This is a genomic window from Stenotrophomonas sp. MYb238 (assembly GCF_009496535.1).
Taxonomy (GTDB): domain Bacteria; phylum Pseudomonadota; class Gammaproteobacteria; order Xanthomonadales; family Xanthomonadaceae; genus Stenotrophomonas.
Genome location: NZ_WIDL01000025.1, coordinates 12,416 through 54,984, shown reverse-complemented (window position 1 = coordinate 54,984; position 42,569 = coordinate 12,416). Strand labels below are relative to the sequence as shown.

Here is a 42,569-nt window from a genome sequence, read left to right as displayed (position 1 = left end):
AACGAAGGCTGTTCCGCTGCGGCCTTCCGGGCAGGGCGGGGAAAGGTCATGTGCCGGCTTCCGTTCGGTCCCGGTTTCCGTTTCCCTGTTCCCGGCTTTCCAGGAGCCCTGCCACCGCGTCGGCGGCGCGGGCCGAGGCGTCCTGGCGCAGCTGCAGATGCAGGCGCCGGTAGTCGTCCTGCAGCCCGGGCACGCCGTCGGGCTGCGCGAACCACTGCAGCACCGCCGCGGCCAGGCGATCGGGCGTGCAGTCGTGCTGGATCAGCTCCGGCGCGAGGTCGCGGCCGGCCAGCACGTTGGGCAGGGCGTAGCGGTCGACCTTGACCAGCTTCAAGGCCTTGGCGATGCGGTAGGTCAGTTCGGACACGCGGTAGCCGACCACCATCGGCCGCTTGACCAGCATGGTTTCCAGCGTGGCCGTGCCGGAAGCGAGCAGCACCACGTCGGCGGCGGTCACCGCCGCGCGGGCCTGGCCGTCGAGCACGTGCAGGCGCGCGGCGGGCAGGGCCGAGGCGGCGATCTGGCGGTCGATCAGCTGGCGGCAGCTGGCATTGGCCGCCGGTACCACGATATGCAGGTCGGGCATGCGCTCGGCCACCTGCCAGGCGGCCTCGAAGAAGGCCGGACCCAGCCGGCCGATCTCGCCCAGGCGGCTGCCCGGCAGCACCGCCAGCACCGGCGCGGTGGCCGGCAGGGCAAGGTCGGTGCGGGCGTCGGCGCGGTCGCTGTCCAGCGCGATCGCATCGGCCATGGGGTGGCCGACGAAGCGCGCATCCACGCCGTGGCGCGCGTAGATCGGCGGTTCCATCGGGAACAGGCACAGCACCAGGTCGGCGCTGGCGCCGATCTTCTCGGCGCGCTTCTCGCGCCAGGCCCAGACCGAGGGGCTGACGTAATGCACGGTGCGGATGCCGCGCTGCTTCAGCCAGCGCTCCACGCCGAGGTTGAAGTCGGGCGCGTCGATGCCGATGAACACGTCCGGCCGCCAGTCCAGCACGCGCTGGCGGAACGCGCGCCGCAGTTTCAGCAGGCGCGGCAGGTGGCGCAGGATCTCGGCCAGGCCCATCAGCGCCAGTTCGCTGGCATCGAACCAGGTCTGGCAGCCGGCGTCGCGCATGGCGTCGCCGCCGATCCCGGCGAACTCGGCGTCGGGGAAATGCCGGCGCAGTTCGGCGATCAGCCCGGCGCCGAGGAGGTCGCCGGAGGTTTCGCCGGCGACCAGCGCGATGCGGGGGGAGCGGGGAAGCGGGAAGCGGGATGCGGGATGTGTGGGGGCGGCCGTTCGCGCGCCGTCATTCCCCGTTCCCGCGTTTACGTTTCCGTTGTCGCTGCGGGCATTCATCGCTGCAGCGGGCGGTCCGCGTGTTCGATGAACTCCAGCATCTGGCGCACGTCCTCGCTCTCGCGCGCCTGCTCGGCCAACAGCTGCTTGGCCTCGGCCAGTGGCACGCCGGCCACGTACAGGGTGCGGTAGGCGCGCTTGATCGCGCCGATGCGCCCGGCGTCGAAACCGCGGCGCTTGAGGCCTTCGCTGTTGATGCCGCGCGGGCGGCCGTGGCCGTCGATGCCGACCATGGTGAACGGCGGGATGTCGCCGGTGACCAGCGCCCCCATGCCGAGGAAGGCGTGGTCGCCGATGCGGCAGAACTGGTGGGCGCCGGCGAAGCCGCTGATGATCACCCAGTTGCCGATGCTGACGTGGCCGGCCAGCGTGGTGTTGTTGGAGAACACGCAGTGGTTGCCGACATGGCAGTCGTGCGCGACGTGCGTGTAGGCCAGCATCCAGTTGTCGTCGCCGACGGTGGTGACGCCGCCGCCGCCGCCGGTGCCGCGGTTGATGGTGACGAACTCGCGGACCACGTTGCGGTCGCCGATCACCAGTTCGGTGCGCTCGCCGGCGTACTTCTTGTCCTGCGGTTCGCCGCCGATGGCGGCATGGCCGATGAAGCGGTTGTCGCGGCCGATCCGGGTCGGCCCCTGGAGGCTGCAATGGGGGCCGACGACGGTGCCCGCGCCGATCTCGACGTCGGCGCCGATCAGGCTGAAGGCGCCGACGCGCACGTCGCCGGCCAGCCTGGCCGACGGGTCGACGACCGCCGTGGGATGGATCAGGGGGGCGCTGTCGCTCATGCGCGGGCTCCGGTCGGGGTCATTCGCGGGTGCCGGCGCACAGCACCTCGGCATGCGCCACGACTTCGCCGTCCACCTTGGCCTCGCCGTAGTAGACGGCCATGTTGCGGATCACGCGCTTGACCTGCACGTGCAGTTCCAGCACGTCGCCCGGCACCACCTGCTTCATGAAGCGCACGTTGTCGACCTTGACCAGGTAGAACAGCTTGGACTGCGCGTCGCGGCCGAGGCTGAGCTGGGTCAGCACGCCGCCGGCCTGCGCCAGCGCCTCGATGATCAGCACGCCCGGCATGATCGGCTGGCCCGGGAAATGCCCCTGGAAGAACGGCTCGTTGATGGAGACGTTCTTGTGCGCGACGATCGTCCTGGCCTCGGTGTCCAGCGCGACCACCTTGTCCACCAGCAGGAACGGGTAGCGGTGCGGGATCAGCGTGCGGATCGTGTTGACGTCGATGGGCAACGGCAGCGGTGAGTTCATTCCTTCTCCTTGCTCACAGCCAGGACCCGGCGTGCCAGGCTGTCCAGCTGCTTGAAGCGCGCGGCGTTCTTGCGCCACGTGCGGTTGTCGGTCAATGGGGTGCCGGACGAGTACTCGCCCGGTTCGGTGATGGAGTTGCGCACGACCGACTTGCCGGTGACGACGACGTGGTCGCAGATTTCCAGGTGCCCGACCACGCCGACCGCGCCGCCGAGCAGGCAGTAGCGGCCGATCCTGGCGCTGCCGGCGATGCCGGTGCAGCCGGCGATCGCGCTGTGCGCGCCGATGTGGCAGTTGTGGGCGATCTGCACCAGGTTGTCCAGGCGCACGTCTTCTTCCAGCACGGTGTCTTCCAGCGCGCCGCGGTCCACGCAGGTGTTGGCGCCGATCTCGCAGTCGTCGCCAATGCGCACCCCGCCCAGCTGCGGCACCTTGATCCAGTGGCCGGCGTCCATCGCCAGGCCGAAGCCGTCGGCACCCAGCACGGCGCCGGGATGGACGCGCACGCGCTTGCCCAGGCGGACCCGGGTGACCAGGGTGACGCGGGCGATCAGTTCGCAGCCGGCGTCCAGCACGCAGTCCTCGCCGATGATGCTGCCGGCGCCGACGATGCAGTTCTCCCCGACCACGCTGCGCGCGCCGATGCTGACGAACGGCCCGACGTGGGCGCTGGCGGCCACCTGCGCGGACGGGTCGATCACCGCGCTGGGATGGATGCCGGCCTCGCGCAGCGGCACCGTCTCGAACAGCGCGCCGATCTTGGCGAAGGTGGTGTACGGGTCCTTGGCGATCAGGGCGGTGCCCGGCGCGGCCTCGGCGTCGTCGGCACGCAGCACGACCACGGCCGCCCTGCTGTCGGCCAGCTGCGCGCGGTAGCGCGGATTGGCCAGGAAGGTCAGCTGGCCCGGGCCGGCATGGGCCAGCGTGGCCACGCCGTGGATGGCCACGGACGGGTCGCCATGGACCTGCAGGCCGAAGCGCTCGGCCAGTTCCTGTGCGGTATGGGTAGGAGTATTCACGCCGGGAGTTTAGCGTCTGGAAGTGGCGCGGTCATGCGGCAAGGCGACCGCCATGTATGCAGCCTTGCCCGGCGCATGGACAGGATGCCGGCAGGTCGGCCTGGGACTTGCGGGATCGTTCTGGAGCGGAGCCCCCTTGGCAAGGGGGCGCGCCGAAGGCGGGGGGATCGGAAGGCCAGGGCGCGGCCCCAGGTTTCGCATGGCGAAACCTGGGGTGCCCAAGGCATCGCCTTGGGCGCGCGGGCAGTTCCTCAGAACTGCCCGCCGAAGGTGAACTGCAGGCGCTCGATCTCGTCGCCTTCCTTCTTCTTGAGCGGGAAGGCGTAGCTGATCGAGATCGGGCCCACCGGCGCGCGCCACAGCAGCGCGACGCCGGCCGAGGCGCGCAGTTCGCCCGCATCGAAGTTGTCGGTGCCGTTGTAGACGTTGCCGAAATCCAGGAACGCCGACACGCGCGCCGAGGGGCTGTCGAACAGCTTCGGGAAGTAGGCTTCGACCGCGCCGACGGTCTTCACCGAGCCGCCCAGCGGCTGGCCGCGGTAGTAGCCGCCCATGATTTCCGAGCGCGGACCCAGGGTGTTGTCGCGGAAACCGCGCACCGAATTGGTGCCGCCGGCGTAGAAGTTCTCGAAGAACGGCAGCCCGGCGGCCTTCACCTGGCGGTGCTTGGCGGTGGGGTTGGCGGCGCAGTCCACCACTTCGCTGGTGGCCGGCTTGCCCGGGACGGCCGGGGTGTCGCCATCGGCCGGGATGCCGGGGACGGCGGGCGTCTCGAACCAGCAGATGTCGCGCACCTTGTCCTTGCCGTACGAGTCGCCGTAGCCGAACTCGACGCGGGTGTTGATCACCAGCGACGGCATGATCGGCCAGTACTTGGAGATCTGGTAGCTGAGCTTGTAGTACTCGGCGGTGGAGCCGGGCAGCGTGGCTTCCAGGCCCAGGCGCTGGTAGGTGCCGCGGGTCGGCATGAAGTAGTCGTTGCGGGTGTCGCGCGCCCAGCCCAGCTCGGTGCGCCAGGAATGGAAGGTGCGCGTGCCCATCGCATCGATGTAGTCGATGATCGCCTGCGGGGTATAGCCGCTGTAGGTGGTGATCTGGTTGCTGTCGATGCCGAACATCAGCGAGAAGCTGTCGTTCTCGGTGATCGGCACGCCGAACACCATCTGCGCCGCGCCGTTGGTGCTGTTGTACTGGGCGGTGTTGAAGTCCGAGTAGTCCAGTTCGCGCCAGGACAGGTTGTAGCCCAGCGACACGCCGTCGTCGGTGAAGTAGGGGTTCAGGTACGAGAAGCCGTAGCGCTGCAGGTAGCTGCTGCGCGAGGCCTCGACCGAGACGCGGTTGCCGCCGCCCAGGAAGTTGTTCTGCGACAGCTGCACCGAGGTGGTCATGCCGTAGGACTGCGAATAGCCCAGGCCGAACACGAAGCTGCCCGAGGTGGTTTCCTTGACGTTGTAGACCACGTCGACCTGGTCGTTGCTGCCGGTGACCGGGCTGGTCTCGACGTCGACCGATTCGAAATAGCCCAGGCGCTGCAGGCGGATCTTGGAACGGTCGATCGCCGCCTGCGAGTACCAGGCGTTCTCGAACTGGCGCATCTCGCGGCGCAGCACCTCGTCGGCGGTGCGGGTGTTGCCCTTGAACACGATGCGGCGCACCGACACGCGCGGGCCCGGCACGACCTGCATGTTGACCGCCACGGTGCGATCGGCGCGGTTGCTGGTCGGGATCGGGTTGACCTTGGCGAAGGCGTAGCCGACGTTGGACAGGGTGTTGGTGATCGCGTCGGCGCTCAGTTCCAGCAGGCCGCGCGAGAACGTGTCGCCGGCCTTCTGGAACACCATGCGCTCGACGTTCTCCTGCGGCAGGATGGTCTCGCCGGTGACCTTGATCTCGGAGATCTTGTACTGCTCGCCCTCGGTCACGCCGGCGGTGATGAACATGTCGCGCTTGTCGGGGCTGATCGAGACCTGGGTGGAATCGACGCTGAAATCGACGTAGCCGCGGTCCAGGTACCAGGAGTTGAGCTTCTCCAGGTCGCCGGACAGTTTTTCCTTGGAGTACTGGTCGTCGCGGCGGTACCACGAGGCCCAGTTGTGTTCCTTGGACTCCCAGGTATCCAGGATGTCGGCGGCCTCGAACTTCTCGGTGCCTACCAGGTTGACGTGGCGGATCTTGGCCGCCTTGCCTTCCTTGACGGCGATGGCGACGTCGACGCGGTTGCGGTCCAGCGGGCTCACCGTCGGGGTGATCTCGACGTTGTACTTGCCGCGGTCGTTGTACTGGCGGCGCAGTTCCTGGGTCACGCGGTCCAGGCTCAGGCGGTCGAAGGTGCCGCCCTCGCTCAGGCCGATGTCGGCCAGGCCCTTGAGCAGCTGCTCGCTCTTGATGTCCTTGTTGCCGGTGACGGTCAGCTTGTTGATCGCCGGGCGTTCCTTGACCGTGACCACCAGGATGTCGCCCTGGCGGTCCAGCTGCACGTCCTCGAAGAAGCCGGTCTTGTACAGGGCGCGGATGGTGTCGCCGACCTTGGCGTCGTCGACGCGGTCGCCGCGTTCCACCGGCAGGTAGGTGAAGACGGTGCCGGAAGAGATGCGCTGCAGGCCGTCCACGCGGATGTCGCTGGCGGTGAAGGGCTCGGCGGCCTGCGCGAGCGCGGGCGCGGCCAGACCGGCGGCGAGGGCGAGGGCAAGCAGGCGGCGAGTGGGAAGTCGCGTCATGTCACGTCCGGTTGGAGTCGATTTCATTGTTGCGTGGGTGCCGGCGTATGACGACGTCAGCGGGGAAAAGTTCATCGCGGGACAAGGCCGAGGATGTCGTTGTAGAACGCCAGCCCCATCAGTCCGGCCAGCAGCGCCAGGCCGACATACTGTCCGGCGGCCATGGCGCGCTCGCTCAACGGGCTGCCCTTGACCAACTCGATAAGGTAATACAGCAGGTGACCGCCGTCCAAGATCGGGATCGGCAGCAGGTTGATGATGCACAGGCTCAGCGACAGCAGGGCCAGGAAGTACAGGAACCAGTCCACGCCGCGCTCGGCCGATGCATTGGCGACGCGGGCGATGGTGATCGGACCGGAGATGTTCTTGACCGAGGCATGCCCGGTGAGCATGCGCCGCATCATGCCGAGGGAATCGCTGGCCAGCCGGCCGGCCTCGCGCACGGCCGCCGGCAGCGCCGCCAGCGGGCCGTACTGCTGGCGGGCGTCGTAGGCCGGCGCCTGGCCTACGACACCCACGCCGATCAGCCAGCGGTCCTTGCTTGCCTCGCCCGGCGCCTTGTGCGGCTGCAGTTCCAGGGCCAGGCGCTGCCCGGCGCGCTCGACCTCGATCATGCCCGGGCCGCCGCGCTCGCCCAGCTGCTGCACCAGCGGCACGACCTGGTCGGCGCTTTCCACGCGCTGGCCGTCGATGGCCAGAATCAGGTCGCCGCGCTGCAGCTGGCCGCTGGCGGCCGAGCCTTCGGTCACCGATTCGACCTGCGCCGGCTGCAGCCAGAACTGCCAGGCCAGGCCGGCCTGCACCGGCACCGTGCGCTCGTCGAAACCGGCCGGCAGGGTGGACAGCGGCAGCACCCGGGTGTGGGTGTTGTCCAGCGTATCGACCACCCGCACGCGGGCGTCCTGGCGGTCCATCGCGGCGGTGGTGAGGGCCATGCTGGCCTCGGCCCAGGTCGCCACCGCGCGGCCGTCCACGTCGAGGATGCGGTCGCCGGCGTTGAGCCCGGCGGCGGCGGCCATGCCGGCGCTGCGGCCGATGGTGGCCGAATAGTCCTGGCGGCCGATCACGAACATCGCCCACAGCAGGACGATGCACAGCACCAGGTTGGCGGCCGGGCCGGCGGCCACGATCGCGATGCGCTGCCACACGCTCTTGTTGTTGAAGGCCACCGCGCGCTCGCCGGCCGGGACCTCGACCTCGCGCTCGTCGAGCATCTTCACGTAGCCGCCGAGCGGGATGGCGGCGATGGCGAACTCGGTGCCGTTGCGGTTGCGGCGGCTCCACAGCGGGCGGCCGAAGCCGACCGAGAAGCGCAGCACCTTGACGCCGCAGCGCCGCGCCACCCAGTAATGGCCGAACTCATGGAACGTCACCAGCACGCCGAGGCTGACGATCATCCACCACACGGAACCGAGGAAGTCAGCCATGGGCGCGGCTCGGTTGGAAGTCGGGATCAGGCATGGGGCAGGCGGGCGATGGCGGTGGTGGTGACCTGGCGGGACCGCGCATCGGCCGCCAGCAGGGCGTCCAGTGTATCGGCAGCCATGTGAGGCAGGGCGGACAGGGCATCTTCCACCAGCGCAGGGATCGACAGGAAGCCTATGCGGCCCTGAAGAAAGGCTGAAACGGCGACTTCGTTGGCCGCGTTCAGGATCGCCGGGGCGCTGCCGCCGGCCTCCATGGCCTGCCAGGCCAGGCGCAGGCAGGGAAAGGCGTCCAGGTCCGGCGCCTCGAAGTCGAGGCGGCCCTGCGCCAGCAGGTCGAGCCCGGCCACCCCCGATTCGATGCGCTGCGGCCAGCCCAGGCCGACCGCCAGGGTGGTGCGCATGTCCGGCAGGCCGAGCTGGGCCAGGGTGGAGCCGTCGATGAACTCGACCAGCGAATGCACCAGGCTCTGCGGGTGCACCAGCACGTCGATGCGCGCGCCGGGCACGCCGAACAGGTGGTGGGCCTCGATGACCTCCAGGCCCTTGTTCATCAGCGTGGCCGAATCGACCGAGATTTTCGGGCCCATCGACCATTTCGGGTGCGCCACCGCTTGCGCCGGGGTCACCGCTTCCAGTTCGGCGCGGCTGCGGCCGCGGAATGGCCCGCCGGAGGCGGTGAGCAGGATGCGGCGCACGCCGGCGCCTTCGACGCTGGCATCGCGCGAGCGCAGGCACTGGAAGATGGCGTTGTGTTCGCTGTCGATCGGGATGATGTCCGCGCCGGCCGCCGCCGCGTCGCGGGTCAGCAGTTCGCCGGCCAGCACCAGCGATTCCTTGTTGGCCAGCAGCAGGCGCTTGCCGGCGCGGGCGGCGGCCAGGGTCGAGGACAGCCCGGCCGCGCCGACGATGGCCGCGACCACGGTGTCGCAGGCGTCGCCGGCGGCCAGCGCGTCGATCGCCGCGGCGCCGGCGTGCGCCTCGGTGGCCAGGCCGGCCTCGCGCAGCCCGTCGCGCAGGCGCCCGAACAGCGCCGGTTCGGCGATGGCCGCATGCGCGGGCCGGTGGGTGCGGCACAGCGCCAGGAGCGCATCGACGTTGTTGCCGGCGGCCAGCACGCTGGCGCGCATCCGCTCCGGATGGCGGGCGATGACGTCCAGCGCCGAGGTGCCGATCGAGCCGGTGGCGCCCAGGATCGCGACCCGGCGCGGGCCGGCGGGATGGGAATGCAGGGGGGCGGACATGTCAGAAACCGAAGATTTCCTTGCCCAGCGCGAACACCGGCAGCGCGGCCAGCACGCCGTCGATGCGGTCGAGCACGCCGCCGTGGCCGGGGATCACGTTGCCCGAATCCTTGGCGCCGGCGTGGCGCTTGAGCAGGCTCTCGAACAGGTCGCCGAGTACCGAGGCCAGCACCGTGACCGCGGCCACCAGCAGCAGCCAGCCGATGGCGGCCGGCTGCACGCCGGCCAGCCAGCCGAAGCCGACCGCGACCACCAGGCCGGCGGCCAGGCCGCCGAGCAGGCCTTCGATGGTCTTGTTGGGGCTCACGCGCGGGGCGAGCTTGCGCCTGCCGAACGCGCGCCCGGCGAAATAGGCGCCCGAATCGGCCGCCCAGACCACGGCCAGCGCGGTCAGCAGCCAGCGGTTGCCATGCGGCTCGCTGGCGTGGATAAGCACCAGCGCCGCCCAGGCCGGGACGATGGCCAGGGTGCCGGCGGCCAGCTTGAGCATGCGCGCGCCGCTTTCCTCGTGCGCGCCGAAGTCGAAGAAGCGCAGCCACAGCAACGCCAGCAGCCAGAAGCCGACGCCGGCCAGCGTCGCCAGCTGGAACAGTACCAGGCTGCCGGCCGAGGCCCATACCAGCAGCACCATCAGCAGCAGGTTGAGCACCAGCAGCACGGTGCGCGGCAGGCCGTCCACGCCGGCCAGGCGCAGCCATTCCCACAGGCCGGTGAGGAACACCAGTGCGGCGGCGGCGGCCAGCCACTGGGAGGGCAGCAGCAGGATCGCGCAGATGGCCACCGGGGCCATGATCAGCGCGGCGATGACACGGGTCTTGGTCATGGGGAAACGGTCTCCGTGGCCGCCGCGGCGACCTGTGCGCTGGTCAGTCCATAACGGCGCTCGCGCCGGGCGTAGTCGTCCAGGGCCTGCTGCAGGAGGCCGGCGTCGATGTCCGGCCACAGCACCTCGGTGAACCACAGCTCGGTGTAGGCCAGCTGCCACAGCAGGAAATTGCTGATGCGGGTATCGCCGCCGGTGCGGATGAACAGGTCCGGCGGCGGCAGGTCGGCCAGCGCGACGTGGCGGCCGAGCAGGTGCTCGTCGATCTGTTCCGGCAGCAGGGTGCCGGCGGCGACCTGCCCGGCGAGCAGGCGCGCGGCATGGGCGATGTCCTGGCGGCCGCCGTAGCTGGCGGCGATGCTCAGGGTCATCGCGGCATTGCCGGCGGTGCGCTGCTCGGCGCGGTCCATGCGCTGGGCGATGCCGCCGGAAAAACGCGAGCGCTCGCCGATGAAACGCACGCGCACGCCGCGGCGGTCGAGCTCGTCCACCTCGCGGTCGAGCGCGCCGAGGAACAGCTTCATCAGCGCGTCCACTTCCTCCTGCGGCCGCCCCCAGTTCTCGCTGGAGAAGGCGAACAGCGTGAGCGCGGCGATGCCGCGCTCCAGGCAGAAGTCGATGGTGCGGTTGACCGCGCGGGCGCCGGCGCGGTGGCCGATCATGCGCGGGCGCCGCCGCTGCTGCGCCCAGCGGCCGTTGCCATCCATGATGATGGCAACGTGCGCGGGCAGGCTTGGTGCTGGCATGCCGTTGGGCATGGCGGACGGCACCGGTCAGACCGCCATCAGTTCCTGTTCCTTGAGCCTGACCACCTCGTCGACGTCCTTGATCGCCTTGTCGGTCAGCTTCTGGATCTCGTCCTGGGCGCGGCGGTCCTCGTCCTCGGTGATGGCCTTGTCCTTGAGCAGCCTGGCCACTTCCTGGTTGGCGTCGCGGCGGATGTTGCGGATGGCGACCTTGCTGTCCTCGCCTTCCTTGCCCACGGTCTTGGCCAGTTCCTTGCGGCGCTCCTCGGTCAGCGGCGGCAGGTTCAGGCGGATCACCGTGCCCATGGTGGTGGGCGTGATGCCGATGTCCGACGCGTAGATGGCCTTCTCCACTTCCTTGATCATGTTCTTGTCGAACAGGGTGATGACCAGCGAGCGGCCTTCGGACACGCTGATGCTGGCCACCTGGTTCAGCGGCGTGTCGGTGCCGTAGGCCTTGACCTTGATGCCGTCCAGCAGGGCCGGCGATGCGCGGCCGGTGCGGATGGTGGTGAGGGTGTGGCGCAGAGCGTCGAGGCTCTTGGCCATGCGCGCCTGCGCATCTTGCTTGATGTCGTTGATCATCGCCGGAATCCTGGATGTTTCTGGAACCGGCCGATTATAGGCGAACCAGACCGTTGGCCGGGGTATTGCCCTTGCTTCGCCCTGCGAGGGAAGGTGCCCGGCAGGGGCGGGTGAGGGATGAAGGGAGCCAGCGGTGGCCCGACCTTGGCCGGCCCCGTTGCTTCCTCGCCGCGATCTGTGTCCGGCCCATGGCGGCGGCGTGGGCGCTCGGCCGCACGCGTGCCTTGCGGCTTCGCCGCGCAGGGAGAGGAGCCTGAAACGCCGCCGCTCAGTGCGCGTCGCGGCCGTGGACCAGGGTGCCGATGTTCTCGCCGCGCAGGATCTTCAGCAGCTCGCCGGGCTGGCCCATGTCGAACACGCGCAGCGGCAGGTCGCTGTCGCGGGCCAAGGCGAAGGCGGCGGTATCCATGACCTCCAGACCCTGGCTGATGACCTGGTCGTAGCTCAGGGTGTCGTAGCGCACCGCATCGGCGTGCTTGTTCGGGTCCTTGTCGTACACGCCGTCGACCTTGGTGGCCTTGAGCAGCAGGTCGGCACCGATCTCGATGGCGCGCAGCGCGGCGCCCGAATCGGTGGTGAAGAACGGGCTGCCGACGCCGGCGGCGAAGATCACCAGGCGGCCCTTTTCCAGGTGGCGGATGGCGCGGCGGCGGATGTAGTCCTCGCACACGTCGTTGATCTTGATCGCGCTCATCACGCGCGCCTTGGCGCCGAGCTTCTCCAGCGCGTCCTGCATGGCCAGCGCGTTGATGACCGTGGCCAGCATGCCCATCTGGTCGCCGGTGACCCGGTCCATGCCGCCGGCGGCGAGGCCGGCACCGCGGAAGATGTTGCCGCCGCCGATGACCAGCGCCACCTCGGCGCCGGCCTGCTGCGCTTCGATGACCTCGCGCGCCAGGCGGTTGATGACCTTGGGGTCGATGCCGTAGTCCTCGTCTCCCATCAGCGCCTCCCCGGAAAGTTTCAGAAGGATGCGTTGGTAGGCGAGCTGGGACATGGCGACCTCGGGTGGCTGGAAAACGCGGGAATTCTAACGGATCGGACCCTTTCCGCGCAGCGCTCGTGCTGCACCGCAGCGAGGTTTTTTCCCTTGCGTTCGCCCGCGTTCAGCCAGACGCCGGCTGCGGTTCGGGGGCGCGGGCGATCACCCGGTTGCGGCCCAGGCTCTTGGAACGGTAGAGCACGTCGTCGGCGGCCTTGAGCAGGTCCTGCACGTTGGCGAAGCGCTCGTAGTCGCCGTGGGTGGCCACGCCGGCGGAGAAGGTGACGTGCAGCGGCGCGCCTTCGATCTCGGCCATCGGCGTATGCGAGATGGTGTCCAGCACGCGCCGCACCACCTCCAGCGCCAGGCGCTCGTTGGTGTCGGGGAACAGCACCACGAATTCCTCGCCGCCGAAACGGGCGACGGTATCGCTGTTGCGCAGCTGGTCCTGCAGGTGCGAGGCGAAGGACTGCAGCACCTGGTCGCCGGCCAGATGGCCGTGGGCGTCGTTGATCTTCTTGAAGTCGTCCAGGTCGATGAAGGCGATGGACAGCGGCCGGTTCATGTGCGCAGCACGTGCGAATTCCTGCTCCAGCACCGTTTCCAGGTGGCGGCGGTTGAGCACGCCGGTCAGCGCGTCCAGATGCGCCTGCTCGGCCAGGCGCCGCGCCAGCAGCTCGAAGTCGTCGGCGCGCCGGCGCGTGGCCGATGCGTCCTGCAGTTCGCGCAGGTTGCGCAGTTCCTTGAGTTCGTTGGCGTGGTCGAGCAGGAAGCGCACGCGCGCCGAGCTGGGCACGGGGACGTCGAGCAGGGCGCAGAGCTCGGGCAGCATCTGGCTGATCCGCTGCAGCACCAGTTCGAAGCCCTGGCTGTCCATGCCCAGTCCCTGGTAGACCTGGCGCAGCGCGTGGTTGCGCGCGATGTCGGCGTCGGGCGCGAGCCATATCTCGGCCACGCAGCCGGACAGGGCGACGCAGCGCTGGAACAGGTCTTCCGGCTCGGTCGGCGGTTCGCTGCGGGCGATGGCCTCCACCAGGTAGCGCGGCAGGTGCCACTGCTCGCACAGTTGGGCGCCGGCCTCGGCGTGGCTGCAGCCGAGGATGGCGCGCTCGTGGGCGAGCAGTTCCTCGTTGCAGGTGGCGCTGTCGAACAGCGCCGGGTAGATGTCTGGGCTGGCCTGCATCAGCGCCAGCGTGCCGATGTCCTGCAGCAGGCCGGCGAGCATCAGTTCCTCGACGCGCCGCACCCCGCAGCCCAGGCCGAGGAAGCGCGCGGCCAGCGCGCACAGCACGCTGCGGCGCCAGATACGTTCGAGCAGGCGCGGGTCCTGGCCTTCCCGGTCCAGCGCATGCGCCAGCGAGAAGCCCAGCGCCAGCTGCAGGGTCGCGTTCAGGCCGAGCATGGTCAGCGCCTGCCCGAGGTTCTCGATCCGGCGCCGGCTCGCGTACAGCGGCGAATTGGCGATGCGCAGCATGCGCGCGCTCAGTGCCATGTCCATCGCGATGGCATCGGCCGCGGTGGCGATGTCGGTCTCCGGGTCCTGCGCCAGCTCGATGATGCGCAGGGCGATGCCGGGCGGCGAGGGCAGGTTGCGGCAGAGTGACAGCGCTGCGTTGAGCTCGGGGGACATGTCGGGGAGGTGTTCAGCAGGCCATCAAGGATACAGGGGGCGGGCGCAGGGCGTGTATGCGTCACAGTATCGGGCAAAGGGACTTGAAGTCCACAGGAGAAACGGGACCGGCTTCCGGTAATCCGGATAAAAAAGAAGCCGCGGAGTCCGCGGCTTCTTTCAGGCTCCGGATCGGGGCCGTATCAGACCTGCATCGCCTTGGCGACTTCGGCGGCGTAGTCCTCGACCACCTTCTCGATGCCTTCGCCGACCGCCAGGCGCTGGAAGCCGACGACGTCGCCGCCGGCGGCCTTCACGGCCTGCTCCACGGTCTTGTCGCTGTCCAGCACGTAGTTCTGGCCGTACAGGGTCACTTCGCTGACGATCTTGTTGATCTTGCCGCTGATGATCTTCTCCAGGATCTCGGCCGGCTTGGCCTTGTCCTTCTCGCTCATCTTGGCCAGCTCGATTTCCTTTTCCTTGGCGACGAACTCGGCCGGCACGTCGGCAGCCTTGTTGTGCGGCGGGTTCATCGCGGCCACGTGCATGGCCAGGCCGTTGGCCAGCTCGGCGTTGCCGCCGGCCAGGTCGACCAGCACGCCGATCTTGCCGTTGCTGTGCACGTAGGCGCCGACGGTGTTGTTGCCGTCGACCTTGGCCAGGCGGCGGATCTGGATGTTCTCGCCCAGCTTCTGGATGGCGGCGGTGCGGGACTCCTCGACGGTCTCGCCGGAAGCCAGCTTGGCCGACTTCAGCGCCTCGACGTCGGCGGCACCGGAGGCCAGGGCGGCCGCGGCGACGGCGTCGACGAACGCCTTGAAGTTGACGTCGTTGGCGACGAAGTCGGTTTCCGAGTTCACTTCGACCAGCACGGCCTTGCCGCCGTTCACGGCGACGCCGATGCGGCCTTCGGCGGTGACGCGGTCGGCCTTCTTGTCGGCCTTGGCGGCGCCGGACTTGCGCAGGGCTTCGGCAGCGGCGTCGATGTCGCCGTTGTTTTCGGCCAGCGCCTTCTTGCACTCCATCATGCCGGCGCCGGTGCGCTCGCGCAGTTCCTTGACCAGGGAGGCGGTGATTTCAGCCATGGGATTACCTCAACGATAGAAAGGGGCAGGCCGGCGATGATCGCCGGCCGTTGTTACGTGGCCCTGTCAGTGGCCGGCGCCGTTGGCGCCGCCGCAGGGGAGGCGGGCGCGCATGGCGCCCGCCGGGTGCATCAGGCCGAAGCCTCGTCGCCCTTCTTGGCGCCCTTCTTGGCCGGAGCGCGGCGGGCCGGCTTGGCTTCCTCGGCGGCATCGGCGTCGGCGAACTCTTCCTCGCGCACCGAGGCGGCGTTCGGCGCGGAGGCCTTGCCTTCCAGCACGGCGTCGGCGGCGGCGCGGGCGTACAGCTGCACGGCGCGGATGGCGTCGTCGTTGCCCGGGATGGCGTAGTCCACCAGCTCCGGGTTGTAGTTGGTGTCGACCACCGCGATCACCGGGATGCCGAGCTTCTTGGCTTCCTTGATGGCGATGTCTTCATGGCCGATGTCGATCACGAAGATGGCGTCCGGCAGGCGGTTCATGTCCTTGATGCCGCCCAGCGAGGCTTCCAGCTTGTCGCGCTCGCGGCGCAGGCCCAGCACTTCGTGCTTGACCAGCTTGTCGAAGGTGCCGTCGGTCTCGCCGGCTTCCAGTTCCTTCAGGCGGGCGACCGACTGCTTGACGGTGCGGAAGTTGGTCAGGGTGCCGCCCAGCCAACGCTGGTTCATGAACGGCATGCCGCAACGCTCGGCTTCTTCCTTGATGGCGTCGCGCGCGCTGCGCTTGGTGCCCAGGAACAGGATGGTGCCGCGCTTCTGGGCAACGGACGAGATGAAGTTCATCGCGTCGTTGAACAGCGGGACGGTCTTTTCCAGGTTGATGATGTGGATCTTGCCGCGGGCACCGAAGATGTACGGCGCCATCTTGGGGTTCCAGTAGCGGGTCTGGTGGCCGAAGTGGACGCCGGCTTCCAGCATCTGGCGCATGGTGATCTGGGACATTGCAAACTCCTGGCGGTGGAATCGTGCCGTGCGCGGCTGTCGTTTCAGTCCGCACAGGGCCGCGCGGGCCTCTGGATGAGTGGGTCGCGCGACGATTCCGGGGTTGGGCTTCCCCTGCGCCTCCGTGGCCGAACCCCGACGAGCGGAGCACCCCGGCACGGATGGGGGCGAAGGGTGTGGATTCACCGGTGACGCCCGGTGTGGGCGGCCCCTGCGGCACGGGACCGGCAACGGAGCCGCGGAATTATAGGGCGCAAGGGCCCGGCACGCAAACCGCGGCTCCATCCGGCCCGCGCGGGCCGGGGGGCGCTCGTTCAGACAGGCGCCGATGGGTGATAATGGCGGCCATGAGCGTGAACCTGAAAACCCCCGAAGAAATCGCCAAGATGCGCGTCGCCGGACGCCTGGCGGCCGAAGTGCTGGACATGATCGGCCAGTACGTCAAACCCGGTGTCACCACCGAGGAACTGGACCGCATCTGCCACGACCACATCGTCAACGTGCAGGGCGCGGTCCCGGCCAACGTCGGCTACCGCGGCTTCCCCAAGACCCTGTGTACCTCGGTCAACAACGTCATCTGCCACGGCATCCCGAGCGAGGCCAAGGTGCTTAAGGACGGGGACATCGTCAACATCGACGTGACCGTCATCAAGGACGGCTGGCACGGCGATACCAGCCGCATGTATTTCGCCGGCACGCCGTCGGTGATGGCCAGGCGCCTGGTGGAAACGACCAAGGAAGCCATGTGGCGCGGCATCCGCGCGGTCAGGCCGGGCGCCACCCTGGGCGACATCGGCAACGCGATCCAGGAATACGCCGAGTCCGAGCGTTTTTCCGTGGTGCGCGAGTACTGCGGCCACGGCATCGGCAAGGTCTACCACGACGAGCCGCAGGTGCTGCACTACGGCCGCCCCGGCCAGGGGCTGGTGCTCAAGCCGGGCATGACCTTCACCATCGAGCCGATGATCAACGAGGGTACCCGCTACACCCGGGTGCTGCCCGACGGCTGGACCGTGGTCACCAAGGACCGCAAGCTTTCGGCGCAGTGGGAACACATGGTGGCGGTGACCGAGGACGGCGTGGAAGTGCTGACGCTGTCGCCGGCCGAGTCCGAACAAGCGCGATCCGGGACGGCATGAGCCCACTGCCGGCGGATCTGGTCCAGCACGTACCGGACGCGCCGGCCGATCCCGCGGGCGATGCGCAGTGGGCCGCCGCGGCGCGGCAGTCGCTGGCCCACGCCGATGCGCGGCTGTGCCGGCGCTTCGAGCAGGGCGACAACATCGAGCGGCTGCTGGCGCTGCGCGCGCGCTGCGTCGACCATCTGATCGAGCAGGCCTGGCGGCGCTGCCTGCCGGCCGACGCCGGGCTGTCGCTGTTCGCGGTCGGCGGCTACGGCCGCGGCGAACTGTTCCCGCGCTCGGACATCGACCTGCTGGTGCTGGGCGAACCGGACGCGCAGCAGGCCGGTGAGGCCGCGCTCGCGCGGCTGTTCGCGCTGCTGTGGGACGCCGGGCTGCCTGCCAGCCACGCGGTGCGTTCGGCCGTGCAGTGCGTGCAGGCCGCCGCCGACCAGACCGTGCTCACAGCGCTGATCGAGGCGCGGCCGCTGTGCGCCGCGCCGGGTGCGCAGCAGGCGCTGGCGCGGGCGGTGTCGCCGACCCTGATCTGGCCGGCGCGCGACTACTTCCTGGCCAAGCGCGAGGAACTGCTGCTGCGCCACCAGCGCTTCGGCGATACCGCCGACAACCTGGAACCGGACCTCAAGGACGGCCCCGGCGGCCTGCGCGACCTCAACACCCTGGGCTGGATGGCGCTGCGCGCGTTCGGCGTGAGCGACATCGACGCGCTGGTCGGGCTGGGCCACCTGGGCCTGGACGAGGCCGCCGCGCTCAAGCGCGAGCGCGCGGTGCTGGCGCGGCTGCGCTTCGGCCTGCACCTGGTCGCCCAGCGCGCCGAGGAGCGGCTGCGCTTCGACCACCAGAAGGCGCTGGCCGAACGCATGGGGTTTGCCGACGACGCCGGCAACCTGGGCGTGGAAAAGATGATGCAGGGCTTCTACCGCAGCGCGGCGGTGGTGCGGCGGATCAGCGACCGCCTGCTGCAGCGCTTCGAGGAGCAGTTCGACGGCGAGGCGGCGCCCGAGCCGGTCGGCGACGGCTTCTCGCTGCGCCGCGGCTACCTGTCGGCCGACGACCCGCTGTGGCCGCATGGCGACATCGCGCGCATCTTCGCCCTGTTCGCCTGCTGGGCGCGCACGCCGCAGGTGCGCGGCCTGCACTCGATGACGGCGCGCGGCCTGGCCGAGATGCTGGACGAGATTCCCGCCTACACCGAGGTGGGCGAGGCGGTGCGCGAGCAGTTCATCGCCCTGCTGCGCGGGCCGCGCGCGGTGGACACGCTGGCGCGCATGGCGCGGCTGGGCGTGCTCGGGCAGTGGATACCGGCGTTCGCGCAGGTGTCCGGGCGGATGCAGTTCGACCTGTTCCACGTCTACACGGTGGACCAGCACACGCTGATGGTGCTGCGGAACATCGGCGTGTTCGCCGCCGGCCGCGCCGACGAGCGTTTCTCCATCGCCCACGAAGTCTGGCCGCGGCTGCGCAAGCCGGAACTGCTGCTGCTGGCCGGGCTGTTCCACGACATCGCCAAGGGCCGCGGCGGCGACCACTCCGAACTCGGTGCGGTGGACGCGCGTGCGTTCTGCGCCGCGCACGGCCTGGGCGCCACCGACACCGACCTGGTGGCGTGGCTGGTGGAGCAGCACCTGCGCATGTCGGTCACCGCGCAGAAGCAGGACATCACCGACCCGGAGGTGATCCACCGTTTCGCCGGGCTCGTCGGCAGCCGCGAACGGCTGGATTACCTGTACCTGCTGACCTGCGCCGATATCGCCGGCACCAGCCCCAAGCTGTGGAACGCCTGGAAGGACCGGCTGCTGGCCGACCTGTACTTCGCTGCGCGCCGCGGGCTGCGGGAAGGGCTGGAGCCGCCGCTGCCGGAAGCCGACCGGGTGCAGGAGGCGCGCGCCAGCGTGCGCGAGCTGATGCGCACGCTCGGCCATGCCGACGCGGCGATCGAACGCCAGTTCGGCGCGATGCCGGACGAGAGTTTCGTGCGCTTCCGGCCCGAGCAGCTGATGTGGCAGGCCACCTCGCTGATGGAAGTCTCGCGCGGCGGCACCCTGGTCAAGGCGCGGCGGATCGCGCCGGAGAGCGACGCGCTGGAAGTGTTCGTGCATTCGCCCGACCGCGACGGCCTGTTCGCCGCGATCGTGATGACGCTGGACCGCGCCGGCTACAGCATCCACCGCGCGCGCGTGCTCGACGGCCCGGAGGACACCATCTTCGATACCTTCGAAGTGACGCCGGCCGGCAGTTTCGCCGACGGCGACACCGCGCGCCTGGAGCTGCTGCTGCGCAAGGCGCTGGCCGGCAACATCCAGATCCTGCGCCCGGCGCGGCGGGTGATCCCGCGCCAGCTCAAGCATTTCCGCTTCGCCCCGCGCATCGAGTTCATCGAGAACGCCGAGCACGGCCGCACCGTGCTGAACCTGGTCGCGCCCGACCGCCCTGGACTGCTGGCCGATGTCGCGCATGTGCTGCGCGACCAGCGGCTGCGGGTGCAGGATGCGCGCATCGCCACCTTCGGCGAGCGCGCCGAGGACCAGTTCCAGCTCACCGACCGCCACGACCGCCCCCTTACCGAAACCTCCCGGCAGGCACTGCGCGACGCATTGCTGGCCTGCCTGGATCCCGACAGAACGCCAGGAGACCCCCACTGATGGCCACCAGGAAGACCGCCGCCAAGCCCGCGGCAGCGAACAAGAGCGCGACCGGGAAGACGGCTGCGAAGAGCGCCGCGCCGGCGAAGAAGACGGCGGCCAAGAAGGTCGCCCCGGCGAAGAAGGCGGCCAGGCCCGCGGCGAAGAAAGCGCCGGCGGGCACGCCGAAGTCCGCGCCGAAGGCCATCGAGTCGATCGGCCCGCGCAGCCTGCGCAAGCCGCCGGCGCCGGGCGTGGCGGAAATGAAATTCGGCATCGAGAGCGCGTTCGAGCGCCGCGCGATGCTGACCATGGACGAGATCGAGGGCTACACCCGGCCGCTGGTCAACCGCGTCATCGACGGCCTGGAGTCGGGCGAGTTCCGCGTCGCCGAGCCGGACGGCACCGGCGGCTGGAAGGTCAACGAGTGGCTGAAGAAGGCGGTGCTGCTGTATTTCCGCGTCAACGACATGAGCGTGATGGACGGCCGCCCGGCGCCGTTCTGGGACAAGGTCGAATCGCGCTTCGCCGGCTACGGCGAGGCGGAGTTCCGCGCCGCCGGCGTGCGCGTGGTGCCCGGCGCCATCGCCCGCCGCGGGTCGCACTTCGGCCGCGACGTGGTACTGATGCCGAGCTTCACCAACATCGGCGCGCACGTGGGCGAGGGCACCATGGTCGATACCTGGGCCACGGTCGGTTCCTGCGCGCAGATCGGCAAGCACTGCCACCTGTCCGGCGGCGCCGGCATCGGCGGCGTGCTGGAACCGCTGCAGGCCAGCCCGACCATCATCGAGGACCACTGCTTCATCGGCGCGCGCTCGGAAGTGGTGGAAGGCGTGGTCGTCGGCCACCACAGCGTGATCGGCATGGGCGTGTTCCTGAGCCAGAGCACGCGCATCTACAACCGCGCCACCGGCCAGGTCAGCTACGGCTACATCCCGCCGTACAGCGTGGTGGTGTCCGGCTCGCTGCCGAGCGGGGACGGCAGCCACTCGCTGTACTGCGCGGTGATCGTCAAGCAGGTTGACGCCCGCACCCGCAGCAAGACCAGCGTCAACGACCTGCTGCGCGGCCTGGCCGACTGAGGGCCGCGCCGCAGGGGACTCCAGCACCATCGAACCGGGGAGAACGCAATGAAGACATGCACCGCGGCAGTCCGCCTGCCTGCCACGTTCCTGTTCACCGCCACGCTGGCGCTGGCCGGCGCGGCCTCCGCGCAGGATCTGGGCCGCTACAGCGAGGAAGGATTGCGCGCCGAACTGGCGGGCATCGCCGACGCCGAGACCGCGGTGCTGGTGCCGATGCGCGACGGCATCGGCCTGTCCACCAACATCTGGCGGCCCAAGGGCGCCACCGGTCCGCTGCCGACGGTGTTGTGGAAGACCCCGTACAACGAGCACAACCCGCGCGGCACCAGCGCGCGGCTGGCGGTCGAGGCGGTGCGCCACGGCTACGCCTTCGTGGTGCAGAACGAGCGCGGCCGCTATTTCAGCCAGGGCAAGTACCAGATCCTGGGCCATCCGCAGACCGACGGCTACGACGCGCTGAGCTGGATCGCCGCGCAGCCGTGGTCCAACGGCAAGGTCGGCACCCTGGGCTGCTCGTCCTCGGCCGAATGGCAGTTGTCGCTGGCGGCGATGGACCACCCGGCGCACGCGGCGATGGTGCCGATGGCCGCCGGCGCGGGCATCGGCAAGGTCGGCCCGTTCCAGGAACAGGGCAACTTCTATACCGGCGGCGTGCCGCGCACGCTGTTCGCGGTGTGGATGTACGGCGTGGACAATCCGCTGCGCGCCGAGCTGCCGCAGGACCTGTCCGGCCCGATGCGCGCGCGCGTGGCGCAGTACAACGACCTGGACGCGAGCAAGCCCAAGGTCGACTGGCAGAAACACATCTGGCATCTGCCGTATGCGCAGCTGCTGTCCTCGCTGGGCGAACCGCCGGCCACGTTCGAATCGATGATCGGGCGCGGCCCGGCCGATCCGTTCTGGGAGCAGGGCGGGCTGTACCGCGATTCGATGGGCTGGGGCGTGCCGGCGCTGTGGTTCAACAGCTGGTACGACGTGTCCATCGGCCCGAACATGGCGCTGTTCAACCATGCGCGTGCGGCCGGCACCGACGCGGAGGCCAGCCAGAACCAGTACGCCGTGATCGGCCCCAACCCGCACTGCCAGTTCTGGCAGCTGGGCAAGGACTACAAGGTCGGCGACCGCGACATGGGCGATGCGAGTTTCCCGGTCGCCGGGCAGATCTGGGCGTTCTTCGACCGCTGGCTGAAGAACCAGCCCAGGGCGTTCCCCGCGTCCACGCCGCACGTGCGCTACTTCACGATGGGCGCCAACCGCTGGCAGTCCGACGCGCAGTGGCCGCCGAAGGCGGCCAGGCCGGTGCGCATGTACCTGCGCTCGGGCGGCGCGGCCAATTCGATGTACGGCGACGGCCGCCTGACGTTCGACGCGCCTTCCGCCGACGAGCCGAAGGATGGCTACCGCTACGATCCGGCCAACCCGGTGCAGACCATCGGCGGCGGCGACTGCTGCAACGGCGGACTGGTGACCGCCGGCGCGTTCGACCAGCGCCAGATCGAGGCGCGCCACGACGTGCTGGTCTATACCAGCGAGCCGCTGGATGCGCCGATGGAAGTGTCCGGCTTCGTCGATGCGGTGCTGAAGGTGTCCTCCAGCGCCCGCGACACCGACTTCGCGCTCAAGCTGGTGGACGTGGCGCCGGACGGCACCGCCTGGATCGTCGGCGACACCATCCTGCGCGCGCGCTACCGCGACGGCTACGCCACGCCGGCGCCGATGCAGCCGGGCCAGGTCTACACGCTGAAGCCGACTCCGATCACCACCTCGATCCAGTTCGGCAAGGGCCATCGCGTCCGCGTCGAGGTGACCAGCTCCAATTTCCCCAAGTTCGCGCGCAACCTCAACACCGGCGGCGCGAACGAGACCGAGGACGTCGCGGTGGTGGCGGACAACGCCGTCCACCACTCGGCCGACGCGCCCAGCTATATCGAACTGCCGGTGGTGGAACAGGGCAAGCAATGACCACGACTCTCTACGGACTCAAGAACTGCGACACCTGCAGGAAGGCCAGCAAGTGGCTGGACCGCTTCGGCGTCGCCTACACCTTCGTCGATTACCGCGACGACAAGCCCAGCCCCGAGACGCTGGTGGAATGGGCCGGCAAGGTTGGCGGCTTCGACGCGCTGGTCAACAAGTCCTCGACCACCTGGCGGCAGCTGCCGGACGCCCGCAAGGCGCCCGGTTCCGACGCCGAGTGGAAGCTGCTGCTGCGCGAATACCCGCAGCTGATCCGGCGGCCGCTGGTCGTCACCGGCGACGGCGCGGTGACGCAGGGCTTTTCCGACAACGGCTTCAAGCAGCGCTTCGGCGTCGCCTGACCCACAGCCCCGTAGGAGCGGCTTCAGCCGCGAAAGGGCTTTGCGCGGCACCTTCCGCAAAGCCCGCGTGTGCGGGGGGGATCCAATGGGAAAGCCCTTCGCGGCTGAAGCCGCTCCTACGGCGGCGGGAGATACGAGATGAGTGACGTGCTATGAGTGACGTGCTGCACCTTACCTGCGAACTGATCGCCCGGCCCTCGGTGACGCCGGAGGACGCCGGTTGCCAGCAGTTGATCGCCGGGCGCCTGCAGGCGGCCGGTTTCCAGTGCGAACACCTGCGCCTGGGCGAGGTCGACAATCTTTGGGCCACCCATGGCAGCGGCGCGCCGGTGCTGGTGCTGCTCGGCCATACCGACGTGGTGCCCAGCGGCCCGGCCGAGGCCTGGGCCAGCGATCCGTTCACGCCCGACGTACGCGATGGCGTGCTGTACGGCCGCGGCGCGGCCGACATGAAGGGCAGCGTGGCCGCGTTCGTGGTGGCCGCCGAGCAGTTCGTCGCCGCCCATCCCGACCACCCCGGCACGCTGGCGGTGCTGCTGACCAGCGACGAGGAGGGCGACGCCATCGACGGCGTGCGCCACGTCGCGCGGCTGTTCGCCGAGCGCGGGCAGCGCATCGACTGGTGCATCACCGGCGAGCCCTCGTCCACCGCCCGGCTCGGCGACCTGCTGCGCGTCGGCCGTCGCGGCAGCCTGTCGGCGAAATTGCGGGTCAAGGGCGTGCAGGGTCATGTCGCCTATCCGGACAAGGCGCGCAACCCGATCCACCTGGCCGCGCCGGCGCTGGCCGAGCTGGCCACGCGGCACTGGGACGACGGCTACGAGAGCTTCCCGCCGACCAGCCTGCAGATCTCCAACATCGATGCCGGCACCGGCGCCAGCAACGTCATCCCCGGCGAGCTGCGGGCGATGTTCAACCTGCGCTACAACCCGCACTGGAACGCCGACCGCCTGGAAGCGGAGATCGCCGCGTTGCTGGACCGCCACGGGCTCGACTACGAACTGCACTGGCACCGCAGCGGCGAACCGTTCCATACGCCGGAGGGACGCCTGCGCAGCGTCGCGCGCGAGGTGCTGGCCGGGTTCGCCGGTGCCGCGCCTGAGGAAAGCACCGGCGGCGGCACCTCGGACGCGCGCTTCATCGCGCCGCTGGGCGCGCAGTGCATCGAGGTGGGGCCGGTGAACGCCAGCATCCACCAGGTGGACGAACACGTGCGGCTGGACGATCTGCAGGCGTTGCCCGATCTTTACCGGCAACTGATCACCCGCCTGCTGGCCTGAACCATGCCCACCCGGATTGCCACGATGCTTCGCGCCGCAACCGGGATCAGGAAGAAGCCGGCGTTCTGGCCGCGCGCGGTGGCCGCCTGCGCGCTGTGGCTGGCGCTGCCGCTGGCGCAGGCCGCCACCGCGATGCACGGCCTGCCGCTGATGCGGCATTTCGGGGTCGGCGACCTGCCGGCCGCGCCGTTCTATTCGGACATCGCCGTCGATGCCCAGGGCACGCTCTATGCCGGCAGCAGCGAGGGCGTGATGGTGTTCCGCAGCGGCCTGTGGGAGCTGTTCGAGCTGCCGCACCGGGCGGCGGCCTACACGTTGCTGGCCGCCGCCGATGGCCGGCTCTATGTCGGCGGCACCGGCGTGCTGGGCGAACTGCGCCGCCAGGCCGATGGCAGCCTGCGCTTCATCGATCTGCAGCCGCGGTTCACCGGCGGCGATGGCGCGCCGCTGCCGCCCTCGGATTTCTACGGGCTGCAGGAAACCGCGCGCGGGGTGGTGGCCAACGACGGTCGCCAGCTGTACCTGCTGCGGCACGATGGCGGCGCATCGCGGCGGGCGTTGCCGGCCGGCGCCGGGCAGGTGTTGTTCGCGGCCGCCGGCGAGCTGTATGTCCAGGTCGCCGGCAGCGGCTTGTGCCGCATCGACGACACCGGCCTGGTGCCGCTGCCGGGCACGCGGGCGCTCGAACCGCTGCGCCTCTCCGGCCTGTGGGCGCAGGACGGCGGGCTGTTGTATGCGGCCAGCGATGGTTTCCATTTCGGCGATGCCGGGGGCGTGCGCAAGCTGGCCGGCGATGCGGATGCCGCCTTCGCGGCCCATCCGCCCTACAGCAGCGTCCGCCTGCCCGATGGCGGTTTCGTCTTCGGCGCCTATGACGGCACGCTGATGCACTTCTCGCCGGAACTGCGCCTGCTCGACAGCTTCCAGCTCGCCCGTGACAGCCTGGACGGCTTCGGCCTGGATCGCGATGGCGGCTTCTGGGTGGTGGGCAAGGCCGGGCTGACCCGCCTGCGCCTGCCTTCGCCGTGGACGGTGTTCGATCAGCGCCACGGCCTGGCGAACCGGCTGTACGACAGCGCCTGGTACGACGGCAGCCTGTGGGTGGCGGCGCTGGGCGTGTGGCGCGCCGCGCCGGTGGCCGCCGGCGAGGTACCGCATTTCGTGCCGCAGCCCTGGTCGGACACGCAGCTGGAGGCGTTCGCCCTGCAGGCGACCGGAGCCGGCCTGCTGATCGGCGACCGCCTCGGCCTGATGGTGCTGGACTCCGGCGCCGCACGGCCGCGGCGGTTGCTCGGTCCGCGCATGGGCAGCGGCATCCTCGCGCTGCGGCCTTCCGCCTTCGATGCCACGCGGATGCTGGCGGTGGGGGGCGGCAGGGTGTCGTGGCTGGCGCAGCGCGACGGGCGCTGGCAGGTCGCCGCGCAGTGGCCGTCGGTACCCGGTGCGCTCGAGGACATGGTGGAGACCGCGCCGGGCGAAGCGTGGGCTGGCGACGGACAAGGAGGCGTATGGCGCTGGCGGTTCGATCCCGAGTCGGGCCGGTTGCATGCACAGCACGGCTTCGGCATCGCGGACGGGCTGCCGGCCGCACAGGGACAGGGCATCCGTCTGCTGCGGCTCGACGATGTCCTCTACGCGGTGACGGACGAGGACGTGCGCCGGCTTGAGGGCGAGCGCTTCGTGCCGGCCAGGCTTCCGGCCCTGCCCGGGTTGGAGCGGCCGTGGGAGTTGGAGGCGGCCACCACCGCGCTCGGCAGCTTCGCCTGGACCTCGCGCCAGCTGTGGTGGCGGCGCCCGGGCGAAACGAATTTCCGCCTGCAGCAGGTCAGCAGCAGCCGGGTGCCGGGATACGCGGCGGTGTCGCTGCAGGGCGATGGCCGCCTGCGGCTGATCGCCTGGGACAGCCTGCTGCAGTTCGATCCGGACATCGCGGCCTCGGCCCCGGTGCCGCTGCACGCCCGCCTGGACCAGATCCGCCTGTTGCGGCAGGACCAGGCGCAGACGCTGCTGCCGCTGCAGTCCGCGGCACCGCAGGAATTGCCGCCGGGTTCCGGGCTGGCGCTGCGCTTCGGGCTGGCGACGATGGAGCCGGACGTCGAGTTCCGCTACCGCATGTCCGGCTACAGCGAGGCGTGGTCGGAGTGGAGCGCGGACCGCGATCTCGGCTACCGGCTGCTGCCGCCGGGCGACTACCGCTTCGAACTGCAGGCGCGCACCCGCGGCGGCAGGCAGGCCAGTCCCCTGATCCATCCGCTGCGGGTCGCCCCGTTCTGGTACGAACGCGGCGTGGTGCAGGTGTTGTTCGGCCTGTTGGGCGCGCTGCTGGTCGCGCTGGCGGTGCACGCGCGCTACCGCAGCATCCGCGCGCGCAACCGCGAACTGGAACGGCGCATCGCCGAACGCACCGGCGAACTGGAGGCGGCCAACCGCCAGCTCACCGAACTGGCCGTGGTCGACGGCCTGACCGGCATCGCCAACCGCCATGCGATGGAGCGCGCGCTGCAGCGCGGATGGCAGCGCTGCGCCGAGCGCGGCGAACCGCTGGCGGTGGTGATGGCCGACGTGGACCACTTCAAGCAGTTCAACGACAACCACGGCCACCAGGCCGGCGACATGCAGCTGCGGCGGGTGGCCGGCGCGTTGGCGGCCGAAGTGTCGGGCGTGGACGAACTGGCCGCGCGTTATGGCGGCGAGGAGTTCGTGCTGATCCTGCCCGGGACCGACGGCGAGGCGGCGGCGCAGCGCGCCGAACGCGTGCGGCAGCGGGCCGGGGCGGCGATGGCCGCGGCGGGCCTGCCGGGCAGCATCAGCCTGGGCGTGGCGGCGACCGTGCCAGTCGCCGGGGACGATCCGGCGTCGCTGGTGCGCTGCGCCGACCAGGCGCTGTACCGGGCCAAGCACGGAGGCCGCGACCGGGTCGAATGCGCCGGCGAAGCCGATTTCGCCGCCATCGGGCAGGCGGACGTGATTGCCGCTGAAACTGTTGCGCGGCCCCCGGAAGCCACGCTATCGTCGGCCCCATGAACCGCAACGCCCGCACCAACGCGAATGCTTCGAACAACCGCAATAATGCGGTTGCGAACAATCGCGCGCGGCCGATGCGGGTCTGCGACTGAGCCAGAAGCACCATACGCCCAGTGACCAGAAAACCCGCATCGGCCGATGCGGGTTTTTTGTTTCCCGCATCCGCGATCCCGGCCATCGAAGTCGCTGCTTCCGACGTTCGACCCCACGACATCCAGGAGCTTTCCCCATGTGTTCCATCTTCGGCATCTTCGGCCTGCAACCCGGCGACGACCTGCAGGCCATGCGCCGCCAGGCGCTCGAGCAATCGCAGCGCCAGCGCCATCGCGGCCCCGACTGGAGCGGCGTCTACGTCGATGATCGCGCCATCCTCGTGCATGAGCGCCTGGCCATCGTCGACCCGGCCGGCGGTTCGCAGCCGCTGCTGTCCGAGGACGGCGCGCTGGCGCTGGCGGTCAACGGCGAGATCTACAACCACCGCGAACTGAAACAGGAACTCGCCCAGCCCTATGCGTTCCAGACCGGCTCGGACTGCGAGGTGATCAACGCCCTGTACCGCGAGGACGAGCCTGCATCGTTCCTCAACCGCCTCAACGGCATCTTCGCCTTCGCCCTGTGGGACAAGGCGACGGGGCGCGCGATCATCGCCCGTGACCCGATCGGCGTGGTGCCGCTGTACTGGGGCCACGACAAGCAGGGCCGGCTGTGCGTGGCCTCGGAGATGAAGTCGCTGGCCGATACCTGCGCCGACGTGGCGCAGTTCCCGCCGGGCCACTGGTACGACAGCGCCACCGGCGAACTGACCAAGTATTACGAGCGGCCGTGGCGCGACTACGACGCGGTGCAGGGCGTGGAGGTGTCGAAGCAGGAACTGCGCGAAGCCTTCGAGGCCGCCGTGCACCGCCAGCTGATGACCGACGTGCCCTACGGCGTGCTGCTCTCCGGCGGCCTGGACTCGTCGCTGGTGGCGGCGGTGGCCGCGCGCTACGCGCGCCATCGCATCGAGGACGGCGACAGGAGCGAAGCGTGGTGGCCGCGCCTGCACAGCTTCGCCATCGGCCTTGCCGGTTCGCCCGACCTGGTCGCGGCGAAGATCGCCGCCGACATGCTCGGCACCGTGCACCATGGCTTCGAGTACACCTTCGAGGAAGGCCTGGACGCGCTGCCGGAAGTGATCCGCCACATCGAGACCTACGACGTCACCACCATCCGCGCATCGACGCCGATGTTCCTGCTGGCGCGGCGGATCAAGGCGATGGGAGTGAAGATGGTGCTGTCCGGCGAGGGCAGCGACGAGATCTTCGGCGGCTACCTGTACTTCCACAAGGCGCCGAACGCGCGCGAGTTCCACGAGGAACTGGTGCGCAAGCTCGACGCGCTCAACAACTACGACTGCCTGCGCGCCAACAAGTCGATGATGGCCTGGGGCGTGGAGCCGCGCGTGCCGTTCCTGGACCGCGCCTTCCTCGACGTGGCGATGCGCATGGATGCCAGCCACAAGATGGTGGACAAGGCCAGCGGCCGCATCGAGAAGGCGGTGCTGCGCGAGGCCTTCGAGGGCTACCTGCCGAAGGAAATCCTGTGGCGGCAGAAGGAGCAGTTCAGCGATGGCGTCGGCTATGGCTGGATCGACGGGCTGAAGGCGCATGCCGAGGCGCAGGTGAGCGACCGCGAACTGGCCGCGGCCGACAAGCGCTTCCCGTACAACCCGCCGCAGACCAAGGAGGCGTACTACTACCGCAGCCTGTTCGAGCAGTTCTATCCCACGCCGGCCGCGGCCGAGACGGTGCCCGGCGGCAAGTCCATCGCCTGTTCCTCGCCGGCGGCGATCGCCTGGGATGCCAGCTTCGCCACGATGGCCGACCCGTCCGGCCGCGCGGTGGCCGGCGTGCACGAGCAGGCGCTGGCGGGTTGAACGGACCGGCGCGGCGGCCTGTCCGCCGCGCGGTCTTCGACTGTCGCCTGATGCTCCCCTGAACCGCTGTACCTCGTCGCGCCGGCAACGGCGGTCTCCGCGGGAGGCTGCCGTCGTCGCTGCTCTTTCTCCATTCGATCAAAGGGTCTTCCGATGCGTGCGTGTTCGTTGCTGGTGTCCGGTCTGTTGTGCAGTTCGTTTGCCCATGCCGCGGAGACGCCGCTGGAGCGCCACCAACTGGGCAGCTGGGAGGCCGATATCGGCTACACCGGCGTGGTGCGCGATGGCGACACCCTGCATGTCTCCGGCGTGCCCTGCCGCGGCAAGGACATGCCGGCCGCGGTGCAGGCGTGCTACGGCGAGCTGACGAAAATCCTGCAGCGGTTCGGCGCCGACAGCAGCCAGGTGGTCAAGGAGACCGCGTACACCACCGACATGGATGCGCTGGTCAAGGCCATTCCCGAACGCAAGGCGTTCTTCGCCGATGGCAGGTACCCCGCCGCGAGCTGGGTGCAGGTCAGCCGCCTGTTCAACGCCGAGGACATGCTCGAGGTCGAGTGGACGGTGCGGTTGAAGTAACGCCGTCCCTGGTTGGCGGGTGCCGCGCCCGCCGTTTCAGCGCGGGCGCAGGGTGAGGGTGTGTGCGGTGGCGCCGGGCAGGAACGGTGTCGGCCGACCCTGTACCCAGTCGTCGTGGCCGGCGCCCCAGAACGGCGACAGCGGATGCCCGCTCTGGCCGCCGGGCATGTGCACGATGCCGTCGGCTTCATGGCCGGGCGAGACCACCATGCGTTCGGATGCACCGAAGGATGGCCCCTGCACGCGCGGCATGTTGCCGTCGCCTGGCAGCGGCTGCGCCGGCATGCACAGCCAGCGCTTGAACAGGCCGGGCAGCGCGCGCGAGACCGGATGGCAGATGGCGGCAGTGTTGCGTTCGCCCCAGGTGTGCGCGGCGAGGTCGCTGCCCTGCGCGGCCAGATCGGTTTCCAGTTGCCGTGCGCTGTGCGCGAGCAGTTCGTCCCAGCTCCCGAACGGCGGCGGCAGCAGGTTCGCCGGGCGCTGTTCCAGCATCGGCCAGGCCACGCCTTCCAGCTGCGGCAGGCGCGGCGCGACATAGGCCTCGCCGAGCCGTTGCCGCGCGGGCGCGAGCAGGCCGGCTTCCAGCGTGTCCAGGGTGATGCCGCGGAAGCCGCGGGCGATGCGGTAGCTGGCCGAATCGACCGCGGCGCGGCCTTCCCACTGGCGGCTGGCCGCCTCCAGCCGGCGCAGTGCCGGGTCGTCGCTGTGTTCGACGGTGGCGCGCAGCAGCTTCCACCAGCGCTCCATCAGCACCGCGCGGTCGTCGAGCTGGATGGCGAGCAGGTCGCGCTCGTCGAAGCGTTCGCGGGCGAACAGGCCGTCGCGGATCTGCATCGCCCGCGCGCCGAGGTCGTAGCCGCCGTCGCCGGCCTCGGCCAGCGCGTCGCCGTCGAGCACGCGGGTGTTGGCGGTCCACAGGCGGTGGCCGGGCGGATCGACCAGCGACGGTGCGCGATCCGTGCGCAGCGGCCATGGATGGCAGGGCTCGTTGAAGGGGTAAGTGCCCGGCGGCAACGACGCGTCGGGCATGTTGGCGATGCCATCGGCCCTGCAGGTGCCGCTGCGGTCCGGACGCGCGCCGATCAGGCGCCACGCGATGCGTCCGTGGCGGTCGGCCAGCAGCAGGTTCTGCGCGGGAATGCCGGAGCGGTCGGCCACCGCAAGCGCGGCATCCAGGTCGGCGGCGTGGGCCATGTCGGCGAAATCCAGCCGCACCGCGCCCGGCAGCTGCGCCACCCAGCGCAGCGCCAGCAGGCTGCCGTCGGCGTTCTCGTGCAGCACCGGGCCCCAGTCGCTTTCGCGCACGACCAGGGTTTCGGCCGGCGCGCCGGCCACGGCGATGGTTTCGCGGTACTCGCGCAGCGGCGCGCCGGCAGGCAGCTGCGCGAAATCGGCGGTATCGATGTAGCTGTTGGTGAAGCCCCAGGCCACATGGGTATTGCTGCCGACGATCACCGCCGGCAGTCCCGGCAGGCTGAAGCCGGTCACGTCGACCTTGCCGCCCGGCGCGGCCGGATCGGCATGGCGCAGGCGCACGCGGAACCAGATGTTGGGTGCACGCAGGGCCAGGTGCATGTCGTCGGCGAGGATCGCGCGGCCGTCGGCGGTGAGCGCGCCGGCGACGACGAAGTTGTTGCTGCCCGGCGAGGAATCGGGCGCCACCGGCGGCCAGCCGACGCCTCTCTCCCGTGCGGAAGCTGAGGGTGGAGCGAGAGCGGCCGAGCCCGCAAGAGTGTCCGTCTCCGCTCCCAGCGTGCGCAGATCCAGCGTAGCCGCGTCGGGCAGCGGCGCATCGCCGCGTGCGGCACCGGACAGCGGCGCATCCCAGCGGCTGCCGTCGTGCGCGATCAGGGCGTAGAGCGCAGGCGGCACCACGTCGCGGATGCGCGCCAATGCCAGCTCGCGGCTGTTGCCGGGATCCTGCAGGTCGGCGTACATCGCCAGCCCGGTCAGCACCGAGTCTTCCAGGCTCCACGGACGCGGCTGTTGGCGCAGCAGCAGGTAGGGCCACGGACGCACCGGCAGCGCCGCCAGCCCGGCGTTGACGCCGTCGCGGTAGGCCTCGATCACTGCGCGCCGGTCGCCGAGGGCGACATCGAGGTTGTCGTGCACCCGGGCGCGCAAGCGGTGGACGCGCATGCGCCGGTCCAGCGGCAGGGCGTCGGCGCCGAACAGTCCGGACAGCTCGCCGGCGGCCGAACGCCGCATCAGGTCCATCTCGAAGAAGCGCTCCTGCGCGTGCACATAGCCCAGGGCGTGGGCCATGTCGCGCTCGTCGGCGGCGTCCACCGTCACCACGCCGTTGCCGTCGCGCTGCACCTGGACGGGCGCGGCCAGGCCGGGCAGGACGCGTTCGCCGTCCAGCACCGGCAGGCTGCCGCGCAGCAGCAGCCAGACGCCACCCGGCACCAGGATCGAAAGCCCCAGCAGCACCCACAGCGAACGCAGCAGCCAGCGCCTCATGCGCCTCTCCCCGGTCCAGGCAACCCCGGCGATTGTAGGGGAGGCCGACGGCGGACGGAGAGCGCAACTGAAACTGATTCCGATTAGATCATCGCCGCGCCGGATCGGGCATCCTGTGCCGACACGAATATCAGGAGCACCCCCATGCAGGGCCACCCGGAAGTCATCGAATGCCTGAAGGAACTGCTGCGCGGCGAGCTGGCCGCGCGCGACCAGTACTTCATCCATTCCCGCCGTTACGAGGACCAGGGCCTGCACGCGCTGTACGAGCGCATCGGCCACGAGATGGAAGAGGAGACCGGGCACGCCGACGCGCTGCTGCGGCGCATCCTGTTCCTCGGCGGCGATCCGGACATGCGTCCGCATGCGTTCGAGCCGGGCAGGACCGTACTGGAAATGCTGGAAAAGGACCTTCAGGTCGAGTACCAGGTGCGCGCCAACCTCGCCGCCGGCATGAAGCTGTGCGAAACGCATGGCGATTACGTCAGCCGCGACGTCCTGCTGGCGCAGCTGCGCGACACCGAGGAAGACCATGCCTGGTGGCTGGAGCAGCAGCTGGGCCTGATCAGGCGCATCGGCCTGGAGCTGTACCAGACCAGCAAGATGGACGCGAAGGGTTCGCCGGCGCATTGAGCCTCGCCAACCCGCATCCATGAACGAAAAGGCCGGGAATTCCCGGCCTTTTCGTTCGTACATGGCGGTGCGTCAGTCGCCGGCGCGCTGCATGCGGTAGATCGCGGTGGACAGCGCGCTCACGCCTTCGGCGCGGAAGCCCGGTTCCTGCGCGAGGATGTCGCGGCGCTCGGCCAGCTCCACCCGCCACGACGGCGCGAACGATTCCACTTCGGCCTGTTCCACCGAAAACGGCGGCCCGGCCTTTTCCGCCTGCGGGTATTCGAGCGTGATCACCAGCGCGCGGCAGCCGGCCGGCAGCCGCGCGTACACGGTGTCGCGGTAGCGCTGGCGCAGTTCCGGCGGCAGCGCGATCAGCGCGGCACGGTCGTAGAGCCCGGCGATGCCGGCCAGCGTTTCGTCGTCCAGGGCGAAGGCGTCGCCGCGGATGATCTCGATCGGCCCGGCGGTGAAGTGCTCGCCCAGCGCACTGTCGCTACGCTTGGGCTGCAGCCCGGCCTCGGCGAAGAACTGCTCCACCGCCAGCGGCGACAGTTCGACGCCAAGCACGCGGTAGCCTTGGGCGGCCAGCCAGTGCATGTCCAGGCTCTTGCCGCACAACGGCACCAGCACCCGGCTGCCGGGCGCGAACTGCAGCGCCGGCCAGTGTTTTTCCAGCAGCGGCATCACTTCGCCGCGGTGGAAGCCGATCTGTCCCTGTTGCCAGCGTTGCAGCCAGAAATCGGGTTGCATGCCTTTCTCCTCAGCGGATTTTCCGCCAGCCATTTTCCGGCGTGATCCGCGCGAGCGCTTCGTTGCCCGCGTAGAAACGGACCAGGCCACAATCGCGGCAGACGACGCTGCGCATCTTGGCGCTGGCGAAGATGCCGCTGGCACCGGGCAGCAGATCGGGACCGTAGCCGCCGCGGGCGCTGATGCCGCCGTGGGTGTACAGGTTGTCGCCGCGGCATTCGGGGCAGGTGGTCTGCGGCGGGACGTTTTGCAGGGATGTCATGGTGATTCCTTGTGAAGCGGGTTTCCAATCGATGCCGTAGCTGCGCGCGGTATGGATCGTCATGCCGCGCCGGTGAAGCGAAGTGCGGCACGTCCGCGCCACGCATACACAAGGCGACGACAATGCTAGCCGCGCCGCCGCGCGCCAGTGAACCGGCTTACTGGACGTCCATTCCCTCAATCTTCTGCCACGCCACGCATACACATGGCGGCGGCAATGTTCAACGCGCCGCAGCGCGCCGGTGAACTGGCTTGTTGGACATCGGGGCCTTCCACCTTCTGCCGCGCCACGCATACGCATGGCGACGACAATGCTGACCGCGCCGCCGCGCGCCAGTGAACCGGCTTACTGGACGTCCAGTCCTTCGACCTTCTGCCGCGCCACGCATGCGCATGGCGGCGGCAATGTTCAACGCGCCGCCGCGCGCCAGTGAGCCGACTTACTGGACGTCCAGTCCCTCAACCTTCTGCCACCCCCTCGGCAGCAGATGCCCACGACTGGCCCGCGCGCCCACATACGCATCCAGTTCCTTGAACGACAGGTTCATGGTGCGCTGGCCGCTGCGGACCTGCAGGGTCGCGCCCGGCGACACCGCCACCACCGCCACCACGCGTTCGGTGGCGAGCTTGGCCTTGGGGATCTCGATGATCTTGTTGCCCTTGCCCTTGTCCAGCTCGGGCAGTTCGGCGGCCGGGATGGCGAGCATGTTGCCGGCGCTGGTCACCGCGACGATGCGGTCGGCCTGCGGGTTGGCGACTACCATCGGCTGCAGCACCGCCGCGCCGGGGGAGAGGTTGAGCATGGCCTTGCCAGCCTTGTTGCGGCCGGTGAGGTTCTCGAAGCGGGTGACGAAGCCGTAGCCGTGCGAGGAGGCGAGCACGAAGCGGGTGTCGTTGTCGCCGCTGGCCAGGGTGACGAAGCTGCTGCCGGCGGCCGGCGAGAAGCGGCCGGTCAGCGGTTCGCCGTTGCCGCGCGCCGAGGGCAGGGTATGCGCCGGCGTCGAGTAGGCGCGGCCCTCGGTGTCGAGGAAGGCCACCTGCTGGGTGCTGCGTCCGCGCACCGCCGCCAGCAGGCCGTCGCCCTCGCGGTAGGACAGGCCGGCGGCGTCGACGTCGTGGCCCTTGGCCGCGCGCACCCAGCCCTTCTCCGACAGCACCACGGTGACCGGTTCGCTGGCGACCAGCTCGGTCTCGTCGATGGCCTGGGCGGCGCCGCGCTGCACCAGCGGCGAGCGGCGCTCGTCGCCGAACTTCTTCGCATCGGCCAGCAGTTCGTCCTTGACCAGCTTCTTCAGCTTCGCCGCGCTGCCGAGGATGGACAGGATCTTCTCGCGCTCGGCGGCCAGCTCGTCCTGCTCGCCGCGGATCTTCATTTCCTCCAGGCGGGCCAGCTGCTTGAGCTTGGTCTCCAGGATGTACTCGGCCTGGTCCTCGGACAGGCCGAAGCGGGCGATCAGCGCCGCCTTCGGCTCATCCTCGGTGCGGATGATGCGGATCACCTCGTCCAGGTTGAGGAAGGCCACCAGCAGGCCTTCCAACAGGTGCAGGCGGCGCTCGACCTTCTGCAGGCGGTGGTTGAGGCGGCGGGTGACGGTGTCTTGGCGGAAACGCAGCCACTCGCTCAACAGCTGCCGCAGGTTCTTGACCTGCGGGCGGCCATCCAGGCCGATGACGTTGAGGTTGACCCGGTAGCTCTTCTCCAGGTCGGTAGTGGCGAACAGGTGGCCCATCAGCTGCTCGGCGTCGACGCGGCTGGAGCGCGGGATCAGCACCACGCGCACCGGGTTGGCGTGGTCGGATTCGTCGCGGATGTCCTCCAGCCACGGCAGCTTCTTGGCGCGCATCTGCTGGGCGATCTGCTCGATCACCTTCGACGGCGAGACCTGGTGCGGCAGCGCGGTGATGACGATGTTGCTGTTTTCTTTCTGGAAGGTGGCGCGGGCGCGCACGCTGCCGTTGCCGGTCTCGTAGAGCTGCCGCAGGTCGCTGGCCGGGGTGATGATCTCGGCGGTGGTCGGGTAGTCCGGCCCCTTCACGTGCTCGCACAGGTCGGCGACGGTCGCCTCCGGGTCGTCGATCAGCCGCACCAGCGCACTGACGATCTCGCCCAGGTTGTGCGGCGGCACGTCGGTGGCCATGCCCACGGCGATGCCGGTGGTGCCGTTGAGCAGCAGGTGCGGCAGCCGCGCCGGCAGCCAGCTCGGCTCCTCCAGCGTGCCGTCGAAGTTGGGCGACCAGTCGGTGGTGCCCTGGCCCAGTTCGCCCAGCAGCACCTCGGCGATCGGGGTCAGCTTGGATTCGGTGTAGCGCATGGCCGCGAACGACTTGGGATCGTCGCTGGAGCCGAAGTTGCCCTGGCCGTCGATCAGCGGGTAACGGTAGGAGAAGGGCTGGGCCATCAGCACCAGCGCCTCGTAGCAGGCCGAGTCGCCGTGCGGGTGGTACTTGCCGATCACGTCGCCCACGGTGCGCGCGGACTTCTTCGGCTTGGAGGCAGCGTTCAGCCCCAGCTCGCTCATCGAATAGATGATGCGACGCTGCACCGGCTTCAGGCCGTCGCCGATGAAGGGCAGGGCGCGGTCCAGCACCACGTACATGGAATAGTCGAGATAGGCGCGCTCGGCGTACTCGCGCAGCGGCTGCTGCTCGAAACCGTGGAAGGCGGGGCGTACAAGTTCGGTCATGCGGGGCTGTTACCTGTGGCTGGGGGGCGGCGACGGCCGTCGCCCCCGCGAGCCGGTGATTATCCGGATGCGGTCGGGGATGCCAAGCCGCGCGCCGGGTCCAGGCCGTCCGCCTGTCCGGCACGCCCGAGGTAGCGGCCCGGCGGCAGCCCGAAATGGCGGCGGAACACGGTGACGAAGGCGCTGGGGCTGCTGAATCCCAGGGCATGGGCGACGTCGGCCACGCTGCGGCCTTCGCTGAGCTGGCGCAGGGCCGCGGCCAGGCGCGCCTGTTGCCGCCACTGGGCGAAGCTGAGCGTGGTTTCCTCGCGGAAATGCCGGGTCAGGCTGCGTGGCGACAGCCCGGCCCAGCGCGCCCACTGTTCCAGGCTGCGGTCATCCGCCGGCTCGGCCAGCAGTTGCGATGCGATGCGCAGCAGGCGGCGGTCGCGGGGCAGGGGAAGGTGCATGCGGCGGCGCGGGGCATGGCGGATTTCGTCCAGCACCACCTGGACCAGATGGTGCTGGCGCGCGGAGGTTGCGGCGTCGCCGGTGCACAGGCGTTCGGCCAGTGCCTGCAGCAGGCGCGAGATGCCGATCACGCAGGGATCGCCGGGCAGATCGACGCAGACCGGTGCGGCCAGCGCCATGCCCCAGCCACGCAGCGGCCCGTCGATGGCGACGGTATGGGGTTCGGTAGCCGGCATCCAGCCTCCCGAGCCGGCGGGAAGGGACCAGGTGCCATGACGGGTGCGGGTGGTCAGCAGGCCGTGTTCGACGCAGATCAACTGGGCGCGGGCGTGCTGGTGCCAGTCCACCTCATGGGCCAGTCCCTGTTGGCTGTCAAAGCGGAAGCCGAACACCGGCGGACCGTCGTCGCGTTCGAACCAGGCCAGCGCGTGGTCCTGCCGCAGCGATGCGGGCAACTGCAGGTCGAACCCTGGCGGCGCGGCTTGTGACGTCATGGCGCGCCCGCTTCCCGGGTCGATGGCCGGATAGTGACATTCATTGGCTGGATTGTATTACCCGGCCAGTTCTCTCTGCCATTAATGTGTGCGCTCGCCGATCAGCCCACTGCTGCAACACAGCATTTGATGCCAGATCGAATATTTCCATTGAGAAATATTTCTTTTGGAATAAAGTGCTCGCCCATGATCTGCGCTCCCAACCCTCCCAGCTTCGGCCTGCTGCTGCGCCAGGTGCGCGATGGCCTGGCCCGGCAACTGGATGCGTCGATGGCCGAGGAAAACCTCGGCATCGGCTTCACCCACTTCATCGGGCTCAAGACCCTGGCCCACATGGCGCCCTGCACGGCCAACGAACTGGCCCAGGCCATCGACCAGGTGCCCAGCGCGGTGACCCGCCTGCTGGACAAGCTCGAATCCCTCGGGTGCGTCCGCCGCGAAGCGCACGCGCAGGACCGGCGGGCGTTGCAGATCGTGCTGACCGAACAGGGCCGCGAGCTGTGTGCGCGCCTGAAGACGCGCGGCGACGCGGTCATGGATTACGCCATGCGCGACCTGAGCCCCGACGAGCGTGCGCTGCTGCTGTCCCTCCTTACCCGCATCCGCGATTCCCTGACACCTCCATGATCTCTTCCTCCCCATCCCCCTCCCTGCGCCGTCGCGCCCGGCCGCTGCTGCCGGCGATGCTGGTGCTGGCGCTGGCCGCCTGCGCCAGCAGCGGCGGCCTGCAGCCGCAGGGCCGGCTGCTCGATGCCGGCGACCTGCACAGCGAACGCACCCTGGCCACCAGCGACCTGTCCGTGGCCGGTTTCCCGGCCAGCGACTGGTGGCGCGCCTTCGGCGATCCGCAGCTGGACGCGCTGGTCGCCGAAGGGCTGGCCGGCCATCCCGGCCTGGACGCGGCCGATGCGCGCCTGCGCCAGGCCCAGGCCCAGGCCGGCGTCGCCCGCGCCGACCGCCTGCCCAGCCTGTCCGTGTCCGGCGGCTACACCGGCGTGCGCCTGCCCGAATCGATGGTGGGCGAGGAAATGGGCGGCCGCTACATGGGCAGCGGCCAGGTCGCGTTCGATTTCAGCTACGGCTTGGACCTGTGGGGCGGCAAGCGCGCCAGCTGGGAAGCGGCGGTGGACGCGGTGCATGCCGCCACCATCGATGCCCAGGCCGCGCGCCTGAAGCTCTCCTCCGGCATCGTCCAGGCCTATGTCGAGCTCGACCGCGCCTGGCGCGGCAACGATGTCGCCGAACAGGAACTGGAGCGCGCGCAGAAGACGCTGCAACTGGTGCGCCAGCGCCGCGCCGCCGGCATCGACAGCGACCTGCAGGTGCGCCAGGCCGAAGCCCGCGTTCCCGCCGCGCAGCAGCAGTTGCAGGCCGCGCAGCAGCAGATCGACGCCGCGCGCACCGCGCTGGCGGCGCTGGTCGGGCAGGGGCCGGACCGCGGCTTGGCCATCGAGCGCCCGCAGGCGCTGGACGCCGCCGCGCTGCAGTTGCCGGGCGTGCTGCCCAGCGAGCTGCTCGGCCGCCGCCCGGACGTGGTCGCCGCGCGCTGGCGCGTGGAAGCGGCCGGCAAGCAGATCAAGGCCGCCAAGGCGAAGTTCTATCCGAGCTTCAACCTGACCGCACTGGCCGGCGTGGTCGCGCCGAACGTCGGCGACCTGCTCAAGAGCAGCTCGACCTTCGCCTACCTGGGCCCGGCGCTGAGCCTGCCGATCTTCGAGGGCGGGCGCCTGCGCGCCAACCTGGCCGGCGCCGACGCCCAGTACGACCTGGCCGTGGCCACCTACAACCAGGCCGTGATCGATGCGCTGCGTGAGGTGGCCGACCAGGTCAATGCGGTGCGTTCGCTCGAACACCAGGCGCAGTCGCAGCGGCAGGCGGTCGCCACCGCGGCCTCGGCCTTCGACCTTGCCGGCCAGCGTTACCGCGCCGGGGTCGGCAATTACCTGGACGTGCTGTCCGCGCAGTCGCAACTGCTCGGCGCGCAGCAGGCGCTGACCGCATTGCATGCGCAGCAGCTGCTGGCTGCGGCGCGGCTGTCCCAGGCGCTGGGCGGCGGCTTCGAGCCGTCCGCCGATGGCGGCGCCGCCCCGGCTTCCTCCTCTTCCCCCGTGTCCACGCATTCCTGAGAAACACCCCCATGAGCCAGACCAACACTCCTGAAGCCCCCGTCGCGCGCAGCCGCCGTGGCCGGCTGCTGCGCGGGCTGCTTGCCATCGTCGTGCTGCTGCTGGCGGCATTTGCGCTGTGGTATTTCGCCTTCGGCCGCTGGTTCGAGGAAACCGACGACGCCTACGTGCAGGGCAACCAGGTGCAGATCACCCCACAGGTGGCCGGCACCGTGGTCGCCATCGGCGCCGACGACGGCATGCGCGTGGAGCGCGGCCAGTTGCTGGTGCGGCTGGACCCGGCCGACACCGAGGTGGCGCTGCAGCAGGCCGAGGCCAATCTGGCCCGCACCGTGCGCCAGGTTCGCGGCCTGTACCGCAGCGTGGAAGGCGCGCAGGCCGACCTGAACGCGCGCCAGATTTCCCTCAAGCGCGTGCGCGATGACTTCGCCCGCCGCAAGGACCTGGCCGCCACCGGCGCGATCTCCAACGAGGAACTGGCCCACGCCCGCGACGAACTGGCCGCGGCCGAAGCCGCGGTGGCCGGTTCGCGCGAGACGGTGGAGCGCAGCCGCGCGCTGGTCGACGACACCGTGGTCGCCACCCAGCCGGATGTGAAGGCCGCCGCCGCGCAGCTGCGCCAGGCCTGGCTCAACAACGCCCGCGCCGGCATCGTCGCGCCGGTCGCAGGCTTCGTCGCGCGCCGCTCGGTGCAGGTCGGCCAGCGCGTGCAGCCGGGCACCCCGCTGATGGCGGTGGTGCCGACCGAGCAGATGTGGGTGGAGGCCAACTTCAAGGAAACCCAGCTGCGCCACATGCGCCTGGGCCAGGAAGTGGAGCTGCGCTCGGACCTGTACGGCGGCGAGGTGAAGTACAAGGGCCGCATCGCCAGCCTCGGCCTGGGCACCGGTTCGGCGTTCTCGCTGCTGCCGGCGCAGAACGCCAGCGGCAACTGGATCAAGATCGTGCAGCGCGTGCCGGTGCGCATCGCCATCGACGAAAAGCAGCTGGCCGAACACCCGCTGCGCATCGGCCTGTCGATGAAGGCCGAGGTCAGCCTGCGCGACCAGAAGGGCGAGGTGCTGCCGGCCAAGGCGGCCGCAGGCACGGTGTTCGACACCGACGTCTACGCCACGCAGCTGCATGATGCCGACGAGGCGATCGCGCGGATCATCCACGACAACCTGCCGCGCCAGGCCAAGGCCGGCTGAGGTCTTCCCGCATGTCCGCTCAAGCTCCGGCCGCGTCGCCGCCGGCCGCCGGTTTCGCCCCGCCCAGCGTGGCGCTGTGCACCTTCGGCCTGGCGCTGGCCTCGTTCATGCAGGTGCTCGACACCACCATCGCCAACGTCTCGCTGCCGGCCATTTCCGGCAACCTCGGCGCCAGTTCGCAGCAGGCCACCTGGGTCATCACCTCGTTCGCGGTCAGCACCGCCATCGCGCTGCCGCTGACCGGCTGGCTCAGCCGCCGCTTCGGCGAGACCCGGCTGTTCGTGTGGGCGACGCTGGCCTTCACTGTCGCCTCGCTGCTGTGCGGCCTTGCGCAGAGCATGGGCATGCTGGTGGTGTCGCGCGCGCTGCAGGGTTTCGTCGCCGGGCCCATGTACCCGATCACCCAGTCGCTGCTGGTGTCGATCTACCCGCGCGAGAAACGCGGGCAGGCGCTGGCGCTGCTGGCGATGGTCACCGTGGTCGCGCCGATCGCCGGGCCGATCCTCGGCGGCTGGATCACCGACAACTACAGCTGGGAATGGATCTTCCTGATCAACGTGCCGCTGGGCGTGCTGGCCGCCTCCATCGTCGGCAGCCAGCTCAAGGGCCGGCCCGAGCAGATCGAGAAGCCGAAGATGGACTACGTCGGCCTGATCACCCTGGTGATCGGCGTCGGCGCGCTGCAGCTTGTGCTGGACCTGGGCAACGACGAGGACTGGTTCTCATCGGCCAAGATCGTGGTGCTGAGCTGCGTGTCGGTGGTGGCGCTGGCGGTGTTCCTGATCTGGGAACTGACCGACAAGGACCCGATCGTCGACCTGCGCCTGTTCCGCCACCGCAACTTCCGCGCCGGCACGCTGGCACTGGTGGTGGCCTACGCGGCGTTCTTCAGCGTGGCGCTGCTGATCCCGCTGTGGCTGCAGCGCGACATGGGCTACACCGCGATCTGGGCCGGCCTGGCGACCGCGCCGATCGGCGTGCTGCCGGTGATCCTCACCCCGTTCGTCGGCAAGTACGCCGGCCGTTACGACATGCGCATGCTGGCCTCCATCGCCTTCGTGTTCCTGTCGCTGACCAGCTTCCTGCGTTCGGGCTTCAACCTGCAGGTGGACTTCCAGCACGTGGCCGGGGTGCAGCTGCTGATGGGCGTGGGCGTGGCGTTGTTCTTCATGCCGGTGCTGCAGATCCTGCTCTCGGACCTGGACGGCCGCGAGATCGCCGCCGGCTCCGGCCTGGCCACCTTCCTGCGCACGCTGGGCGGCAGCTTCGCCGCCTCGCTGACCACCTGGCTGTGGGCGCACCGCACCCAGCAACACCACGCGCACCTGACCGAGCACGTCTCCACCTATACGCCGGGCATGCAGGAACAGGTGGCGGCGATGGGCGGCGGCGACCTGCAGCATGGCGCCGCGCTGTTGAACACCATGATCAACCACCAGGCCTCGCAGATGGGTTTCAACGACATCTTCTACCTGCTGGGCTGGGTGTTCCTTGGGATCATCGCCTTCCTGTGGCTGGCCAAACCGCCGTTCGGCGCCGGTGCCGGCAGCGCGGCCAGCGCCGGCGGTCACTGAGGCACGACGATCCCCGCCCGCAAGGCGGGGATTTTTCTGGGCGGGGGGAAGGGCGAAGCGCATCGACCTTGCGCCGCACGGACGCGGTGGACCGGCGGCGATGGGGTGCCGTCGGTCGCACTGGATCGGCGGGCACAAAAAAACCCGCTTTCGCGGGTTTGATCTGTTGAGTCGTGGTGCCCAGGAGAGGACTCGAACCTCCACGGTTTTACCCG

General features: G+C 69.9%; 33 protein-coding genes and 1 tRNA gene (1 of these 34 cut by a window edge). 14 read left to right on the top strand and 20 right to left on the bottom strand.

What is annotated here, in order from left to right; genetic code table 11:
- Positions 1 to 46: 46 nt before the first annotated feature.
- From lpxB to rpsB, 14 genes are all read right to left on the bottom strand, one after another.
- Positions 47 to 1,342 carry a lipid-A-disaccharide synthase gene (gene lpxB, locus CQ393_RS15410; protein ID WP_153192724.1) on the bottom strand — a complete coding sequence of 432 codons (1,296 nt, stop codon included), beginning with the start codon at positions 1,340 to 1,342 and terminating at the stop codon, positions 47 to 49.
- The gene (gene lpxA / locus CQ393_RS15405; protein ID WP_153192722.1) at positions 1,339 to 2,130 is read right to left on the bottom strand and encodes an acyl-ACP--UDP-N-acetylglucosamine O-acyltransferase; all 792 of its coding nucleotides are present in this window, start codon (positions 2,128 to 2,130) and stop codon (positions 1,339 to 1,341) included. The genes lpxB and lpxA overlap by 4 nt, the downstream gene beginning before the upstream one ends.
- 19 nt (positions 2,131 to 2,149) lie before the next feature.
- Positions 2,150 to 2,608, bottom strand: coding sequence for a 3-hydroxyacyl-ACP dehydratase FabZ (fabZ, locus tag CQ393_RS15400; protein ID WP_153192720.1), 459 nt, complete (start codon positions 2,606 to 2,608; stop codon positions 2,150 to 2,152).
- Positions 2,605 to 3,627 carry a UDP-3-O-(3-hydroxymyristoyl)glucosamine N-acyltransferase gene (lpxD, locus tag CQ393_RS15395; RefSeq protein ID WP_343199995.1) on the bottom strand — a complete coding sequence of 341 codons (1,023 nt, stop codon included), beginning with the start codon at positions 3,625 to 3,627 and terminating at the stop codon, positions 2,605 to 2,607. Before lpxD ends, fabZ begins: the two co-directional genes overlap by 4 nt.
- A 251-nt stretch (positions 3,628 to 3,878) precedes the next feature.
- Entirely contained in the window at positions 3,879 to 6,344 is a 2,466-nt protein-coding gene (bamA, locus tag CQ393_RS15390; protein ID WP_194269685.1) for an outer membrane protein assembly factor BamA, read from the bottom strand.
- 71 nt (positions 6,345 to 6,415) lie between these two features.
- Complete coding sequence (rseP, locus tag CQ393_RS15385) at positions 6,416 to 7,771, bottom strand: RIP metalloprotease RseP (protein WP_153192715.1); 1,356 nt, start codon at positions 7,769 to 7,771, stop codon at positions 6,416 to 6,418.
- Between the two features lie 26 nt (positions 7,772 to 7,797).
- The gene (locus CQ393_RS15380) at positions 7,798 to 9,012 is read right to left on the bottom strand and encodes a 1-deoxy-D-xylulose-5-phosphate reductoisomerase (protein WP_153192713.1); all 1,215 of its coding nucleotides are present in this window, start codon (positions 9,010 to 9,012) and stop codon (positions 7,798 to 7,800) included.
- Between the two features lies 1 nt (position 9,013).
- Positions 9,014 to 9,835 carry a phosphatidate cytidylyltransferase gene (locus CQ393_RS15375; RefSeq protein WP_153192711.1) on the bottom strand — a complete coding sequence of 274 codons (822 nt, stop codon included), beginning with the start codon at positions 9,833 to 9,835 and terminating at the stop codon, positions 9,014 to 9,016.
- Complete coding sequence (gene uppS, locus CQ393_RS15370; protein ID WP_153192709.1) at positions 9,832 to 10,581, bottom strand: polyprenyl diphosphate synthase; 750 nt, start codon at positions 10,579 to 10,581, stop codon at positions 9,832 to 9,834. Before uppS ends, CQ393_RS15375 begins: the two co-directional genes overlap by 4 nt.
- Positions 10,582 to 10,608: 27 nt before the next feature.
- Positions 10,609 to 11,166 carry a ribosome recycling factor gene (frr, locus tag CQ393_RS15365; protein WP_153192707.1) on the bottom strand — a complete coding sequence of 186 codons (558 nt, stop codon included), beginning with the start codon at positions 11,164 to 11,166 and terminating at the stop codon, positions 10,609 to 10,611.
- A gap of 268 nt (positions 11,167 to 11,434) precedes the next feature.
- A complete protein-coding gene (pyrH, locus tag CQ393_RS15360; RefSeq protein WP_054666822.1) occupies positions 11,435 to 12,163 on the bottom strand; it encodes a UMP kinase in 729 nt (242 codons plus the stop codon).
- A 109-nt stretch (positions 12,164 to 12,272) separates the two neighbouring features.
- Positions 12,273 to 13,778, bottom strand: a complete 1,506-nt coding sequence (locus tag CQ393_RS15355; protein ID WP_153192704.1) for a GGDEF domain-containing protein — start codon at positions 13,776 to 13,778, stop codon at positions 12,273 to 12,275.
- A 182-nt stretch (positions 13,779 to 13,960) separates the two neighbouring features.
- A complete protein-coding gene (gene tsf, locus CQ393_RS15350) occupies positions 13,961 to 14,842 on the bottom strand; it encodes a translation elongation factor Ts (RefSeq protein WP_153192702.1) in 882 nt (293 codons plus the stop codon).
- Between the two features lie 131 nt (positions 14,843 to 14,973).
- Entirely contained in the window at positions 14,974 to 15,780 is an 807-nt protein-coding gene (gene rpsB, locus CQ393_RS15345) for a 30S ribosomal protein S2 (RefSeq protein ID WP_153192700.1), read from the bottom strand.
- 347 nt (positions 15,781 to 16,127) lie between these two features.
- Here rpsB and map point away from each other — a divergent pair, with 347 nt between their 5' ends.
- The 9 genes from map to CQ393_RS15300 all read left to right on the top strand — a co-directional run bounded on the left by map (position 16,128) and on the right by CQ393_RS15300 (position 29,747).
- A complete protein-coding gene (gene map, locus CQ393_RS15340; RefSeq protein ID WP_153192698.1) occupies positions 16,128 to 16,919 on the top strand; it encodes a type I methionyl aminopeptidase in 792 nt (263 codons plus the stop codon).
- Entirely contained in the window at positions 16,916 to 19,564 is a 2,649-nt protein-coding gene (locus tag CQ393_RS15335) for a [protein-PII] uridylyltransferase (RefSeq protein ID WP_153192696.1), read from the top strand. The genes map and CQ393_RS15335 overlap by 4 nt, the downstream gene beginning before the upstream one ends.
- Positions 19,564 to 20,628: a 2,3,4,5-tetrahydropyridine-2,6-dicarboxylate N-succinyltransferase gene (dapD, locus tag CQ393_RS15330; protein ID WP_153192693.1), complete on the top strand. Its 1,065-nt coding sequence runs from the start codon at positions 19,564 to 19,566 to the stop codon at positions 20,626 to 20,628. The genes CQ393_RS15335 and dapD overlap by 1 nt, the downstream gene beginning before the upstream one ends.
- A 48-nt stretch (positions 20,629 to 20,676) precedes the next feature.
- Positions 20,677 to 22,593 (top strand): CocE/NonD family hydrolase, encoded by a 1,917-nt coding sequence (locus tag CQ393_RS15325; RefSeq protein ID WP_153192691.1) that lies wholly within the window; start codon positions 20,677 to 20,679, stop codon positions 22,591 to 22,593.
- Positions 22,590 to 22,949, top strand: coding sequence for an arsenate reductase (locus CQ393_RS15320; protein ID WP_153192688.1), 360 nt, complete (start codon positions 22,590 to 22,592; stop codon positions 22,947 to 22,949). Before CQ393_RS15325 ends, CQ393_RS15320 begins: the two co-directional genes overlap by 4 nt.
- Positions 22,950 to 23,101: 152 nt before the next feature.
- Positions 23,102 to 24,229 (top strand): succinyl-diaminopimelate desuccinylase, encoded by a 1,128-nt coding sequence (gene dapE / locus CQ393_RS15315; RefSeq protein WP_153192685.1) that lies wholly within the window; start codon positions 23,102 to 23,104, stop codon positions 24,227 to 24,229.
- Between the two features lie 24 nt (positions 24,230 to 24,253).
- Positions 24,254 to 27,253: a ligand-binding sensor domain-containing diguanylate cyclase gene (locus CQ393_RS15310; protein WP_194269684.1), complete on the top strand. Its 3,000-nt coding sequence runs from the start codon at positions 24,254 to 24,256 to the stop codon at positions 27,251 to 27,253.
- A 229-nt stretch (positions 27,254 to 27,482) separates the two neighbouring features.
- On the top strand, positions 27,483 to 29,168 hold the full coding sequence (gene asnB / locus CQ393_RS15305; protein WP_153192682.1) for an asparagine synthase B: 1,686 nt from the start codon (positions 27,483 to 27,485) through the stop codon (positions 29,166 to 29,168).
- 153 nt (positions 29,169 to 29,321) lie between these two features.
- Positions 29,322 to 29,747: a RidA family protein gene (locus CQ393_RS15300; protein ID WP_153192680.1), complete on the top strand. Its 426-nt coding sequence runs from the start codon at positions 29,322 to 29,324 to the stop codon at positions 29,745 to 29,747.
- A 36-nt stretch (positions 29,748 to 29,783) separates the two neighbouring features.
- Here the strand turns inward: CQ393_RS15300 and CQ393_RS15295 are convergent, their stop codons facing one another.
- On the bottom strand, positions 29,784 to 32,210 hold the full coding sequence (locus tag CQ393_RS15295) for a penicillin acylase family protein (protein ID WP_153192678.1): 2,427 nt from the start codon (positions 32,208 to 32,210) through the stop codon (positions 29,784 to 29,786).
- A gap of 144 nt (positions 32,211 to 32,354) precedes the next feature.
- Between CQ393_RS15295 and CQ393_RS15290 the strand changes: the two genes are divergently transcribed.
- A complete protein-coding gene (locus CQ393_RS15290) occupies positions 32,355 to 32,843 on the top strand; it encodes a bacterioferritin (RefSeq protein WP_153192676.1) in 489 nt (162 codons plus the stop codon).
- Between the two features lie 72 nt (positions 32,844 to 32,915).
- Here the strand turns inward: CQ393_RS15290 and CQ393_RS15285 are convergent, their stop codons facing one another.
- The 4 genes from CQ393_RS15285 to CQ393_RS15270 form a co-directional block, all read right to left on the bottom strand.
- Positions 32,916 to 33,575: a thiopurine S-methyltransferase gene (locus CQ393_RS15285; RefSeq protein ID WP_153192675.1), complete on the bottom strand. Its 660-nt coding sequence runs from the start codon at positions 33,573 to 33,575 to the stop codon at positions 32,916 to 32,918.
- A 10-nt stretch (positions 33,576 to 33,585) separates the two neighbouring features.
- The gene (locus CQ393_RS15280; RefSeq protein ID WP_153192672.1) at positions 33,586 to 33,900 is read right to left on the bottom strand and encodes a hypothetical protein; all 315 of its coding nucleotides are present in this window, start codon (positions 33,898 to 33,900) and stop codon (positions 33,586 to 33,588) included.
- A 376-nt stretch (positions 33,901 to 34,276) separates the two neighbouring features.
- Complete coding sequence (gene parC / locus CQ393_RS15275) at positions 34,277 to 36,520, bottom strand: DNA topoisomerase IV subunit A (protein WP_153192671.1); 2,244 nt, start codon at positions 36,518 to 36,520, stop codon at positions 34,277 to 34,279.
- Positions 36,521 to 36,579: 59 nt separating this feature from the next.
- Positions 36,580 to 37,464, bottom strand: a complete 885-nt coding sequence (locus tag CQ393_RS15270) for a helix-turn-helix transcriptional regulator (protein ID WP_153192669.1) — start codon at positions 37,462 to 37,464, stop codon at positions 36,580 to 36,582.
- Positions 37,465 to 37,650: 186 nt separating this feature from the next.
- Between CQ393_RS15270 and CQ393_RS15265 the strand changes: the two genes are divergently transcribed.
- From CQ393_RS15265 to CQ393_RS15250, 4 genes are read left to right on the top strand one after another with little or no spacing between them, the layout of a single operon-like run.
- Entirely contained in the window at positions 37,651 to 38,091 is a 441-nt protein-coding gene (locus CQ393_RS15265) for a MarR family transcriptional regulator (protein ID WP_153192667.1), read from the top strand.
- Entirely contained in the window at positions 38,088 to 39,590 is a 1,503-nt protein-coding gene (locus CQ393_RS15260; protein WP_153192666.1) for an efflux transporter outer membrane subunit, read from the top strand. The genes CQ393_RS15265 and CQ393_RS15260 overlap by 4 nt, the downstream gene beginning before the upstream one ends.
- A gap of 11 nt (positions 39,591 to 39,601) precedes the next feature.
- Positions 39,602 to 40,780, top strand: coding sequence for an HlyD family efflux transporter periplasmic adaptor subunit (locus CQ393_RS15255; RefSeq protein WP_153192664.1), 1,179 nt, complete (start codon positions 39,602 to 39,604; stop codon positions 40,778 to 40,780).
- Positions 40,781 to 40,791: 11 nt separating this feature from the next.
- A complete protein-coding gene (locus tag CQ393_RS15250) occupies positions 40,792 to 42,354 on the top strand; it encodes a DHA2 family efflux MFS transporter permease subunit (protein ID WP_153192662.1) in 1,563 nt (520 codons plus the stop codon).
- 174 nt (positions 42,355 to 42,528) lie between these two features.
- On the opposite strand, the gene CQ393_RS15245 is transcribed toward CQ393_RS15250, so the two are convergent.
- Positions 42,529 to 42,569 (bottom strand) — tRNA-Leu (locus tag CQ393_RS15245) (it continues 121 nt past the right edge of the window).

Excerpts from the sequence above, each read along its gene's own strand:
- lpxB (WP_153192724.1), bottom strand. The coding sequence starts at position 1,342 with ATGAATGCCCGCAGCGACAACGGAAACGTAAACGCGGGAACGGGGAAT.
- lpxA (WP_153192722.1), bottom strand. The coding sequence starts at position 2,130 with ATGAGCGACAGCGCCCCCCTGATCCATCCCACGGCGGTCGTCGACCCG.
- fabZ (WP_153192720.1), bottom strand. The coding sequence starts at position 2,608 with ATGAACTCACCGCTGCCGTTGCCCATCGACGTCAACACGATCCGCACG.
- bamA (WP_194269685.1), bottom strand. The coding sequence starts at position 6,344 with ATGACGCGACTTCCCACTCGCCGCCTGCTTGCCCTCGCCCTCGCCGCC.
- rseP (WP_153192715.1), bottom strand. The coding sequence starts at position 7,771 with ATGGCTGACTTCCTCGGTTCCGTGTGGTGGATGATCGTCAGCCTCGGC.
- CQ393_RS15380 (WP_153192713.1), bottom strand. The coding sequence starts at position 9,012 with ATGTCCGCCCCCCTGCATTCCCATCCCGCCGGCCCGCGCCGGGTCGCG.
- CQ393_RS15375 (WP_153192711.1), bottom strand. The coding sequence starts at position 9,835 with ATGACCAAGACCCGTGTCATCGCCGCGCTGATCATGGCCCCGGTGGCC.
- uppS (WP_153192709.1), bottom strand. The coding sequence starts at position 10,581 with ATGCCAGCACCAAGCCTGCCCGCGCACGTTGCCATCATCATGGATGGC.
- frr (WP_153192707.1), bottom strand. The coding sequence starts at position 11,166 with ATGATCAACGACATCAAGCAAGATGCGCAGGCGCGCATGGCCAAGAGC.
- pyrH (WP_054666822.1), bottom strand. The coding sequence starts at position 12,163 with ATGTCCCAGCTCGCCTACCAACGCATCCTTCTGAAACTTTCCGGGGAG.
- CQ393_RS15355 (WP_153192704.1), bottom strand. The coding sequence starts at position 13,778 with ATGTCCCCCGAGCTCAACGCAGCGCTGTCACTCTGCCGCAACCTGCCC.
- tsf (WP_153192702.1), bottom strand. The coding sequence starts at position 14,842 with ATGGCTGAAATCACCGCCTCCCTGGTCAAGGAACTGCGCGAGCGCACC.
- rpsB (WP_153192700.1), bottom strand. The coding sequence starts at position 15,780 with ATGTCCCAGATCACCATGCGCCAGATGCTGGAAGCCGGCGTCCACTTC.
- map (WP_153192698.1), top strand. The coding sequence starts at position 16,128 with ATGAGCGTGAACCTGAAAACCCCCGAAGAAATCGCCAAGATGCGCGTC.
- CQ393_RS15335 (WP_153192696.1), top strand. The coding sequence starts at position 16,916 with ATGAGCCCACTGCCGGCGGATCTGGTCCAGCACGTACCGGACGCGCCG.
- dapD (WP_153192693.1), top strand. The coding sequence starts at position 19,564 with ATGGCCACCAGGAAGACCGCCGCCAAGCCCGCGGCAGCGAACAAGAGC.
- CQ393_RS15325 (WP_153192691.1), top strand. The coding sequence starts at position 20,677 with ATGAAGACATGCACCGCGGCAGTCCGCCTGCCTGCCACGTTCCTGTTC.
- CQ393_RS15320 (WP_153192688.1), top strand. The coding sequence starts at position 22,590 with ATGACCACGACTCTCTACGGACTCAAGAACTGCGACACCTGCAGGAAG.
- dapE (WP_153192685.1), top strand. The coding sequence starts at position 23,102 with ATGAGTGACGTGCTGCACCTTACCTGCGAACTGATCGCCCGGCCCTCG.
- CQ393_RS15310 (WP_194269684.1), top strand. The coding sequence starts at position 24,254 with ATGCTTCGCGCCGCAACCGGGATCAGGAAGAAGCCGGCGTTCTGGCCG.
- asnB (WP_153192682.1), top strand. The coding sequence starts at position 27,483 with ATGTGTTCCATCTTCGGCATCTTCGGCCTGCAACCCGGCGACGACCTG.
- CQ393_RS15300 (WP_153192680.1), top strand. The coding sequence starts at position 29,322 with ATGCGTGCGTGTTCGTTGCTGGTGTCCGGTCTGTTGTGCAGTTCGTTT.
- CQ393_RS15295 (WP_153192678.1), bottom strand. The coding sequence starts at position 32,210 with ATGAGGCGCTGGCTGCTGCGTTCGCTGTGGGTGCTGCTGGGGCTTTCG.
- CQ393_RS15290 (WP_153192676.1), top strand. The coding sequence starts at position 32,355 with ATGCAGGGCCACCCGGAAGTCATCGAATGCCTGAAGGAACTGCTGCGC.
- CQ393_RS15285 (WP_153192675.1), bottom strand. The coding sequence starts at position 33,575 with ATGCAACCCGATTTCTGGCTGCAACGCTGGCAACAGGGACAGATCGGC.
- CQ393_RS15280 (WP_153192672.1), bottom strand. The coding sequence starts at position 33,900 with ATGACGATCCATACCGCGCGCAGCTACGGCATCGATTGGAAACCCGCT.
- parC (WP_153192671.1), bottom strand. The coding sequence starts at position 36,520 with ATGACCGAACTTGTACGCCCCGCCTTCCACGGTTTCGAGCAGCAGCCG.
- CQ393_RS15270 (WP_153192669.1), bottom strand. The coding sequence starts at position 37,464 with ATGACGTCACAAGCCGCGCCGCCAGGGTTCGACCTGCAGTTGCCCGCA.
- CQ393_RS15265 (WP_153192667.1), top strand. The coding sequence starts at position 37,651 with ATGATCTGCGCTCCCAACCCTCCCAGCTTCGGCCTGCTGCTGCGCCAG.
- CQ393_RS15260 (WP_153192666.1), top strand. The coding sequence starts at position 38,088 with ATGATCTCTTCCTCCCCATCCCCCTCCCTGCGCCGTCGCGCCCGGCCG.
- CQ393_RS15255 (WP_153192664.1), top strand. The coding sequence starts at position 39,602 with ATGAGCCAGACCAACACTCCTGAAGCCCCCGTCGCGCGCAGCCGCCGT.
- CQ393_RS15250 (WP_153192662.1), top strand. The coding sequence starts at position 40,792 with ATGTCCGCTCAAGCTCCGGCCGCGTCGCCGCCGGCCGCCGGTTTCGCC.